The organism is Mesorhizobium sp. Primo-A (genome assembly GCF_003997175.1).
Taxonomy (GTDB): domain Bacteria; phylum Pseudomonadota; class Alphaproteobacteria; order Rhizobiales; family Rhizobiaceae; genus Mesorhizobium; species Mesorhizobium ciceri.
Map to the genome: position 1 here is coordinate 224,601 of NZ_RZTG01000004.1, position 55,346 is coordinate 279,946.

Below are 55,346 nucleotides of genomic sequence, written 5' to 3' on the forward strand. Positions count from 1 at the left end.
GAAGGCGTGCAGATGGTGAACAAGGGCGAGCTGACGGCGACCTTCACCTATGTCACTCCCGGTGCCGAAGGCCTGCGCCAGGCGATCAAGTTCCTCAACGGCGAGAAAGTCGAAAAGACCATTACCCTGCCAACCGAGAAGATCACCAAGGAAAACGCCGCCCAGGTGCTGAAGGACAACGGCCTCTGAGGCAAACTTCCTGCCGGGTGCCTCCTTTGGCGCCCGGCGGGTCTAAGCCAGCTTCACCAGCAGCTTCATGAAGGTGGTGATCTCCTTGGCCGAGAGCGGCGCCAGCGTCTCCTTTGTGATCTCGCGCGCCAGCGGGATCAGGCGCTCGATGGCATCGCGGCCTGCCGCGGTCAGATTGACCAGCAGCCGTCTTTTGTCGACCTCGTGCCTGGAAAGCTCGACCAGGCCGCGCGCCTTCAGCCGGTCGATGACGCCCTTCACCGTCGCCGCATCCATCGCGATCAGCGTGCCGAGCTGGTTCTGCGAGGTCTCGCCGACGTCACGCAGCTTGGCCAACGCCGCGAATTGCGGCGGCGTCAGATCGCCGATATGCGCGGCAAAGATCGCGACATGGCGCTGATGCGCCTTGCGCAGGATGAAGCCGACCTGCTCCTGCAGGAGGTAATCCTGGTCGTCCGGCGCCTCGACCTCGACCAGCTTGAGCAGATTGTCCTCGCCGCTCACCGCAGCCCATCCCAGGCTTTGATGTCATCGGCCGCGAGACCACCCATGCGATCGTGGATGCGCGGGCCACAAGTCATGGCGAGGCAGAACAGGATCTCGTCGGGGCACGGACCATCGGACATGCCGACTTCCATGGCGTCGAAATGGCTGCGCACATAGGCGGCGTTGATGTGGCCGAGCGGCACGTCGAGCTTCGAACCGAAAGCGCCGACCTTCTTGGCCGACGGCACGATCGCCTTGGCGTCGCCGAGCCGCTCGCGCATGGCGTAGCCGCCGGGCACATGCCAGAGGGCGCCGTGTTCCAGCTCACCTGCGGTGCCGACAATGGCGCCTTTGCCGTAGCCGTCGATCTGCTTGACGTCGCCGCCGAGCGCCGCGATCAGCCGGTCGGCGAGCAGCAGGCCGAGCGGCTTGAGATCGTCCATGGCGCTCTGCAGCTCCTCGACATAGCGCCCGGCGAACGGGTTCTTTACCAGCGCCATGGCGGCGGCACGGCGGCGCGGCACCTTGGCCACCGGCCCGCCCTCGTGAAAGATCTCTTCGGTCAGAACCGCGATCTTGCGGATCGGAAACTCAGGCATGGGCAACTTCCTCCCTCGAAGTTTCGTTGGGCGCGGCAAGCGCAACCGAGCCACTGATGCGGATCTCGCCGCCGAGAAACAGCGCCGACCCGGCAATAAGCCCCCGCCGGCGAAAATCTTCGGCGACGGCAAGGCCATTGTCCAGCGCGCGCGCCACTTCGCCAAGGGCAAGCGTGCCGACGCCTTGCGTCACCAGCCGCGAGCCGAGATCGCTGTCGGGCGACAGTTCGTGTGCGGAAATGCGCTTGATGGCGGGATTGCCGGGCAGGTCCACCGCGTTGGCGATGAGCGTCGCCGCCGCATCGGCTTCGGCGCCGGTCCGCGCCAGAACGGTGACGGCGTCGGCAATGCCAAGCGAGAAGGAGCGGCCACGCCAACCGCTGGTGGCGACGCCGCGAACGCCATCTTCCGCGCGGATCGTGATCCGGTCGGTCATGCCGTTGCCGGTACCGGCAACCGCCAGACCCATCGACTGGCCCTTGCCGATATGGAGCGCGCAGTCGCCGCCATTGTTGACATAGGCGCGCTCGATCTTGCGACCGGCAAGCAATGCGGCGAGCATTTCGTCGGCTACCGATCCCGCGACGGCCGCCATCGGAGTTATAAAGCATTCCGCCAGGGGCATGACGGCTGCCTCCATGCGGCGCGCCGTCGGGCCGGCGAAGGTGCGCGGCGCCAGGAAAAACGCCGGCAGCCGCAATTCGGGGAGTTCCTCGACCAGCTCCACCAGGATCGTCTGGAACCGCGCTATGGCCTGTTCATAGGCTCGGCGGCATTCATCCGCCTCACCAAAAACCTCGACGATCAGGTCGATCGGCCCGTGGTTGAGATGCAGCCGCTTGCCGTCCTGCAGCCAATGGGCTTGCGGGCCTTGCATCACCCGGCCCCGTTCGAGCCGGCACGACGTAGCTGCGCGAGTGGCGGCCATGGATTGTTGGTTTCGGCGCCTGTGCCGCGGCGCGGATTCAGGTACTCACCGCCTTTTGCGACAATATCCTCGACGCTGCGGATCTCGGCCTCGTACCCGCCGAGCCTGACATAGTCGTCGCGGCGCAGCGTGAATTCGATCGGCGCCACCAGCGCCGGTGTAGGCACATAGCCGAAGGCGCCTTCCGGCACCCGTGTGACATCGACCATCAGGGTGATGCCGCCGCCCGGCCAGACATAGACCGGCGCACCGCCGACCGTGACATAGGTGGTCAGGCCCTGAACCGAGCGGGTGAGATTGACCGGGTTTTCGGTGACGCCGGCGCGCAGCGAACCGCCGGCGCCGCCGATGAACAGCACCGTGCACAAAGCCGGCTCGCAATTGTCCTCGATCAGGCCGACCGATTTTTGCAGCCGTTCCGGAAACGGTTTTTGCACCGGCTTCAACTCGTCGTCGAGCTCGTAATAGGCGAATTGCTCGCCGGTGGTCGAAACCATCAGCAGCGACAGGCCCGGCCGCGCACCCTTCTTGGCGTTCCACTCGCCAAGGATCGACAGCGGGTCTGAAATGCTGGTGCCGCCCCAGCCGAGGCCTGGCTCGGACACCTTGAAATAGCGGCCCGGCGTCGAACGGCGGCCGATGATCTTTATCCCTGTGTCCTGCCAGCCCAGCACCTTGCCGGCCTGATGCTCGGAAACGACGCCGGTGATGTGGTCGTCGACCACCACCACCTCGTCGACAAGGCCGCGCCATTGCGTGGCGAACATGCCGATGGTCGCCGAGCCGCAGCCGACGCGCATGCGATGTTCCTGCTTGCCGTCGATGACAGGCGCTTTGCCGGCTTCGACTGTTATGGTGGCGCCGCCGTCGATGGCGAGTTCCACCGGCTTGCGGTTGCACAGATTGAGCAGCGCGTCGCAGGTGGCGCGTCCTTCGGCCTTCGAGCCGCCGGTCAGATGATGCACGCCGCCCAGCGACAGCATCTGCGAGCCATACTCGCCCGTCGTGACATGGCCGATTGCCTCGCCTTGCGATCGCACAATAGCCGTCTCGGGTCCGATATGCCGGTCGGTGTCGATCTTCACCTTGACGCCGCAGTACGAAAAAATGCCTTCCGTGACGACGGTGACGAGATCGACGCCTTCGACTTCCTGGCTGACGATGAACGGCGCCGGCTTGTAGTCGGGATAGGTGGTGCCGGCGCCGATTGCGGTGACGAAGCGGCGGCCGGTGTTGACCAGTTCGCCGTCCCATTGTTCGCCCTCGGCGACGAACGGCACGATTGCCGCGCCGGCCTCGGCCGCATGGTCGAGGATGGTCAGCGGGTCCATCCGCACGATCCTGCCGCCGACATTGCCGTAGCGGTCGCAGGCGCCGGTGCGACCATCAGCGATGTAGCACATCACCGGACAGGCATCGCAGCGGATCTTCTCCGCCACCAGCTTCTCACCGGGATCATGGGTTTCGAAGCGTTCGGCAAGCTCGCTCATCGGCGTGCCTCCTTTTCGCGGATGCCATCTTTTTCGCGGATGCCAGCGCGGATACGCGTCGGCGTCGCCGGAACCTTGGTGATCAGAACGCCGGTGGCGTGGCGGATGGCGTTGAGGATTGCCGGCGCAGTCGGGATCAGCACATGCTCGCCCAAACCCTTGGCGCCAAAGGGTCCTTCCGGATCCGGAACTTCTATCAGGATGGTCTCGATCGGCGGCACGTCGCCAATGGTCGGGATGAGATAGTCGTGCAGGTTCTCGGTGCGGCCGGGGATGTACTCTTCCATCAGCGCCATGCCGATGCCTTGCGCGATACCGCCCTCGATCTGGCCTTCGGCCAGCAGCGGGTTGATCGCCTTGCCCACATCATGCGCGGCGGTGATCTTGATCAGCTTCACCGTGCCGAGCTTGAGATCGACCTCCAGTTCGGCGATCTGCGCGCCATAGCCGTAAACGGCGTAGGGTTTGCCCTGGCCCTTGGCATCGAGGGGCAGCGTCGGCGGGTCGTAGGTCTCCTCGGCGCGGAAGACGAAGCCCTCGGCATCCAGATCCAACGTCGTGAGGTCGATGCGGCGCGTGGCTTCTCCCTCGCGGATGACGATCGCCGGGCCGTCGAGTTGGAGAGCGGCTTTTTCCGAAACATTGGCGAAACGAAGTATCTTTTCACGCAAGGCGCGGCCGGCCTTCTCGGCCGCCTTGCCGGTGACGAAGGTCTGGCGCGAGGCCGATGTCTTGCCGGCATCGGGAGTAATTGATGTATCGGCGCTCTTCAGCTGGAATCTCTCCAGCGGCAGGCCGAGCGCGTCGGCGCAGATCTGGGCGATGACCGTGTTCGAACCCTGGCCGATATCGACCGCGCCCTGGTGCAGGATGACCGTGCCGTCGGCCGCGATGCCGACCCGAATGGTCGACGGATTGGGCAGCGAGGTGTTGCCGCAGCCATACCAGCAGGACGCGACGCCGACGCCGCGCTTTCTATCTGTGTTGGCGCTGTTGAATGCCTCCGCATCGGCCGCCGCGCGCGCCCAGTGCGGCCGCAGCGATTCGAGGCATTCGGCAATGCCGACGCCGGAGTCCAGAAGCTGTCCTGTGACCGTTTCGGAGCCGTTCCGAAGGCAGTTCTTCAAGCGAAAATCGAGCCTGTCCATGCCGAGCTTGCCGGCCAGCTCATCATAGAGGGTCTCCTGCATGATCGTCGCTTGCGGCACGCCGAAGCCGCGGAAGGCGCCGGAGATCGGCCCATGCGTATGGATGGCGCGGCCTTCGGCGCGGTAGTTCGGCGTCGCATAAGGTCCGGAGGCGTGCACCGGCACGCGGTTGGCCACGGTAGGGCCCCAGCTTGCATAGGCGCCGGTGTTGAAATCGCCTTCGAAGATCATGCCGGTGACAAGGCCGTCGGCATCGGCGCCGATGGTTGCTTTCATCTCGGCCGGATGGCGCTTGGTGGTCGACATCATCGATTCGGTGCGGGTGTAGGCAAGTGCCGCCGGCCGCCCAGTCTTCATCGCCACAAGGCCGATCAGCGGCTGCAGCGAGACGTCGAGCTTCGAGCCGAAACCGCCGCCGGTCGCGGTCGGCACGATGCGCACCTTGTCGACGGCAAGGCCGAGCACCTTCGCCGTCTCGTCGCGGTCCATATAGGGCGCCTGGGTGCAGGCGACGACGACCAGCGTGTCGCCGTCCACATAGGCATAGCCGGCTTCCGGTTCGATATAGGCGTGCTCGACATAGGAGGTGTCGATGACGCCGGACACCGTGAACGCTGCACCGGCAAGGGCCCCTTCCGGATCGCCGCGTTCGACGAAGCCGGAGGTCAGCAGGTTTGCCGGTCTGTTCTCATGGATGAGCTTGGCACCGCCGGCGCGCGCTTCGCAGGATTGGAGAACATGCGGCAATTCGGTCCAGCGGATCGGAAAATCCGAGAGGTCGATATCGAGCATCGCCTCGCGCTCGCCAGCGACCAACGCCACCGCCTCACCGCGAAGGCGGGCAAACCCTTCGGCCAGTGCCGGCTGGTCGGCGAAGGGGCCGATGACGCCGAAACAGTTTTTTCCCGGAATGTCGGCGGCGGTGAAGACGCCGGCGACACCGGGATGTGCCTTCGCCCAGCCATCGAGGTCACCGAAGGCGAAGCTGGCGTGATAATGCGGAGAGCGGATCACCAGTACCGCCAGTGCATCGGCGGGGAAGGAATCGCTGCCGAATTTCTCAGCCCCGGTGACCTTCGGCACGCCGTCGAGCCGGATGGGCGAGGAACCGATCGCGTGGCCTGACCGGGGCAAGCGGAAATCCAGGCTTGCTGCCTGCAGGGAGGCATCCATCACTGCGGCAATGATCTTCCGGTAGCCGGTGCAGCGGCACAGAATTCCGCCGAGCGCGTCCTGTACCTCGACCTCGGTGGGGCTCGCCTTCTTCTCCAGCAGAGCCGTCGCCGCAACCAACAGGGCGGGCGTGCAAATCCCGCACTGCGCAGCGCCATGGGCAAGGAAAGAGGCCTGCAACGTCGACAGCCGGCCGTTGGCAAGCCCTTCAACTGTCGTCACCGATGCGCCGGCAGCGGACGCCGCCGACATCAGGCAGGCGCAGACGGGATCGCCGTCGACCAGCACCGTACAGGCGCCGCAATCGCCGGCATCGCAGCCGACCTTGGTGCCGGTCAGCCCCAGTTCGTCGCGCAGCACCAGGGACAGTCGGCGCAGCGGCGGCACATTGACCGATACGGCGCTGCCATTGACCTCGAAGGCGATGTCAACGCGCTCCGGGCCGCGAGCAGGCCGAACGGCGCCCAGGTCGGGCACTGCTTCACGCACGTCAGGTTGAACCTGGCTCATGCCGCCACCTCTTCGCCAGTCGTCCGCCCCACAGCCGCAAGCACGGCGCGGGCAACAATCTCGCGCACTGCATCAAGCCGGTATTCGGCGCTGCCGCGCACATCGGCGATCGGCGACAGTTCGCTCATCGGCGCGGACAGGACCGCATCGGCAAGCTCGCCATCCACCGGCAGCCCGCACAACGCGGCTTCGACGCCGGCCAGCCGCTTGGCCACCACCGAACAGGAGCCGGCCGCGACCGCCGCTTGCCGGACGGTGCCATTGTCGACGGCCAGACGTGCTGCCACCATGGCGATGGAAATGACGAGGTAGCGCCGGGCGCCGAGCTTGACGAAAGCCGACGTGCCGCTGGGCTTCGGCACGCGGATCGCCGTGACCATCTCACCGGGCAGCAGAGCCGTGCGGCGGTTGCCGAGAATGAAGTCCTGCAACGGCAGGTGCCGCGTCGCTGCCACCGAGCGCAGCTCGACCTCGGCATCGAGGACGAGCAGGGCTGGCACGCCGTCGGCGGCAGGCGAGGCGTTGCAGAGATTGCCGGCGACCGAGGCGACGTTCTGGATCTGCGCCGAGCCGACCTCTCGCGCCGCCTGCTTCAGCGCCTCGAAGGCCGGCGGCAAGGGATGGCGGACGATGTCGGTCCAGGTCGTGCGCGCGCCGATGACGAAATGGTCGCTCGCCTCGGCAATGCCGCACAGCGCCGCCAGGCCGTTAATGTCGAGAACATTGTCGCGGATCGGTTTGCTGCCCTGTGCCGGATAGAAATCGGTGCCACCGGCAAGGATGCGCCAGGCGCCCTCGCCAAGCAAAGCGAGCGCTTCGTCGACCGAGGTGGGTTTCGCGTAACGGATCACGCTTTGCCTTCCCGAAAAGAGGCCTTCCAGAGCTGGTACTTCGAAAGATCCTTCCAGCACAGGGGTCGGAAAATTCATTCGTATGCAAATGATATCAAGCTGGCAGGATTTGTCAAAGCCGGAGTTTGCCGCGGCGCCGCCGGCACGCATTTGTTATGGCTTGAGAGGTTGACGCGGCCGGCCATCTGGTCAAGTTTCTGCGTCCGGTCGCGTCAGCGGCATTTTCCACTGGAGCCTGCATACGGAAGAGGAAAGCCCATGGCCGACGAAGCGCTTGTCGTCATCGACCTGCAGAACGATTTTTGTCCCGGCGGCGCGCTGGCGGTTGCCGGCGGCGACGAGATCGTGCCGCTGGTCAACGACCTGATCCGGCGAACCGACCATGTCGTGCTGACGCAGGACTGGCATCCCGCCGGTCACTCCAGCTTTGCTTCCAGCCATCCGGGCGCGCAGCCCTTCACCATGATCGAAATGCCGTACGGCCAGCAGACGCTGTGGCCGGACCACTGCATCCAGGGCAGCCTGGGCTCGGATTTCCATTCCGGCCTCGCCTGGACCAAGGCCGAGCTCGTCATTCGCAAGGGATTTCGGCCTGATATCGACAGCTACTCGGCCTTCTTCGAGAACGACCGCACGACCCAGACCGGCCTTGCCGGCTACCTCCGGGAGCGCGGCATCGACACGCTGACCCTGGTCGGGCTGGCGACCGATTTCTGCGTCGGCTTTTCGGCGCTGGATGCCGTCAGCCAGGGCTTCAAAACCACAGTGCGGCTGGATGCCTGCCGCGGCATCGATCTCAACGGTTCGCTCCATGCCACGCTGCAGCGCATGCGCGACGCCGGCGTGAGGCTCGAAGACCCTTTGTCGGACTGACGGATCGTGAGGCGCAAGAGGGGCTTTTTGTGGGTCGCGACGAAGGCGGCAATCGTCGTGGCCGTGCTGTTTCCGGCACAGGCTTTCGGGGCGGAGGAACACGGCCTGCCCGGCGCTTCGATGTCGCTGTGGTGGGCGCTGCCCTTTGCCGGGCTGCTGTTGTCGATCGCCACTGGTCCGCTGCTGTTTCTTCATGTCTGGGAGCATCACTACGGCAAGATCGCGGCCCTTTGGGGCGCTCTGGTGGTCCTGCCGCTGGCGGTCGCCTTCGGTGTCCCCACAGCGACCGAAGCGGTGCTGCATGCGTTGCTCACCGAATACATGTCGTTCATCATCCTGCTGTTTGCGCTGTTCACCATTTCCGGCGGCATTCTCCTTGCCGGCAACATTCACGGCACGCCGCTGGTGAATGCCGGCCTGCTGCTGGTCGGCGCGCTGCTGGCCTCGGTGATCGGCACGACCGGTGCCTCGATGATCCTGATCCGGCCGATCATCCGCGCCAACGATAACAGGCGGTTCAACGCCCATGTCGTCATCTTCTTCATCTTCCTGGTGTCCAACATCGGCGGCTCGCTGACGCCGCTTGGCGATCCGCCGCTGTTCGTCGGCTTCCTGCGCGGCGTCGACTTCTTCTGGACGACGACGAACCTCTGGCGCGAGACGCTGTTCGTCGGCGGTGTCGTGCTGGGCATTTTTCTGGTGATCGACATCATCCTGCACCGGCGCGAGGCTGGCGCGCCGAAGATCAAGGACCCGACACCGGATACCAAGGTGCGCCTGCGCGGCCTGGCCAACCTTCCGCTGCTGGCGGGGGTGATCGGCGCCATCCTGCTATCGGCGGCTTGGAAGCCGGGCGTCAGCTTCTCCGTGTTCGGCGTCAGCCTGGAACTGCAGAACCTGGTGCGCGACGCCATGATCCTGGCGCTCGCCCTCGTTTCACTTGTCATTTCGCGCAAGGAATACCGCGAGGCCAATGGCTTCAACTGGGGTCCGATAGCAGAGGTGGCCAAATTGTTTGCCGGCATCTTCATCTGCATCGTGCCGGTCATCGCCATCCTCAGGGCAGGCCATGAGGGTGCGCTGGCGCCGCTGGTGTCGCTTGTGAGTTCTTCCTCCGGCCAGCCCAACGATCTCGCCTATTTCTGGCTGACCGGGGCGCTGTCATCCTTCCTCGACAATGCGCCGACTTATCTGGTGTTCTTCGAGCTTGCCGGCGGTGACCCCCGGCACCTGATGACGGAGTTCGCTTCGACGCTTGCCGCGATCTCGGCCGGCGCGGTGTTCATGGGCGCCAACACCTATATCGGCAATGCGCCGAATTTCATGGTCTACGCCATCGCCCGACATCGCGGCGTGAAGATGCCGGGCTTTTTTGGCTATATGGCATGGTCGGGCCTGGTGCTGATCCCGACATTTTTGGTAGCGGGTTTTCTGTTCTTCGGCTGATCAACCCACGCCGACATAACGGCGCACCGCCGACGGGTCGGCGCGCAATTCCTCGACATCGACCGTCTCGCGGTTGCGGCCGTTTTCGACGAAAGCAACGCGGTCGGCGACAGAAAGCACTGCATCGACCCGTTGTTCGACCAGGATGGTCGACACGCCCATGTCACGCAGCGTCGACACCGTCTCGCGGATCTTGGCGATCATCGACGGCATCAGTCCTTCGGTCGGCTCGTCGAGCAATAGCACCTGCGGTTCGAGGCAGAGTGCACGCGCCATCGCCAGCATCTGCTGTTCGCCGCCGGACAGTGTGCCGGAACGCTGCCGCAGCCGCTGGCGCAGCAATGGAAAGAGGTCGAGCACGTTTTCACGCGTCGCCTTGCCTTTGCCGCGCGCCATCAGGCCGATCTCGATGTTTTCCGCCACCGTCATTTCGGCGAACAGTCGCCTTCCCTGCGGCACATAGGCGACGCCGGCCTTCGGCACCTCATGCGCCGGCAGGCCGGTCAACTCCTTGCCATCGAGCCTGATCGAGCCGGCGCTCGAGGGGACCAGCCCCATGATGGCCTTGAGTGTCGTCGTCTTGCCGGCGCCATTGCGGCCGAACAGGCACAGCACCTCGCCTTTGTTCAGCACCAGGTCGAGGCCATAGAGCACCTGGACCTCGCCATAGAAGCAGTCGAGCCGCGAAATGGTGAGTGCTTGAGGCGTGGCCTCGGCCTGGTTTGCCTCGGTCATGGGGCAGTCCCCAGATAGGCTTCCTGCACCGCCGCGTTTTCGCGGATCGCTTCGGGCGTGCCTTCGGCGAGGATCTTGCCGGCATTGAAGACAGTGATGCGGTCGGCCAGCTGCATGACGACAGGCATGTTGTGCTCGATCAGAAGCACGGTGGCGTTCTTGGCGATCTCGCGCACCAGGGTGATGAAATTGTCGATCTCGCTGTCGGCCAGCCCTTGCGTCGGCTCGTCGAGGATCAAAAGGCGCGGCTTCAGCGCCAGCCCCATCGCCACTTCCAGCAGGCGCTGATGGCCGTAGGACAACTGCCCGGCCGGCATGTGGGCGCGATCGGCCAGGCCGGTGCGTTCGAGTGCGGTCATGACAGCGGCCTGTATCGCGCTCCTGGAATGGCTGCCATGCCGCAGCGTCAGTTGCGCGGGCAGCGCGACGTTGGCGTAGACGGACAGGTTGGCATAGACGCTGGTGAGCTGGAAGGTGTAGGCGATCCCCCTGCGGACCCTGACATAGGCAGGCAGATTGGTGATGTCGGCGCCGTCGAAGACGATCATGCCGGCAGACGGCTGGATGCGGCCGCTGACCAGGCTGACGAAGGTGGTCTTCCCCGCTCCATTGGGGCCGATCACGGCGCGGATTTCGCCCGGCATCAAGGAGAAATCCACACGGTCGACGGCACGCAGGCCGCCGAAGTCGCGAGAAAGGCCCTTGGTGGTCAAAAGCGGCATCATGGCAGCCACCCGAGCCAGCGCTGCCTAATGCTGCCCAGAATGCCTTTGGGGAAGAACAGCACAAGCAGGATCAGCGCGATGCCGACGATCAGCAGATAGGCGGAGGTGTAGCCGCTGGTGATATCGATGACATAGTACATGAACAGCGTGCCGATCAGCGGCCCGAGCGTTGTTGCAGCACCGCCCAGCAGCACCCACAGCAGCGGCAGGATCGAATACTGCACCGACGCGAAGCTCGATCCGACATAGCCGAACAGCAGCGCATAGGCGGCACCCGAGCCGGCGCAGATGATGCCGGAGATGACGACGGCGGCGAGCTTGTTGGAGAAAGTGTCGTATCCCAGCATCTTCGTCCGCTCCTCATTCTCGCGGATGGCGACCAGCACGCGGCCATACCGGGAGCGGACGATGGCCAATGTGACGAGAAGCACGATCGAAAACAGCGCCAGCGCCGTCATGTAGCGAACGGTCGGATTGGTGAGCTCGAGCGATGTCGCGCCGAAGGTGAGCACACGGGCCGGCTGCGGCACGACCATGCCCTGGTCGCCGCCGGTCCACGTCGCGAAGTAGAGGATGAGGAGGTAGAACACTTGCGCGAACATCATGGTGACGATCATGAAGGCGACGCCGGTGGTGCGCAGCGCCAGCAGGCCGATCACGAGTGACACAACAACACCACAGGCAAGCCCCGCGGCGAACGCCGCTGGTACGCTCCAGCCGAGCTGGATGACGGCAAGGCCGGCGCCATAGAGCCCGGCGGCAAAGAACATGGCATGGCCGAGGCTGAGCAGGCCGACATAGCCGAACAGCATGTTGTAGCCCATGGCGAACACTGCCAGCACCATGATGCGGGCGAGCAGGCCGTGATAGTATTCCGGCAGAAGGAAGCTCAGCACGAAAAGCAGCCCGACGACGCCGAGATGCATGGCATAGGCTTTTACCGGCGAAGCTTCGCTCATCGCGACCTCGTCCCGAACAAGCCTTGCGGACGGAACACCAGCACCATGGCGACCAGCAGCGTGGCGATGATCTTGGCCAGCGTCGGCGAGAAGAACATCGAGATGATGCCGTCGGAGAGACCGATCAGCACGGCGGCGACGACCGTGCCGCGCAGCGAGCCGAGGCCGCCGATGATGACGACGATGAAGGAGAGCAGCAGCGGGTCCTGCCCCATCAGGTAATGCGCCTGGCTGATCGGCACGATCAGCACTGCGGCAATGGCCGCCAGCATGGCGCCAAGCGCGAAGACGCCGCCATAGACGCGGCCGACGGGGATGCCGAAGGCCTGCGCCGTCTCGCTGTCATACTGCGTGGCGCGCATGACGAGGCCGACCTTGGTGCGCGTCAGCACCAGCCATGTCGCGGTGAGCAGCAGCGCGGAAGTGGCGATGACAGACAGTTTGTAGCCGGAGTAGCCGAACCACGGCAGAAGGATGCGGTAGCTGAACGGCGGCTCCACCGGCCGCGCCTCCGGACCGTAGAAGGTCAGCGCCAGCTGCTGGATGATGTAGAGCATGCCGATGGTGGCGACGATGGTGGCTTCCGGATTGTAGTTGAGCCGGCGCAGCACCAGCCGTTCGGCGACCAGCGCAATGGCGCCGACGATCAGCGGAGCAATCACAAGTGCGGCCAGGAAGCCGAGCGCCGGATGGCCGCCAATGGCTGTGGTGATCGCCCAGGCGAGCACGGCGCCCAGCATGAAGAACTCACCGTGCGCGACATTGACCACCCGCATGACGCCGAACACCAAGGACAGGCCGAGCGCGGTCAGCGCCAGCACGGCTGAGGTGACGAGGCCTTCGAGGGCGGCGAGGAGGAGGTGGGGACCGAAGTGCATGCTACACGCCCAGCGATAGCGCAATCGCGCCCCTTGCGGGGGGTGAGGAGTGGTCCGCGCAGCGGACGGAAAGCCAATTGCTTGGCTTTCCGAACGACGAACGCCCGGAGCGACAGCGAAGGGCCGGGTCCGGCAGGCCAGAGGGGGGGGCCTTGGCGCTCACGCTGCTGCGCTAAGCTCACAGCGCCTGCGTCGTATAATCCCCTTCGGCCTCGTAAAGTCCGTCCTCGATCTTGGTCTTGTGCACGACCTTGAGCTTGCCGCCTTCGATCTTGGAGATGTTCTGGATGCCAAAGCACTGGTGGATCTTGCCGTTGAAGGTCTTCGGTCCCTGCGGATGTTCCGGACCTTCGGCGAATTCGGTCAGCGCCTCGGTCGCCTCGACCAGCTTGGCGCGGTCTTCCGGTCCCTTGTAGCCGGCGTCCTCCATCGCCTTCTTGACGACGTAGAGCGTTTCCCAGCAGCCGAACATGTGGGCTGCGGTGGAGACGTCCTTGGGGTCGCCGACGGCGGCGCCATTGTCGTCGATGCCGACAGCAGCGCGATAGGCCTTCTGCGCCTCGGAATCATCGGCCTGCGCATAGCGCGGCGAGCCTTCCCAGAAATGGCTGCCATCGAGGAATTCGAGGCCGGGGCTGTTGATGTCGGTGGCTTCGAGCGAATCGATGAAGCCGAACAATTGCGGCCGGTTGGAGCCGTAGAACTCACCAAGCTCCTTGACGAAGGTGAGCACGGCCGGGCCGACCATGACGTGGTAGATCACCTCGGTCTCGGCCGGGATCTGCGGAAAATACTTGGTGAAGGACGATTCTGTCGGCGGGATGGCGATCTGCGCGATGACCTCGCCGCCTTGCGCCTTCAGCGCCGGCGGCAGGTAGTCGCGGTGGTCGTAGCCGAAGGCGAAATCCGGGAAGATCTGCGTCACCTTCTTGCCTGCATTGGCCGCGATCCACGGCGCCATCGACTGGATCTGGCTCTTCACGTCGGTGATGCCGGGCTGGAAGACATAGCGGTTCAGCTTGGTCGAGGCGACGTGATGGCCTTCGCTGACGACGAAATAGGGCATCTTGTTTTCGCCGGCGGCGGGCGCCGAGCCGATGACGACATGCGAGAACAGCGTGCCGAAGACGATGTCGGTCTTGTGCTGGGTGGCGAACTTGCCGACCACCTCGGCGCCACGGCCGGGATCGGTGCCGTCATCCTCGATGATCACCTCGACCTGGCGGCCATTGATGCCGCCGGCGGCATTGATCGCCTTGACCGCGGCAGCCGTCGTCTTTTCGTACCAGCGGCCATAGGCAGCGCCGATGCCGGTGCGGTGCGACTGGAAGCCGATCTTGATCGGCGCCGAACTCTGCGCCTGGGAATAGCGGACGAAGCCAGGGGCAAGGCCGAGGCCGGCGCCTGCGGCCAGACCTTTCAGTGCGGTGCGGCGGGTGAGCGTGGATCTGGAGAGATCGAAAAACCCATTCTTGTCAGTCACGGCAGTTCCCCTGTTTTTGAGTTTTGACTGGCTGCAACGAGGCAAAAAATCGCATGTGTACAAACTAAATCACCAAAGCCCCGACGTGGCAAGCGGGCTTTCCCCGAAGGCATGCTGGTCGCCTTTTCTCATCCGACAGTCGGCGTGGCAAGCAACCAGAGGCCGAAGACGGTGTAGGCGACCATCAGCAAGGTAAGCGGGAACTGGCTGAGGGCCGCGCGGGAGGGCTGTGGGTGCAGGCGCCAGGCGAAGCCGTGAGCGACGAGGACGGCGAGCACATGCCCCAGGATGATGGCGCCGGCCTGGATATTCCACAGCCACCACGCAGAGTCCGCCCCCGCAACGATGCCGGCCTCGATCTGCATATCGGCGGTGCCGAACAGGTTCCAGCCCATCGCGAACGGATCGGAAAGTGCCGCAAGCGCATATTGGCCGTCGACGAGCAGCGCCGTCAGATAATGCGCAATGTGATAGGCAAGCGCGATCGGCACGATCGACCACACCAGCTGACCGGCCGCCTGGTTAAGAATGTGGTCGCTGCCGGCAAGACGTTGGCCGAGCCAGGCGGCAAGCAGGAACACCGCCGCCAGCAGCGCGAATGTCAGGATCAGCCCGAAAGTGCCGCTGCCGATCAGCGCCGTGCGGCCGGGAAATTCGAGCGGGTTGATGCCGAACAGGCCGAGCCAGAAGAAGGTTTTCGACAGGCCGTCGAAGGACACCGACGACAGGGCGAGCAGCAGGAAAGCCATGCCGCTGGCCGGCAAGGGCTCCGCGGCCAGCAGCTTGGCGCCCGGCCAGCACAGGGCAAGCCGGCCATGTTCGTTCCGTACCACAATTGCGAAACGCGCCACCATGGAGAAGAAGACCGTCAGGAATTCGCCGCTGCGGCTCCAGCCGCGATAGCCGAACGCCAGTATGGCGAGGAAAGAGAATAGCCAGTAGAGGCCGGCGGCCACGGCCAGACGCGCCGGATCGTCGGGCGCCGGATCGATGAGTTCGAACCAGGCAAAGGCGAAGAACAAGATGGCCGCAGGCCAGCAGCCGACCCATCGGGGCAGGCGCCATGTCCCGGTCCCGAACAGGCGCGAGGCGATACGCCATGGTCCATACCAGGGGTTCAGCCATGACCAGAGATCGCCGAAGAGGCCTTGCAACAGCGTGACGCCGGCCCACAAAAGGGTCCAGATCACCAAAGGCAGCGGGTTTGAAAGCGGGTCGTGGCTGCCGAAAAGGCCGGCGGCGATGAGAATTGCAAAGCCGGCAAAGGATATCAGGCTGATGGCGGCGCGGGCGCTGTCGCCGAAGGTGAACAGCGGCAGGCGTCGGCGCCAGAAGCGGGCAAGCGAAGCCGCCGGCAGCAGCGCCAGGACGAGGAAGCTGACGGCCACGGCGAAGGCGCCTCCGACCAGATAGTAGCCGGTCGGCAACAGCAGGACGTGGCCCCGGTCGGAGGCGTGGGCGAAGGCTGGGGTGGGGAGGAGGGCAAACAGCGCCGCAGATAATAACGCCAACAGCTGATGGCAGTGCTCTACGAGGCCCCCCTCTGTCCTGCCGGACATCTCCCCCTCAAGGGGGGAGATCGGCAGAACGGCCTGTTGGCGCCATTCTTCAAGCGTTGGAGATTGGCGAAAGCAGGGACCAGGGACCAAGTCCAATCTCCCCCCTTGAGGGGGAGATGTCCGGTAGGACAGAGGGGGGCGCCAAGGAACTCGGCCTATCCAAGAGCCCCACCACCCCACCCCTCACACCTTGACCAATTGCTCCACGCGGTCCTTCTCGCCAAAAATCCTGAGATACCGCTCGATCTCTTTCACATCGCCGGTCGCCTTGGCCGGATTGTCCGACAGCTTGACCGCTGGCCTGCCATTGGCCTCGGTGACCTTGCAAACCAGCGATATGGCGTCGAGGCTGTTGGTTTCCGTCGGCGCGCAGCCTTCGAAATCATTGGTCAGATTGGTGCCCCAGCCGAACGACATGCGCACCTTGCCCTTGAAGTGGCGATAGGTCTCCTCGATGGTCTCGACCTCGAGCCCGTCGGAGAAGATCAGCAGTTTCTGCTTGGGGTCCTTGCCCTTGTCGCGCCACCAGGACAGGATTTTTTCGCCGCCTTCGATCGGCGGCGCGCTGTCGGGGCGAAAGCCCGTCCAGTCGGCCACCCAGTCCGGCGCATCGCGCAGGAACGATGCTGTGCCGAAGGCGTCGGGCAGCACGATCAGCAGATTGCCGCCATAGTAGCGCTGCCAGTCCTGCAGCACCTTGTAAGGCGACTGTCTCAGCTCTTTTTCCGAGTCGGCAAGCGCGGCAAACACCATCGGCAGCTCATGTGCGTTGGTGCCGAGCGCTTCGAGGTCGTTGTCCATGGCCAAAAGCACGTTGGAGGTGCCGGTGAACGCCTCGCCGATGCCTTCCTTCAACGCCTCGACACACCAGCGCTGCCATAGGAAGGAATGGCGCCGGCGCGTGCCGAAATCCGAGATGCGGATGCCGGGCAGCGCCTTCAGCCGCTCGGTCTTGGCCCACATCTTGGATTTGGCGCGGGCATAGAGCACGTCGAGCGCGAAAGGCCCGAACGCCCGCATCGCCGCGCGAGATCGGAGTTCATTGATGATGGCGAGCGCCGGGATTTCCCACAGCGTGGTGTACATCCACGGCCCGCTGAAGGTCAGTTCATACTGCCCGTCGCACTTCGACAGCTCGTATTCGGGCAGCCGGAAGCCTTCCAGCCAGGCGAGGAATTCCGGTTCGAAGATCTGCTTGCGGCCGTAGAAATTGTTACCGCCGAGCCAGATCATCTCCTTCTTGGAGAAGCGCAAGGTGCGGGCATGGTCGAGTTGTTCGCGCAATTCGCCCTCGTCGATCTCGTCGGCAAGGCGCACCGAGGTCGTGCGGTTGATCAGCGAGAAGGTTGCGTCGACCTTGGGATACATGCCCCAGATCATCTGCAGCATCAAAAGCTTGTAGAAATCCGTGTCGAGCAAGCTGCGCACGATCGGGTCGAGCTTCCAGGTGTGGTTGTAGACGCGCCGCGCAATATCGGTCTTAGCCATGTTTCAACACCGCCTTCGCTGCCTGCCATCCACAATTGCGACAGGCCTCATAGCATCGAATCGGCCGCAACGCTGCCCGCTTTCAGGCTGGCCCGACAAAAAGAGCTGCCTGCATGCGGCGGCGCGCAGCCCGGCATCAGCTTGCGGATTTGCCGCCCATCACCCTGAGCGCCGGACGCTTGCGGCGGCTGACGATGCGGCCGGCCACAGGGGCGTCGGCGCGCCCATCGTCCCCCGCTTTCTCGGCAAACAGCCAGTCGACGAACACCTGCACGATCGGCGTCGTCCGCATCTCGTTGCGGCAGACGACATAGAAATCGTCGACCGCCGGCACCGACAGGCTGAACGGCGCGACCAGCATGCCCCTGGCCAGCAGCGCGCTTGCCGTCACCGAGTCGCCCAGCGCCACGCCGTGGCCGTGCACCGCCGCCTCGGTCGCCATACGGGCATCGCCGAGGTGATGGCGGCGGCCCCGCTCCAGGTCCAGCGCATCGGCGGCAGCCAGCCAGGTGTGCCACTCGCGGCCGTCATCGCCATGCAGGAAGACATGATCGGCGAGATCCCTGACGCTGCGGATCGGCCGGTTGTTGATCAAGGTCGGGCTGACCACGGGAAACAGTTCGAGGCCCGACCATTTGCGCATCCAGCAATCGGTCCAGCTGCCGTCGCCATAATGCACGCAGACATCGATATTGGGCGCCCGCAAATCCTTGGGATCGTTGGAAGGAATAAGCGTCAGCCTTATGTCGGGATATTGCGCCATGAAACTGCCGAGCCGCGGTGTCATCCACAGCAACAGTAGCGCCGGCACGCAGGAGACCGAAAGTGTGCCGCTGCTCGCCGGCCTTGTCATGCGCTGGGTGGCGGCGGCGATGCCGTCGAACGCGGTCGACACCGCCGGCAGAAGCTCCGCGCCATGCGGTGTCAGCTTGACCCGCTGGCCGACCCGCTCGAACAGCTTGACACCGAGCGACTGCTCGAGCGCCTTGATCTGGTGGCTGACGGCGCCATGAGTGACGTTCAGCTCAGTCGCCGCCTTGGTCAGTGAACCATGGCGAGCCGTTGCCTCGAAGGCGCGCAGCGGATTGAGCGGTGGCAGGCGCTTGGTCATGGTACCACTTTGTTGTGAGATTTTCTCACAGAAAACACCCTAACAATATCAATTGATTTTTCAATGCCACTGCCAGACACTTGAGTTTAGAACAGCATCAAGACATGAAATCTGCAGGCAGCCAGCGGGACAGCGGCCCGGCCGGATGACGGTCGGTTCGCAGGCGTCACCCGCGCCGGCACTGCATCAGCCCAGGAGGAGCGGACATGGGATACGATCGCGGCAAGCTCGATGCGTTGCGTCGCAAATATGGTGAAAGCCATGGCGGCGAGATGTTCGACCCGAAATTCCGCAAGGTCGCCGACAAGATCTTCTCCAAGAGCGGCACGCGGCTGGCGCCCTATTCAGGCATCCCGACCTTTCTTGCCGCGCCCTACCGCGAAATATCGGCCGACAATCCGGATTTCGGCGATTTGCAGGTGGCGATGATCGGCGTGCCGATGGATCTCGGCGTCACCAACCGCCCGGGCTCGCGCTTCGGGCCAAGGGCGTTGCGCGCCATCGAGCGCATCGGGCCCTACAATCACGTGCTGGAATGCGCGCCGACGCATGAGCTCAGGGTCGCCGACATTGGTGACACGCCGTTCCGCAGCCGCTACCGGCTTGAGACCAGCCATGAGGATATCGAGCGCCGCACCAACCAGATCGTCGATGCCGGGGTCATTCCGCTGTCGATCGGCGGCGACCATTCGATCAGCCATCCAATTCTGAAGGCCGTCGGCAAGAAGGCCCCGGTGGGGTTGATCCATATCGACGCCCACTGCGACACCAGTGGCCTGTTCGACATGACCAAGTTCCACCATGGCGGCCCGTTCCGCAACGCGGTGCTTGACGGCGTGCTCGACCCGACGCGCACGATCCAGATCGGCATCCGCGGCTCGGCCGAATATCTGTGGGAGTTCACCTACGAGTCCGGCATGACCGTGGTGCATGCCGAGGAGGTGACCGGCCTCGGCATTCCGGCGATCATCGAGAAGGCGCGCAAGATCGTCGGCGACGGCCCGACCTATGTCTCCTTCGACATCGACAGCGTCGATCCGGCCTTCGCGCCGGGCACCGGCACGCCGGAAGTCGGCGGTCTGACGACGCGCGAAGTGCTCGAACTGCTGCGCGGCCTCAAAGGTCTTAACATCGTCGGCGGCGACGTCGTCGAGGTGGCGCCGCAATACGACTCGACCACCAACACGGCGCATGCCGCCGCACAGGTGCTGTTCGAGATACTGAGCCTGATGGTGTTCAGCCCGGCGATAACAGGCAAGGGCGCCTGACGTCTAGAAAAGCAAAGGCAGCCGCCGCGCTGGAGCCGGCGGCCGACCCGAACAAACAAAGCTTCCAGACAGGGGAATGACAATGACAATCCGTAAGACATTTGCCTCCATCGCCGCCGTGCTGATGCTCGGCACGGCCGGTTTCGGCCTCGCAGTTCAGGCCGCTAGCGCCGATGCGCTGGCGGACATCACCAAGGCCGGCACCATCAATGTCGGCGTCTTCGCCGACTTTCCGCCCTTCTCCTCGGCCAGCGCCGACATGAGCCTCAAGGGCTATGACATGGATGTCGCGCAATACATCGCCGATACGCTCAAGGTGAAGCTCAATCCCATCGCCGTCACCGGCCAGAACCGCATCCCGTATCTGAACGATCATCGCGTCGACCTGCTGATGAGCGTCGGCTATTCGAAGGAACGCGAGCAGGTCATCGACTTCGCCGCTGCCTACGCGCCCTACTACATCGCCGTGATCGGTCCGGCAGCGCTTGCCGTCAAAGGCAAGGAAGACCTCGCCGACAAGTCGATCGCCGTCAATCGCGGCACGCTGGAAGACACCTCGCTCACCGAGGCAGCACCGGCATCGGCCGACATCAAGCGCTTCGACAACTACAATTCGGTGATCCAGGCCTTCATCTCCGGCCAGACGCAGCTGATGGTCGTCGGCAACGATGTCGGCGCGCAGGTGCTGGCCAAGCAGGACGCACTGAAGCCGGAGCAGAAGTTCCAGCTTCTGACCTCGCCCTCGCATATCGGCCTCAACAAGAACGAAGACGGCCTGAAGAAGGCCGTGAACGATGCGGTCGCCAAGATGCTGGCCGACGGCAAGCTGGACGAAAGCTCGAAAGCCTGGCTGAAGACGCCGCTCAATCCCGACAATCTCAAGGATTGAGTTTCCGTGGCCTTTGGCTGGCTCCCGGGTGCCCTGGGCGACATCGCGCATGGCGCGGCCACGACGATCCTGCTGATCGCCGTGACCACGCTGGCCGGAACGCTGCTCAGCATCCTGGGTGCCGCGGGGCGGCGAAACGGCCCGGTGCTGCTCAAGCGGGCAATCGCCTGCTATGTCGAGGTGATGCGCAACACGCCGTTCCTGGTGCAGTTGTTCTTCATCTTCTTTGGGCTGCCCAGCCTGGGCGTCCGGCTCGACCCGCTCCTGGCCGCCATGCTGGCGATGACGCTCAACATGGCGGCCTACACCATCGAGATCGTCGGCGCCGGGCTTGACGCCGTGCCCGGCGGGCAGACGGAAGCAGCGCTGGCCCTTGGGCTGCGGCCACGCCAGGTGTTCGTCAAGATCGTGCTGCCGCAGGCGCTCAAGATCATCTACCCCGCGCTCACCAGCCAGATCGTCATCATGATGCTGGAGTCCGCCGTCGTGTCGCAGATCGCCGTGCGTGAGCTGACCTACGAGGCCGACATGCTGCAGGCACGCACCTTCCGCTCCTTCGAGACCTATTTCGTCGTGACGCTGGTCTATCTCGCTCTGTCGATGGCCTTGCGCCGGCTGCTGGTGTCAGGCGGGCGCCGCGCGCTCGGAGCCGGTGTGTCATGATCGAGTTCACCTTCTGGGACATCGTGCGCAACCTACTGCTCGCCGCCCGCTGGACGGTGCTGCTATCGCTGGCCGCCTTTATCGGCGGCGGCATCGTCGGCATGATCGTGCTGTTCTTCAGGATCGCTGAGAACAAATGGAGCCGGCGTGTCGCCTCCGGCTACATCGCCCTGTTCCAGGGGACGCCGCTCTTGATGCAGCTGTTCCTGATGTTCTTCGGCCTGCCGATGCTTGGTCTGCGCATCGAACCCTGGACGGCGGCGGCGCTCGGCCTCACCTTCTTCGCCAGCGCCTATCTCGCCGAAATCTGGCGCTCCGGCGTCGCGGCGCTACCCCTCGGTCAATGGGACGCCGGTGCCAGCCTCGGCCTGCACTATCTGCAGGAACTCAGGCTGATCATCCTGCCGCAGGCGTTTTCGATCACCCGCGCACCCACCGTCGGCTTCCTGGTGCAGCTGATCAAATCGACGGCGCTCACCTCGATCATCGGCTTCGAGGAGCTGGTGCGGACCTCCAACGCCATCAACAATGCGACCTTCGAACCGTTCAAGGTATACGGGCTGGTGGCGCTGATCTTCTTCGTCATGTGCTTTCCGCTGACGCAATACGCCCGCAGGCTCGAGAAACAGGCGGCTGCTCGCTGACGCGCCAAGGCAGCGCCCGATTTCAGACCGGCAACCCAAGCTGCTTGCGCAGGCTCTTGTCGAATTCGGATGCGGGGACGAAACGGCGCAGGAAACTGACCTGGCGCGCCATTTTTCCCGCCGCATAGCGTTTCTTCGGCGCGGGATCGGTCGCTGCTGCCAAAATGGTCTTGGCGACCACTTCGGGCGCATCGCCTTTTTCCATCGATTTCCGCACTGACATAGTCATCCCGGCGCGCGCGGAGTCGTAGATTTCGAGCGACCGGTCGGGGGCGGCAAGATTGTCCTCGAATGATGTGCGGGTATAGGCGGGCTCCACCAGCGAAACGCGAATGCCGAAGGGGCGCAATTCGTGATCGAGCGACTCGGAATACCCTTCGATGGCGTGTTTGGTCGACGAGTAAAGCGCGAAATAGGGAGCGGGGATGAACCCCTGTACCGAGCTCAAATTTACGATTCTGCCCTTCCCTTGGCGCCGCATTGCCGGCAGCACCGCGTTGGTCACGCGCAAGACGCCGAAGACGTTCACGTCGAACAGCGCCTTGGCCTGGGCGGTCGAGGACTCCTCCGCGCCGCCAAACAGCCCCATGCCGGCATTGTTGACAAGCACGTCGATGCGTCCGGCCGCGGCCAGAACGTCATCGACCATTGTCGCGACGGACGCGTCGTCGGTCACGTCGCAGGTCAGCATGGTCACGCCGGCGGATTGCTGTGAGGCCGTGCGACGGCTGGTTCCGAAGACGCGAAAGCCAGCGCCGAGCAAGGCGTCGGCGGTAGCGCGCCCGATGCCGGAAGATGCCCCTGTGACAAGGGCGACGCCGGGACTGGTCTTGTTCATGGAAATCATATCCTTCTTTGCGTTGGATCGGATTGGGAAAAGCATTGAGATAGGCCGGGGCAAAGGGCGTCGGTCATGACTGCGTCTGGCCACCGCTAGTTCCAGCGTCTGAACAGGGCGCTGGCATTCACGCCGCCAAAGCCGAAGCCATTGGAGATCGCGTACTCCATCTCCATGGGCCGGGGTGCGTTGGCGACGAAGTCGATTCCGTCGCCGGCCGGATCGGCCTCGCCCAGGTTGAGGGTTGGCGGGGCGACCTGATCCCTGAGCGCCAGGATTGCGAAGATCGCACCAAGCCCGCCGGCCGCTCCGAGCAGGTGTCCGGTCGCCGATTTCGTGGCACTGACAGCTATCGCGAAATCGCGCCCGAACACGCTCTTGATCGCTTCGATCTCACCCAGGTCGCCGACTGACGTGGAGGTCGCATGCGCATTGAGATGACGAACGTCGCGTGGCGAAATCCCTGCCTGGGCAATCGCGATCTGCATGGCCCGGCGCGCGCCGTCGCCGTCCTCTGGCCCGGAGGTGACGTGATGGGCATTCGCCGTCGTGCCGTAGCCGACGAGCTCAGCAATCGGTTTTGCGCCGCGCGCCAACGCGTGGCTCAACGCCTCGATGACCAGCACGCCGGCCCCTTCGCCCATGACGAAGCCGTCGCGCGATGTGTCGAAAGGGCGCGAGGCTTGGGCCGGCGCCCAATTGAAGCCGGTTGAAAGAGAACGAGCGGCGGCGAAACCGCCGAGACTGACGGTGTTGATGCACGCTTCCGTTCCGCCGCACACGGCGATGTCGGCTTCGTTGGCGCGGATCAGGCGGGCGGCGTCGCCGATCGCCTGGATGCCTGCCGCGCACGCCGTCACCGGTGCGCCGAGTGGACCTTTGAAGCCATGACGGATCGAGATGTGGCCCGCCGCGAGGTTCACCAGGAAGGACGGCACCGTAAAGGGAGACAGGCGGCGGGCGCCACGCAGGTCCACCGTGCGCACCGCCTCGGTGATGGCCGGGAACCCGCCGACACCTGAAGCGATGATCGTGGCCGTGCGCAGGCGATCCGTCTCCAAGGCAGGCTTCCATTGCGCCTGCGCAAGCGCCTCTTCCGCCGCCGCCAGCGCGAAGAGAATGAACCGGTCTACCTTGCGCTGATCCTTCGCGGACAGGACGGCATCGGCATCGAAACCAGCCTCGGGGTCTTCGCCCAGGGAGGGAACCACGCCGCCAATCTTAGCCGGCAGCTCTCCCACCACATCGTCAGGAAGCCTGCGAACGCCAGACCGGCCGGCAAGCAGGCGTGACCAGGACGCTTCGACATTGGCGGCAAGGGGCGTGACCGCACCCATGCCCGTGACGACAATCCGTTCCATCTGCTCTCCTATCCTTGCTGTGCTGGCGGCGCTGCTCGCGCCGTTCAAGTAGCGACTGCTTCGCGAACCTGATCGGCCGCCGCATCCAGAAAAGCCTGCGCAAGGTCGGGGTCGTTGACGACCCGCGACAGCACGACCGCGCCGACCATCGTCGAGAGAACGGCCATTGCCTTGTTGCCGGTCTTTTCGATGTCGCCCTCGCCAACCCAACCGCCGAGCATCTCGAGGTACGCCTTGATGCCGGCTTCGAATGACGCCTTCACCTCGGCACCTTGCCTGGCGGCATCCGAGCCGAGCGCAACGACCGGGCAGCCGTCCATCTTTTCTCCGCGATGATCCATGCTGAGGTAGAATGAGATCACCCCGTCGAGCGGGTTCCCGGGATTTGCCGCGGTCGCGGCCGACCATTTGTGGGTGGCGCTTTCCATCGCCCGCCTGGACGCCAGCGCCGCCAGATCGTCCTTCGACTCGAATTGCTTGTAAAAGGCGCCCTGGGTCAGCCCGGCCCCTTTCATCAGATCCTTGAGGCCGATGCCGTCGAACCCGCGCTCCCGAAAAAGCCGGCTTGCCACATTGATCACGGTCTCACGGTTTTCCGCGGCCTGAGTGCGACTTACACGCATCGTCATCTCCTTTTTTAGATTGCATTCGTAATCTATACCCTATATAGAGGGTGAACGCAATCTAAAAAAGGACAAATGAGATGATCCGCAAAACCTTGGGCGCCTCGCTGCTGGCGGCGCTGTTTCTTGCAACCCCGGCTCTTGCCGAGGAAGCCACCATCGGGCGCCCGATCGAAGGCGGTAGCCTGCACCAGGCACACCTGGACATGGTGGTCTACTACGTTCCGGACGGCGACCTGCTTGAGGTCACCGCCACTTTCGCACCGAAGACCGGGGGTGATCCGCTGCGGGTTGTCATGGGCCTCGCCAACAGTGACTCCGTGGCGTTTTCCATACCTGGCCACCCGGGCTCGCTCTACGCGTTCTCAAGGTCCGGTGAGGAAGTGACGGTCTCGACCGAGACGGACACATCCCTGCGAGCCGACGCGACAATGCCCTGACCTGACGCGCAGACCGCGGCCGAGCGATGCTGGCCGGGGTCTCGCGTCGGAACGGCGCGCCACCGATAAGTTTGGAGAGAGGTCACATGCTTTACAGCTATTTTGTCGAGAAATCGATCCGGCAGAGCTTCGACGACGTCAACAACCATCGCTGGGATGCGGCGGTGAAGGCCATCGCGCCGCATGTCCATCACCGGGTTGGTGGCGCACACGCGCTTGGTGGCGAGCGCCACGACAAGCAGGCCCTGCGCCGGTGGTTCGAGCGCCTCGGCCGTGTTCTGCCCACTCTCCATCTCACGGTCAACCACGTGTGGGTGAAGGGCTGGCCGTGGCATACCACCGTGTTTGCCCAGTGGGATGGCACCGCTACCCTGCTCAACGGCGATACGTCCTACGTCAACCGTGGTCTCCACGTGTTCACGCTGCGGTGGGGCAGGGTTCATGCGCTCGAGGAATTCTACGATTCACAGGCGGCGGCGCGCGCTCTCGCCGCCCAGGCCGCAGCCGGCCTCGAAGAAGCTGTCGCCGAACAGACAACAAGCTAGCACAAGCGCGGTCCGAGGACGCCCAAGGTCTACGGGCCGGTGGCGCCGATCGTCTTCGTCTCGTGCCTTGCGCCCACGCACTATGCGCGCAGGCTCGAGAAGCGAGCGCTGGCGCGCTGGACTGCAGGCCCTGCATCGATGCCGGTGCTGTCGCGGCAACGGTCGAGCCGAGGCAGGCATACAGCTTTCCTCTTGGGAATAGGACTTGACATCTTGCCGTTCGAATTGTCCATTTGAAGCTTGACCGGGCCGAACGGGGCGGCGAGGGACAGGGGCAAACCGGCGGGTGGATAGACAGTCGAGTCGAGTGCTGTTGAGGACGGTCGGGCTGACAAAAGCCTTTCGAGGGCTGGTTGCCCTGCGTGATCATTCCATCGAGCTCCACGAACGTGAAATCATTGGGGTAATCGGGCCGAATGGCTCGGGCAAGAGCACGCTTTTCAACCTGATCACCGGCTTCTCCCAGCCGAATTCCGGTAGCATCGAGATGGAGGGCCGGTCGATCGTCGGCCTGCGCACATCGCAGATCGTCGCGATGGGCATCGCCCGCACCTTCCAGGGCTCTCGCCTGTTCGGCAGCCTCAGCGTCGCGCAGAACGTGCTGACGGCGGCGCAGTTGCGCCATCCTGTCGGCGCCGCCGATACCGTGCTGCGCGGTCGGCGTTATCGCGAGCGGGTGGCCGCGACCCGGCAGAAGGCCGACGAACTCCTCGACCTCATGGGCCTGACAGATCAGGCCGGCAGGGTCGCCGCGGATCTTCCCTACGGCGATCAGCGGCGGCTGGAGATTGCGCGTGCGTTGGCGACCGGCCCGCAACTGCTGTTGCTCGATGAGCCCGCTGCCGGTCTTGATTCCAACGAGACCAAGGTGTTGGCAGCGCTGATCCGGACGATCCGTGACCGCTATGGCGTAACGGTGGTCGTTGTCGAGCACGACATGGACCTGATCATGGCGCTGTGCGAACGCATCCAGGTGCTGGCGACTGGCGAGGTGATCTGCGTCGGAACACCGGAGCAGGTACGCGAACACCCGAAAGTGCGGGAGGCGTATCTTGGCCACGCCTAGCCCCGTTCTGCTCAGTGTCGAGAACCTCGAGGTCAATTTCGGCGCGGTGCGTGCGCTGAAGGGCATTTCGCTCGACGTCCATGCCGGCGAGGTGGTGGCGTTGGTGGGCGCCAACGGCGCCGGCAAGAGCACGACCTTGCGCACCATTTCCGGCCTGTCGCGGCCGCGCGGCGGCAGGATCATCTTCGATGGCAAGCCGATTGGAGGTGTCGCTCCGTCGCGCATCGTAAGTCTGGGCATCGCGCAGAGCCCGGAGGGCAGGCGCCTGTTCGGCGGCCTGACGGTGGCTGACAATCTGCGGCTCGGCGCCTGCACCCGCACCGACAAGGATGCCATCCTCAGAGACAGCGAGCGCATGTTCATGCTGTTCCCGATTCTCAAGCAGCGGCTGAAGCAACTGGCCGGCACGCTGTCGGGCGGCGAACAGCAGCAGCTTGCTTTGGCGCGCGCGCTGATGGCGGCGCCGCGCCTGCTGCTGCTCGACGAGCCTTCGCTCGGCGTTGCGCCGCTGCTGGTCCGCCATATCTTCAGCGCGCTTGCCGAACTGAAGCGCCAGGGCATGACGATGCTGCTGGTGGAACAGAACATCACGCTCGCGCTGGACCTCGCCGACCGTGCCTATGTGCTGCGCACGGGCCAGGTGGCGCTGTCTGGCCGGTCCGCGGAACTGCGCGACAGCGAACGCGTGGCGCAGGCATATCTCGGGGCGGCAACATGACCCAGCTGGACTATATCCTGCAGCAGATCGTCAATGCGGTGAGCCTCGGCAGCCTCTACGCACTGGTGGCGGTCGGTCTGTCGATCGTCTTCGGCGTCCTCAAGCTCACCAATTTCGCGCATGGCGACGTCATGATGGTAGGTGCCTTCGGGGTTGCCTTGCTGGTCGGCATCGGCGTTCCGTTCCCGGTCGCCGTGATCTGCGGCATCGCCGCAGCCGCCGCCGCCGGCTTCCTCATCGAACGCATCGCCTACCGCCCGATCCGCGACGCGCCCGACGTTGCGCGACTGCTGACCAGCCTCGCCGTCACCTACATCATCGAGAATGTCGGCATCCTGGTGTTCACCTCCTCGCCGCGCAATTTTCCACTCCCCGATATTCTCAACACCTCCTGGGAAATGTCGAACGGCGCCATCACCTTCACCAGCATCAATCTCCTGACCATCGCGCTGACCTTCGTGTCGCTGCTGCTCCTCGGCTGGTTTATCACGCGCACCACGACTGGGCTCGGCATGCGCGCCGCAGCCGAGGACATGTCGGCGGCACACCTTGTCGGTCTGAACGTCAACCGGCTGATCATCGTCGCCTTCATCGTCGCATCCGCCTATGCCGGCCTCGCCGGCATTTTGTGGGCGGCACAGGCCGGCGTGGTGCAGCCGCAGATGGGCTTCACGCCGCTCCTGAAGGCTTTCGTGGCGGCAATCATCGGCGGCTTCGGGTCGATCGCGGGCGCCCTGGTCGGCGGCTACATATTGGGCGCGCTGGAGATATTCATCGTCGCATTCCTGCCGAGCAGCGTCTCGTCCTATCGCGACGCAATCGTCTTCGCCGTGCTGATCGCCTTTCTCCTGGTGCGCCCGGGCGGGCTGCTCCAGCCAAACCGGGAGATAAAGCTGTGAGCCGGGAAGCGCGGATCACACTCCTCGTCCTCGTCGCCGTGGTGGCGGGGGCAGCTGTCGCATTCGGTGCGCCGCACGTGCTGAGCGACTATTTCGTCCGGATTATCCTGCTGATCGCGCTGAATGCAATCCTGGTGCTGGCGCTGTCGCTGAGCAACGGTTTTACGGGCGTGTTTTCGCTCGGCCATGTCGGCTTCATCGGCGCCGGCGCGTATATTTCGGGAATCCTGTCGATCCCGGTGCAGCAGAAGATGGCATTGCTGCCGCATCTGCCGGGGTTTCTGCATGCTTTCAGCCTCCCCTTCCTGCCGGCGACGCTGGTGGCAGGTCTTCTGACGGCATTGCTTGCGGTGGTCGTCGGTTATCCCTTGATGCGCCTGTCGGGCTATTTCGTTTCGGTGGCGACGATGGGATTCTTGATTATCGTCAACGTGGTGCTGATCAATGCGTCGGATTTCACCCGAGGTGCCCGCACGTTTACCGGCGTGCCGCTGGAGACGACGTTGCCCTGGGTGATGGGTTGGCTCGCCATCACGGTGTTCGTTCTGGCGCGCCTGGTTTATTCGCCTTTCGGGCGCGCCATGAAGGCGGTGCGCGACGACACGATCGCGGCCAGCGCTGTCGGAATCGGCGTGCTGCGGACCAGACTGATCGCCTTCGTCATCGGCGCGTTCTTCTCAGGCGTCGGCGGGTCGCTCTATGCGCATTATCTCGGCTCGTTTTCGCCGAACACTTTCTACTTCGCGCTGACGATGAGTCTGATCACAATGCTGGTGCTGGGCGGCATGGGCTCCCTGACCGGCGCGGTGGTCGGCGTCATCTGCGTTTCGCTGTTGTCGGAGATCCTGCGCTCGGTCGAACGCGGCTTCACGATCGGCGATTTCGCGGTGCCGGCCCTGTTTGGCGCCAGCCAGATCGTGCTCGGCTTCATCTTCATTCTAGTCATGATCTTCCGGCCGAAGGGGATCATGGGGGACCGGGAACTTATGTTCGGATCAACCCAAAGATCGGCAACGGTGAACCAGACAGAGGAACGAAAACGATGATCAAACTCACTCGACGCGGTACCATCGGCCTGGGACTGGGCGCATTCTTCGCGCTTGCCTCGGCCAGCACGGCACTTGCTGCCGACACCATCAAGATCGGCTATCCGGCAAACCTGACCGGCATCCAGGCCTCGCTCGACGGTCCGATGCTGAATGGCGCCAAGCTGGCAGCGAGCGAAATCAACGCCGCCGGCGGCGTGCTCGGCCAGCAGATAGAACTGGTGATCTACGATTCCAAGAGCGATTCGACGACGATCTCGACCGTCGCCAGCCAGTTGATCGACAGCGACAAGGTCGTCGGCATCATCGGCTTCGCCGATTCCGACTCGGTGCTGGCCATCGGACCGCAGGTCCAGACGGCGCAGATACCGTTCATAACGCCAGGCGCGACCTCGCCGAAATTGCCTAGCCAGCTCGGCAACGAGATCTTCCTCGCCGCCTTCGGCGACAACGTTCAGGCTGCGGTTGGCGCGGAATTTGCGCTGAACAAGCTGAACGGCAAAACCGCCTACCTGCTGACCGACATCGGCACTGAATACACAACGCTGCTGTCGGACTACTTCGTCACCGCCTACGAGCATGGCGGGGGCAAGATTTTGGAGCGCGACACCTACAAGATCGGCGACAAGACCTTTACCGCGCAGATCGCCAAACTGAAGGCGCTGTCGCCGCAGCCAGACTTCGTCTATGCCTCGTCGAATGCCGAGGAAATCGGCCTGATCTTGAAGCAGATGCGCCAGGCCGGCATCAACCTGCCGGTGGTCGGCGGCGACGGCTACGACACGCCCTTGCTGATCCAGGTCGGCGGCGACGCGGCCAAGGACACCTACTTCACCACCCACGCCTATATCGGTGAGGGCGCCACCCCGAAGGTGCAGGCCTTTATCGACGCCTACACCAAGTCGGTCGGCAATGCCCCGGAGAACGCGTTCGCTGCGCTCGGCTACGACTCGGTCAAGCTGATGGCCGACGCGATCAAGCGTGCCGGTGCGCCGGATCCGGCCAAGATCCGTGACGCGCTGGCCGCTACGTCCGGGCTCGACGGCGTGACCGGCACGATCACCTACCGCCCGGGCATTTCGGTGCCGGACAAGTCGGTCTCGGTCATTGGTGTCAAGGACGGCAAGCTTGTCCTGGCAAGTGAAGCGGCACCGACCTTCGTCGCGGAGCCGTGATCTTGTCCACTCCGGGCTCCCTTTGGGACATCTACAGGTCGCGGCTCTCCGCCGCGACCTTCACCGACCTGACGCATGCGTTTCATCCGGGTCAGCCGCATTTCCCGGCCTTCCCGGACGAGGAGCGCAGTGCGTTGCTCGATTTTTCGAAGGGCGATGCCTTCCAGGTCCACCACTACGCCTTCGTCGGACAGTGGGGCACCCATGTCGATCCGCCGGTGCACTTCATCGACGGCGGCCGCTCGATCGACCAACTGCCGGTGGCGGAGATGCTTCTGCCGCTGGTCATCCTCGACATCAGCGACAGGGTCGCCGCCGATCCCGACGCGACGCCGACGCTCGACGATATTTCGGCCTGGGAGGCGCGGAACGGCCGTATCCCGGAAAAGTGTTTTGTCGCACTTCGCACCGGCTGGTGGCCGCGCTGGCCGGACCCCGTGGCGTTTCGGAACAAGTCGGCCGACGGTATCTCCCATGCGCCTGGTTGGTCGAAGCCGGTGCTGGAGGAGCTTTTGGAACGCCGCGGTGTTGCTGCGATCGGGCACGAGGGCATGGACACTGATCCCGGCCGTGCCACTTCCGCAGGTGACGCAAGCCTGGAATACTATGTGCTGTCGCGCGACTGCTGGCAGATCGAGCTCTTGGCCAATCTCGACAAGGTGCCCGAAGCCGGCGCGTTGATAATGGCAAGCTGGCCAAAGCCAAAGGCCGGATCTGGCTTCCCGGCTCGCGCTGTCGCCATCCATGAAGCGGCCGGCTGAACGCGTGAAGCCGCTGCTGGCGGCGGTCGAGGGGCCGCCGCACAACGATCATCAGACACGGAATTCAGACATGGATATAGATACAGTCCGCGATGCTTTTCCGGCGATGGCGAGAGGTGCCGAGCCGAAGAAGCGGATTTTCTTCGACAATCCCGCGGGAACCCAGATGGCGAGCCGTTCGATCGAGCGTATGACGCGTGTCATGATCGAAACCAACGCCAATCTTGGTGGCTATTTCGAAACCTCACTCGCGGCCCAGGCGATGGTCGACGACGCGCATCAGGCGATGGCCGATTTCTTCAATGCCGCCGACCGGCGTGAGGTGGTGTTCGGCCAGAACATGACAACTCTGACTTTCGCCGTCTCGCGCGCCATCGGCCGCGATCTGAACGCCGGCGACGCCATCGTGCTGACGCGCATGGATCATGACGCCAACGTCGCACCCTGGCTGATGCTGGCGGAGGATCGGGGGCTTGAAGTACGCTGGATCGACCTCGATCCAAAAACCTTCGAACTCGACCTGTCGACGCTGGAGGCGACTATCGACGAGGACGTCAAGCTGGTCGCTGTCGGCTATGCCAGCAACGTTACCGGCACGATCAACGACGTGAAGCGGATCGCGCAGCGCGCCCGCGCGATCGGGGCGCTGAGCTATATCGACGCGGTGCAGTTCGCGCCGCATGGGGTGATCGACGTCCAGGAGATCGGCTGTGATTTCCTGGTTTGCTCGGCCTACAAATTTTTTGGACCGCATCACGGGGTGTTGTGGGGCCGTTTCGATCTGCTGCAGGCGCTGACCGCCTATAAGGTGCGCGCGGCTTCCAATACGCCACCTGGAAAATTCGAGACGGGAACGACAAGCCGCGAGGCGCTTGCCGGGGTGCTTGGCGCCGTCGAGCACTATGCCTGGCTCGGACAGTCCTTCGGCAACGTCCACCCGCAGGCGACGCGGCGGGAGCGAATCGTCGCCGGCATTGAAGTCGCCGACCGTTATGAGCGTGTCCTGACAGCACGGCTGATTGCCGGATTGTCCAGAATTGATGGCGTCTTGATCCAGGGCATATCCGATGTGGCGGCGCTGGCGCGCCGTGTGCCTACCGTGTCGATCACCGTTGACGGAACCGATCCCGCGGACATCGCCAGGGCGATGGCAGAGGAAGGCATCTATCTCTGGCACGGTCACAATTACGGTTTGGAGCCAATCAAGCGGCTGGGGCTTGCGGACCGCAACGGTGTCGTCCGCATCGGGCTGGCTCATTACAACACCGAGGCGGAAGTCGATTTCCTGCTGGCGAAGCTGGCGGACTGGATGAAGACGCGGACCTGACATGCGCGACAGAAACGGAACCCCGAGGATCGGCGTCAAGCTGCGCCATGCCAGACAGGTGCTTGGCCTCAGCCTGGAAGAGCTCGGCGCCCGCATCGGGCTGACAGAGGGTTATCTCTCGAAGATCGAAAACGACCGCGCTACGCCGTCCATGGCGGCTCTGCACCGGCTGGTGCAGGCACTGGGCATCAACATGAACGCGATGTTCGGCACGCTGCAGCACAATGCCTCGGAAGTGTTCGTTTTGCGGCAAAACGAGCGTCCGCACATGGAGACGGGACATCGGCGTTCGGGCAACCATGTCGTGCTCGAGCAATTGGTGCCGTCCGGTCCGGAATATCTGCTGCAGATCAACGTCCACGTGATCGAGGCCGGCGGCGGCAGCCCCGAGTTGATCAGCCACAAGGGACAAGAGTTCGGCTACGTGCTCGAAGGTTCCGTCGAATTGCTGGTCGAGGCGAACGTGGTGGCACTCGAGGCAGGCGACGCGTTCTATTTCAACTCCGAACTCGGCCACGGCTACCGCAATATCGGTTCGACCACGGTCCGCATCCTCTGGGTCAACACGCCGCCGACATTCTGACCGCCTCCAGCGCGGCGCCGGATTTCGAGGGAGTTCTGCAGACGTCGTTCAATGAGCCAACGTCCACAGGACAACAGCCGCCGAGCCCAACCGTCCTGTTTCAATGCCCGAACGCGAGCGGCGGGGCCAGTCGGTCGCGCCGCAGCCAGCGCGCCAGCAGCAGCGCGGCCACCACGGCCAGCCCCGTCGACAGGCCGATCCAGATGCCGACGCCATGCAGGCCGAAATGGAAGGCGAGCAGCACGCCGAGCGGCAGGCCGACGCCCCAATAGCCGATCGCGGCATAGATCATCGGCACCTTGGTGTCGTGCAGGCCGCGCAGCATGCCGGCGGCCACCGCCTGGGCGCCGTCGAAGACCTGGAATAGCGCCGCGAAGACCAGGAACGACACGGCAAGTTCGATCACCCTGGCATTGGCCGGATTGCTCAGATCGATGAAGGCGCTGATCAGCGGATGCGGCCACAGGATCATCACCAGCCCCATCAGCGCCATGAACGAGACGCCGATGACGAAGGCGGTCCAGCCGGCGCGCGACACGCCTTGCGGATTGCCGGCGCCATGCGCAAGGCCGACGCGCACCGTCACCGCCTGGTTGAGGCCAAGCGGCACCATGAAGGAGATCGAGGCGATCTGGATGGCGATCGCGTGCGCGGCCAGCGAATCCGCGTCGATCAGGCCCATCAGCAGGGCGGCCGCATTGAAGATAGTCACCTCGAAGGCGAGAATGCCGGCAATCGGCAGGCCGAGCCGCAACAGGCCCTTGAAGCGTGGCCAGTCCGATCGCCAGAACCGTCCGAACAGACGATAACGGCGGAACTTCTTCTCCAGCATCACCACGGCAGCCAGGCCGATGAACATCAGCGTTGAGGACAGCGAGGTGGCAAGGCCCGACCCGGCAATGCCCATCGACGGCACGCCGAGATTGCCGAACATGAACACCCAGTTGAAGAAGGCATTGCAGGCGACGGCAACAAAGACGATGACCAGCGCCCAGCCCGGCCGCTCCAGCGCCGAGATGAACGAGCGCAGCACGATATAGAAGTAGAAGGGCAGCACCGCCCATTCGAGCCAGCGCAGATAGATGCCGGCCTGATGCGCCAGTGCCGGTTCCTGGCCCATGGCCAGCAGAATGCCTTCGCCGTGCCAAAGCACGAGCCAGATTGGGATCGAGATCAGGATCGCCAGCCACAGGCCCTGGCGCACGGTGCGGCGCAGGTCGCGCACCGAATAGCGGCGGCGGCCAAGCTCGGTGGCGATCATCGGCGATGTCGCCAGCATCAGGCCGAGGCCGAAGATCAGCGGCATGAAATAGAGGTTGGCGCCAAGCGCGCCACTGGCCAGCGTATCCGGCCCCAGCCGGCCCATCATCATGACGTCGGTGGCCGTCATCGCGGTCTGGCCGAGATTGGTCAGCACCATCGGCCAGGCGAGCGCCAGCGTCGCCCTGATTTCCTGACGCCAAAGATTTTCCGGCGCGCGAGCGCCGGCTTCGATCGCAGACATTGTTCCGCTCTTTCCAGATACGGCACGTCGGCATTAAAGCCGGAAGCCGCATTTCAAACGGCAAAACCTTCGGTTTCGCGGCGTTTGCGTCAGCTTCTGGACGAAACGCGACATGAAGGCAAGAGAGGAGGGACGGGAACGGATTGAGCCAGGGACCGGCCCCGGTGCTCTAGCGGATCGCGTCCAGCATCCGCCGCTGGCGGTGCATCTCGAGGAAAACCTTGTAGTCGCGGTCGAAACGCCCTGATGATTTCGGGTTCGACGCGCGCGTCCTGCCGCCTTGCTGCATGGCAAGACAGGCCGCGTTGAGGTCGGGAAACAGCCCGGCCGCGGTGGCGGCGATCATGCCGGTGCCGAGCAGCACCGCCTCGTCGGCCAGCGGCTCGATCACCGTGCAGCCGGTGGCGTCGGCATAGAGCTCCATCAACAGCGGGTTCTTGGTGTGGCCGCCGGTGACATGCAGCGTATCGATCAGATAGCCGTTCTCGTTCAGCGCCTCCAGCACGTGGCGCACGCCGAGCGCGATGCCGACGGCGGTGCGCCAGTAGAGTTTGCACAGGCTGTCGAAGGAGGAGTCCAGCGTCAGCCCGCTGACGACGCCGACGGCATGCGGATCGGCGAGCGGTGAGCGGTTACCATGAAAATCGGGCAGCACATGCAGCCGCGCGGCAAGGTTGTCGCCCTCGGTGGCGCGCAGCTCGGCGACACGCCTGGCGATCTTCGCATGCATGGCGGCATCCGGCTCGCCGCCGGCGCCGTGCCAGCGGATGATGTGGTCGAGCAGGGCGCCGGTCGCCGACTGGCCGCCTTCCGACAGCCACAGCCTGGGCAGCGCCGCGCCGTAATAGGGACCCCAGACGCCGGCGAAGGGCTGCGGATCCGGTGACATCGCCATGACGCAGCTCGACGTGCCGGCGATCAGCGCCAAATGCCGGCCGATGTCCTGTTGGTCGCCGGCAAAGCCGCCGAGCACGCCAAGCGCACCGGCATAGGCATCGATGACGCCGGCGCCGACCCGGCATTTCTCGCTCAGCCCAAGCTCGGCCGCTGCCTGGGCGGTCAGTTGGCCAATATAAGCGCCGACCGGGCTGGCCTTTTCCGGCAAATTGCCGTGCTCGAAAAGATCGCCGAGGCCGACGAGCGCAAAGAAGTCGCGCCGCCAGCCGGCCTCTTCATGCGCCAGATAGGTCCATTTGGCGGTCAGCGTGCATTGCGAGCGGGCCAGCGAACCTGTCGCTTGCCAGGTCAGGAAATCGGTGAGATCGAATAAATAGCCGGCTTCATTCCAGGTCTCCGGCAAATTGCGCTTCAGCCACATCAGCTTCGGTGTCGCCATTTCCGGCGACATGACGCCGCCGACGTAATTCAGCACGGCGTGGCCGCTTGCCGTGCATTCGTCGGCCTCCGCGATGGCGCGGTGGTCGAGCCAGACGATGGTGTCCCAGCGCTTGTCGCCCGTGGTCGAGACGCTGAGCTGGCCGCCTTGCCGGTCGCGCACCACCAGCGAACAGGTGGCATCGAAGGAGATGCCGACGACCTCCTCGGCAGCTATGCCGGCCTTTTCGCGGGCAGCGCGCACGGCGGCGCAGACGGCCGACCAGATATCGCGCGAATCATGTTCGGCGTGATCGGGCTTCGGCTGGTTCATGGCGATCGGCCGCTCGGCGCGGCCGAGCAAGGTGCCGTTGGTGTCGAGAATGCCCGCGCGAGCGCTCCCGGTGCCGACATCGACCGCGCAAACGAACTGTTTCGTCAAGATGCTCTGTCTCTCGCTCCCAGGCCTGCAATCAGATCGGGCAATTGCAGCATGTCAGCGAATATAAAGTCCGGTTCACTCGACGCAAGCCGCGCTTTCAAGGTCGGGTTGCCGGCATGCGAGCCGCCGGTGAAGGCAAACACGCGCATCCCCGCCGCCCGCGCGGCAATGATGCCGGCCGGGCTGTCCTCGATGACGAGGCATTTGCGTGGATGGGCCCGCATGCTGGCGGCGGCATGCAGGAACAGGTCCGGCGCGGGCTTTCCCTTGGCCACCATGGTGGCACTGAACAGGTGCGGTTCCATCAGCCCAAGCAATCCGGTGACGTCGAGCGCGTAGCGGATGCGGTCGAGCGTGCCCGAGGACGCGACACAGAACGGCAGCCCAAGCTTCGGCAGCATCTTCTTGACACCGGCGATCGGCTTCAGCTCCTCGCGGAATTTGCGCATCAATTCGACGCGCATCTCGGTCAGGTGCAGGTCGGTGATATCGAGCCCGAAGTCGCGGCCGAGGATCTCGCGCACGCTTTTCATGCTCTTGCCGAGGAAATGCTCGTAGGCGGCATCCTCACTGACGCTGCCGCCGGCAAGCCTGACCATGCCGAGCAGCGCCGAGACGGAGAGCGCCTCGCTGTCGACCAGCACGCCATCGCAGTCGAAAATGACCAGTTCAGGCGTCATGGCCGAGAATGGCTCTCAGAGCTTGCCGGCGAGGTAGCGCGTCAGCGTGGCGCGCGCGCCATTCGCCCACAGCACGTTGAGCGCATGGGCAAAGGCCTCGACAAACGCCGTTGCGCGGCCGACATCGCCATAGATGTCCTCCATGGCGAGCCAGGCGGCGGGAGCGTCCTTTGCTGCCTTTGCCGTCGCCTGCAGCCGGTCCCAACTCGGGTCGTTGGGCTCGATGACGGCGCCGCTGTCCGTCGTGCCGAAGCAGTAGCGGCACCACAATGCCGATTCCAGGGCCAGGCCGGCGACGCTTTTCCCAGCCTTCAGCCGGTCGGCGATGGTCGGGATGATGAACTTCGGCTGGCGGTTGGAGCCGTCGAGGCAGAGCCGGCGCACCGTGTCGCCGATCTTCGGGTTGGAGAAGCGGCTCTCGATGAGCTGGTAATAGTCTTCCAGAACCGTGTCCGGCACCGGCGGCACCGTCGGGATGATTTCGTCCCGTTCGAGCTTGGCCAGAAAACCGCTCACCAGCGGCTCCTGCATCGCCTCATGCACGAAATGGATGTCCATCAGGCCGGCCGGATAGGCGATCGCTGCATGGCCGCCATTGAGGATGCGGATTTTCATCAGTTCATAAGGCGCAACGTCTTTGACGAACTGCACGCCGACCTTTTCCAGCGGCGGCCGGCCATCGGTGAAATGGTCCTCCAGCACCCACTGCCGGAACGGCTCGCAGAACACCGGCCAGTTGTCCTCGAGGCCGAAATCCTTGGCCAGGATGCCGCGCTCGCGGTCGGTGGTGGCCGGCGTGATGCGATCGACCATGCCGTTCGGAAAGGCGACATGCTCGCTGACCCAGTTCGCCAGATCCTCGTCGATCAAACGGGCCAGGCCGATGACGCCATCCGAGGTGACATGGCCATTGTGGGGAATGTTGTCGCACGACATCACGGTGAACGGCACGGTGCCTTCATCGCGGCGGCGCATCAGCCCGGCAAGGATGATGCCGAACACCGTCTTCGGCGTGGCGCCGGCCTGCGCGTCGGCGACGATGTCGGGATGGGTCGGGTTGAACACGACGGAGGCCGGGTCGATGAAATAGCCACCTTCGGTGATGGTCAGCGAAACGATCTTGATCGCCGGGTCGGCAAGCCGTTCGATCACACCGGCCGCATCGCCGGGCATCAGGAAGTCGATCATCGCGCCGGTGACGCGTGCGCTCATATGGCCGCTATCCTGCTCGACCACCGTGGTGAGCCAGTCCTGCTCTTCCAGTTTGCCGCGACCGATCTTTTCGCCGTCGAACACGCCGGCACCGATCAGCGCCCAGTCATGGCCGATGCCCGCATTGAACAGATCGTCGAGATAGACGGCCTGATGCGAGCGGTGGAAATTGCCGACGCCGAAATGCACGATGCCGGCCTTCAGCGTCGCGCGGTCATACTTCGGACCTGCGACGTTGGCGGGCAGCTTGGAGAGGTTAGAGGACGAGAGTTTCACGGTCATCTGTTTTACCCTTTGGCCGGGTTTCGGCCTTCGTTACGCTCCTCTCCCCGTCGGGGAGCGGATAAGGGGTGGCACTTGCTACGCGCCCGCTGAAGTCGGCCTCTGCTCCCCGCGGAGGGACGAGGAGCAGAGGCCGTCCCCCGCCCTCAACTCATCCACTGGCCGCCATCGACATTGTAGGTCTGGGCGACGATGTATTCGGCGTCGCTGCTGGCGAGAAACACAGCCATGCCGGTGAGGTCCTGTGCCGTGCCCATGCGGCCATACGGCACCGCCTCGCCGACCAGTTTCTTCTTCTCGCCCCTCGGCCGGTTCTCATATTTGGCGAACAGCGAATCGACGTGATCCCAGTGCTCGCCGTCGACGACGCCAGGGGCAATCGCGTTGACGTTGATGCGGTGCTTGATCAGGTCGAGCCCCGCCGACTGGGTCAGCGAGATGACGGCGGCCTTGGTGGCGCAATAGACGCCGACCAGCGCCTCGCCGCGCCGTCCGGCCTGGCTCGCCATGTTGATGATCCTGCCGCCCTTGCCTCGCGCGATCATCGAGCGGGCGGCTGCCTGCAGCATGAACAGCGTGCCGGCGACATTGACGGAAAACAACTTGTCGTAGCTTGCCCTGGTGATTTCGACGATCGGCGCCAGGTCGAACAGGGCGGCGTTGTTGATCAGGATATCGAGGCCACCGGTCTTCGTCTCGACGGCTTTCACCGCCGCCTCGATCGAGGCGAGGTCGGTGACGTCGAGCTTGACCGCATAGGCCTTGCCGCCAATCTCGGCGGCGGTCTTCTGCGCCGCCTCGAGATTGATGTCGCCGATGGCGACGGTTGCGCCTTCGCCGGCATAGGCTTCGGCGAAGGCTCTGCCGATGCCGCGGGCCGAACCCGTGATCAGCGCGGATTTGCCGGCCAGTCGCATGTTCAGATTGCCTTTCCGTCGGCGCCAAAGCGATGCAGCTTGGCCTTGTCTGGTGTCAGGTAAATGGTGTCGCCGTGATGGACGCCGAGTTCGCCGTCGGCGCGCACGGTCAGCGGACCGACGCCGTCGGCCTGGACGTGCAGGAAGGTGTCGGAGCCGAGATGCTCGGCGACGCCGACGACTGCCTTCCATTCGCCCGCCCTGGTCGAGATCTCCAGGTGTTCGGGACGGATGCCGATGGTCTTGGCGCCGTTTTTGGCAGCCGGCGCGCCCTCGATCAGGTTCATCTTCGGCGAGCCGATAAAGCTGGCGACGAACAGGTTCTTCGGCGTCTTGTAGAGCTCCATCGGCGAGCCGACCTGCTCGATGTTGCCGGCGTTCAGCACGACGATCTTGTCGGCCATGGTCATCGCTTCAACCTGATCGTGGGTAACGTAGATCATGGTGGTTTTGAGCTGATGGTGCAGCTCGCTGATCTCCAGCCGCATGGTGCCGCGCAGTGCCGCATCGAGATTGGACAGCGGTTCGTCGAACAGGAAGGCGGTCGGCTGACGCACGATGGCGCGGCCGATCGCGACGCGCTGGCGCTGGCCGCCTGAAAGCTGGCCGGGCCGGCGTTCGAGATAGTTGGTCAGGTTGAGCACGCGCGCCGCGTCTCCCACCTTCTTGTCGATGGTCGCCTTGTCCTCACCGGCCATCTTCAGCGGGAAGCCGATGTTCTTGGCCACCGTCATGTGCGGATAGAGCGCGTAAGACTGGAACACCATGGCGAGCTTGCGCTTGGCCGGTGCCTCGCCGGTGACGTCGCGGCCGTCGATGTTGATGGAGCCGCCGCTGGTGTCCTCGAGCCCGGCGATCAGGCGCAGCAGCGTTGACTTGCCGCAACCCGACGGGCCGACAAAGACGACGAACTCGCCATTCTCGATCACCAGGTCGAGACCGGGGATGATGGACGTCGCTCCGAAGGATTTCGAGACGTTCTTGAGCGTGATGTTTCCCATGGTTTCCTCCCCGAGGGGTTATTTCTGCCGATTGCTTCGGGCAATTCCGTTATTTCACCGCACCAAATGTCAGGCCGCGCACCAGCTGCTTCTGGCTGAACCAGCCCATGATCAGGATCGGCGCGATGGCCAGCGTCGAGGCGGCCGAAAGCTTCGCCCAGAACAGGCCTTGCGGGCTTGAGAACGAGCTGATGAAGGCGGTCAGGGGTGCGGCTTCCGTCGTCGTCAGCCGGATCGTCCAGAACGCCTCGTTCCAGGCCAGGATGATGTTGAGCAGCATTGTCGAGGCGATGCCCGGCACCGCCATCGGCGTCAGCACATAGACGATCTCGTTCCACAGCGATGCGCCGTCCATGCGCGCCGCTTCCAGGATCTCGCCAGGGATTTCGCGGAAATAGGTGTAGAGCATCCACACCACGATCGGCAGGTTGATCAGCATCAGCATGATCATGAGGCCGATGCGGCTGCCGAGCAGGCCTGTGTCGCGGAAGATCAGGTAGATCGGGAACAGCACCGCGACCGCCGGCATCATCTTGGTGGACAGCATCCACATCAAGATGTCCTTGGTCCGCTTGGTCGGCGAGAAGGCCATCGACCATGCCGCCGGTATGGCGACCAGCAGGGCCAGGATGGTCGAGCCGACCGAGAGCAGCACCGAGTTGAAGAAGAACTTGAAGTAGCCGCTCTGTGCCTGGACCTCGGTATAGCTCTCGAACGTTCCCGACGGGATGATGCTGAAGCCCTGGATGGCTTCCTGCTCCGACTTGAACGAGGTGATGATCGTGTAGAGGATCGGGAAGAAGATCAGCAGGGCGACGATCCAGGCGGCAACCGTCGCGATCGTCTTGTGCCGGGTGGTGACTGAGCGTGCCATCGTAGCCTCCCTTACTTGTCCAGGTTCTTGCCGACGGCGCGCATGGCGAAGAAGGCAACGATATTGGCGAGAATGACGGCGATCACACCGCCGGCGGATGCCTGGCCGATTTTGAACTCCAGCAACGCCTTCTGGTAGACGAGGAAGGGCAGGTTGGTGGAGGCGTATCCCGGGCCGCCATTGGTGGTGACGAGGATCTCGGCATAGACCGAGAGAAGGAAGATCGTCTGGATCAGGATGACGACCGTGATGGCGCGCGACATGTGCGGCAGCGTCAGATAGATGAAGCGGCTGATGAACCCGGCGCCGTCCATCTCGGCGGCTTCCTTCTGCTCGCCGTCGAGCGACTGCAGCGCGGTCAGAAGAATGAGCGTCGCGAAGGGCAGCCACTGCCAGGCGACGATGATGATGATCGCCAGCATCGGATGTTGCCCGAACCAGTCGATCGGCTGGGCCCCGAAGAAGCGGGCTATGTCGGCGAACACCCCGTATGGCGGGTGCATGATCATGTTCTTCCAGACCAATGCGGCCACCGGCGGCATGACGAAGAACGGCGAGATGACGAGGATGCGCACGATGCCCTGGCCCCACATCGGCTGGTCGATCAGCAGCGCCAGAAGGATACCGCCGATCACCGTGATCAGGAGCACGCTGACCACCAAGGTGAGCGTGTTGAGGATCGACTGCAGGAAGGCCGGGTTGGAATAGAACAGCGCGTAATTCGAGAAGCCGACGAAGCCGTCGCGGATCGGATTGAGCGGGTTGTACTGCTGGAAGGAGAACCAGATGGTGATGACCAGCGGCACGATCATCCAGACGAACAGCAGCACCACGGATGGCGCCATCATGAAACGGGCAAGCGAACGGGTCTGCTGAGTAGCCATGACGGTCACCCTTCACTGGTCAGACGGAATTTTCAAAGGCGTTAAAGGCGGCCGCCCGAACTGGGAACTCGGGCGGCCGTTGCCGGTCAAGGAGGCGACCGGCAGTCGGCACCGGGAGGAGCCTTACTTGATGTATCCGCCCTCGGTCATTGCCGCGGTGGCAGCGTCCTGGGCCTGCTTCAGCGCGTCGTCGACGCTCGACTGGCCGGCAAGCGCCGCCGAGAAGAGCTGGCCGACCGTGGTGCCAAGGCCCTGGAACTCAGGGATGGCGACGAACTGGACGCCGACATAGGGCACCGGCTTGACCGTCGGATGCGTCGGATCGGCGGCGTTGATGGAGTCCAGCGTCATCTTGGCGAACGGAGCGGCCTTCTGGTACTCGGCATTGGCGTAGAGCGAGGAGCGCGTGCCCGGAGGAACGTTGGCCCAGCCTTCCTTCGAAGCGACGAGCTCCGCATAGTGCTTGCTGGTCGCCCAGGAGACGAACTTCTCGGCGGCATCCGCTTTCTGCGTGCCGGCGGGGATGGCCAGCGACCAGGCCCACAGCCAGTTGCCGCGCTTGCCCAGGCCATTGTCGGGCGCCAGCGCATAGCCGACCTTATCGGCGACGGTCGAGTTCTTCGGGTCCGAAACGAAGGACGCGGCGACCGTGGCGTCGATCCACATGCCGCATTTGCCCTGCTGGAACAGCGCCAGGTTTTCGTTGAAGCCGTTGGAGGAAGCCCCCTCGGGGCCGTCGGCCTTCATCAGGTCGACATAGAACTGCAACGTGTTCTTCCATTCCGGCTGATCGAACTGCGGCTTCCAGTTCTCGTCGAACCAGCGGGCGCCGAAGGAGTTCGACATGGCGGTCAGGAAAGCCATGTTCTCGCCCCAGCCGGCCTTGCCGCGCAGGCACACGCCGTTCACGCCATTGGCGCGGTCGGTCATCTTGTCGGCGGCCTGCTTGATGAAGTCCCAGGTCGGCGCGTCGGGCATCTTCAGCCCGGCCTTGTCCATCAGGTCCTTGCGGTACATGACGAAGGAGCTTTCGCCGTAGAAGGGCGCGGCATAAAGCTTGCCGTCGACCGAAAGGCCGCCAGCAATGGCCGGGATGATGTCCTTGGCGTCGTAGTCGTCGCCGAGCTTGTCGAGCGGCAAAAGCCAGCTCTGCTTGGCCCAGATCGGAACCTCATAGGTGCCGATGGTCATCACGTCGTACTGGCCGCCCTTGGTGGCGATGTCGGTGGTGACGCGCTCGCGCAGCACATTCTCTTCGAGCGTAACCCAGTTGAGCTGGATGTCGGGGTTCGCCTTGGTGAAGTCCTCGGTCAGCTTTTGCATGCGGACCATATCGCCATTGTTGACGGTGGCGATGGTGATGGATTCGGCGTGTGCGGCGAACGCAAGCGTGCTGGCCGACAACAAGCCCAGGGTGAGCGTGCGAAGTTTCATCAAATTCCTCCCTTGAACCAAGATGAGCATTTGCCTTGGCTTTGGGCAATTACTCACTTGGCGTGAATTATGTCAAGTCGGATTCGATGCTGCAGCGCAGCACCCGGGCGACACCGCAGGCCGGGACGAGCGGAAATTGCCAGGACGAAGAGCGTCCCGGCCGGATACAGTGCGGCAACAGCGGATGGATCTGCGAGACCAGGTGCAGCCCGCAAGCTTGCCGGTCAGCAGGCGATCTCGGCCAGCAGCCAGTCGCGGAAGGCACGGATCTTCGGCACGTTGCGGCGCGCTTCGGGGTAGACCAGCCAAAAGGCATGGCCGTCGTCGCCAACCAGATCGAAAGGCTGGATCAGGCGCCCACCGGCAAGTTCCGCCTTGAACAGCGCCCTGGTCAGGATCGCGACGCCATGACCGGCGATCGCCGCGTTGGCCTCATAGGCCTGCGCGCCCATGCTGCTGCCGGGCCGTTTGGCGAGATCGTGCGAGTGCACGCCGGCAGCCTCGAACCATTGCGTCCACCAGATGTCGCCGGGATCGAGGATCGGCAGCCGCAACAGGTCCGCCGGTTCCCTGACGCCGCCGATGCTTGCCGCGAGCTTCGGGCTCAGCATCGGCGTGAAATCGGCATCGAGCAGCTTGTAGGCTTCCAGCCCCGGCCATTTGCCGCCGCCCGACCGGATGGCGAGGTCGACATCCTCGCGGGCGAAATCCGTCAGCCGGCTCGATGTTTCGAGCCGCACGGCAAGGGAGGGATGAGCGATCTGGAATGAGCCCAGATGGTGCGCCAGCCAGTTCGAGGCAAAGGTCAGCACCGTCGTGACGCACAGCAATCCGTCGGCGCCGCCACGCGCCGCCGCATAGGCCTGGCCGAGAATGGCGAAGGCCTCGCTGACCGCTGGCGCAAGGCGCTGTCCAGCCTCGGTGAGTGCGATCTGGCGCGGCCGGCGCAGGAACAGCGGCGCGCCGACCCGTTCCTCCAGCACCTTGATCTGATAGCTGACCGCCGCTTGCGTCATGGCAAGTTCCTCGGCCGCCTTGGTGAAGGAAAGATGCCGCGCCACCGCTTCGAACACCCGGATCGCCTGCAGCGGCGGAAGCTGTGAAACCTGCCGAGAGCTGAGGTCCGGCATAAAGCCTCCTTATGGGTCCTTATCGACGTTCGATTGGCAAAGGCCGCCGTCAAGACCGACATTTCCAGTCAACCCGTCATTCGGGTTCAGGATAGCGAAGGTTGACGATCATGACCATGGCGCAGCAAAAATGCACTTCCGCACCCGATCATCGCTGGTTTTCGTGGCTGACGGATGGATTCGGCTGGTTCGCAGCCAAAAAACGGGCACATCTCGACATCAGGGACCTGTCGCCGCATCTGCAGCGCGATCTCGGTTTTCTCGATGGCAACGACCATTTCGGGCGGCACAGCTAGCGCGGTTGGTTTTATCGCAAATCAGTTGTGCTTCCGGTCAGATGCTGGCGAGCAGCGCGGCGGCGGTCCGTTCATCGGTGATGAGGCCGTTGATCAGCCGCCGGTTCGCGGCCGCCAGAATGCCCGGCAGCTTTCGTTCTCCCATCGCCAGTGCGATGACCAGCGATTTCTCGCGTGACGGCAGCGACGCCGACGACACCCGGTCGTTGGTGATGCCCTCGATCATGCGGCCTTCCCTATCGAACACCCAGCCGACGATCTCGGCGATGCCCCCGGCCTTCTGCAGCGCCTTCAATTCGCTCTCCGAAATGAAGCCGTCCTCGTAGAGCGGCGCCTTGGGGCCGAGGTCGCCGATGCCGATGAAGGTGACGTCAGCCTCGGCGGCAAGCGCAAGCGTCGGCTGGATCATCGGCTGGTTGAGCAGCATCTCGCGCTCCTCCGGCGACGAGGCGATGACCGGCAGCGGCATCGGAAACGAACGCGCCTTGACCCTGTCGGCCATGGTGAAGATGACGTTGTAGAAAGCGGCCGAGCCGTCCGGCGAGATGTTGCCGGTCAACGACACCACCTTGTGCTGCGGGCATTCCATCGGCGGCAGCTGCTCGATCGCCGCCTTCAGCGTGCGCCCGGTGCCGATCGCCATGACGATCGGGGTCGGTGAACGCAACCGTCGCTCGATCTCGGCGGCAGCCGCCTCGGCGATGCCGATCGTGGTCGAGGACGAGTTGGGGTCGCTCGGCACCACTTCGACCAGATCGAGCGCAAAGCGCGATCTCAGCCGTGCCGCCAGATCGAGGCAGTTGGCGATCGGATGGTCGACGCGAACCTTGATCAAGCCCTCCGACACCGCCAGCGATACCAGCCGCTGCGCCGTTTGCCGCGAGATGCCAAGCGTCGAAGCGATCTGGTCCTGTGTGTTGCCGGCAACATAATAAAGCCAGCCGGCGCGTGCCGCATCGTCCAGCCTGTTGCTGCCACCATCCTGCCGGCTATTCAAAGTCCTGCCTCCCGAGACCGCCGGTCATGAGAGCGGCCCATGCCCACTTTCGCAGGGAACGGCCTGCTGCGCAATTGTCAAATCTCGGGGGCAATTGCTTGCTGTCCCTCGGCGTAGGCACGGCCCAGTTTCTCGTCTCCCCACGATGTCTGTCTCGCCAAGAGACTTGGCTGCGGTCCCGGCAGGCGGCACGTTCTTGCGCTCCGAAGGTTTATCTCCCGGCTCAAACCCTTTAAGGGATGGCAAAAAGGAGCCTCGCATGACGCCGAAAGCGGTTTTCTGGGACATGGACGGCACGCTGGTCGACAGCGAACCGCTGCACGAAGCTGCCCTGGTGGCGGCGATGCGCAATGTCGGCCTTGTCCCGCCGAACGATCTGCATGAGCGCGTGCTCGGCGTCGCCGCCTGGCCGGTCTACGAGATGATGCGCGACGAGTTCGGCCTGGACCTGCCTTTCGACGACTGGATCCTGCGCAAATACGAACACTACCTGCCGCTGGTGGAGAGCTTGAAGCCGCGCCCCGGCGCGATCGAGATCTTCAACGAGCTGCGTACAAGAGGCATCCAGCAGGCCGTGGTCTCGAATTCGGACCGGATGATCGTCGACGCCAATTTGAGCATGGTCGGCCTGATCTACCCCGGCATGAAGACGATCAGCCGCAACGACGTGCGCGAAGGCAAGCCGCATGCCGAGCCATTCCTGCGCGCCGCGTATCTGGCCGATGTCGACCCCGCGCAGGCGGTGGCGATCGACGACAGCTGGCCGGGCGCCATGGCAGGGCTGGCGGCGGGAATGAAGACGATCTTCTGGCCGGAAAAGCCGATGGAAGGCCCGCCCGGCGCCGTCGTCATCAACAGCGCCGAGGAATTGGGGAAAGAGCTGGGGCTCTGAGGAAAACCGCCCAGGTCGGCGCCGTCCCTCATCCGCCTGCCGGCACCTTCTCCCCGTATAGTGACGGCACGGGGAGAAGGACGCTCAATTCCGGTAGACCGGTTCCTGCTCGTCGAGGATCGCCTTCAACTCGCTGAGATGGCGTTCGGCCTGGCCGGGATAATCGTCCATCTCGCTCGCCGCCTTTTCGGCGATCGCGTCAGAAAGCGTGCGCAGCGGGCGGCCGGTCCACAGCGCCTTGATGTATGTCTCGGCGGCGCGTTCGAAATAGAACATGCGGTTGAAGGCATCGGCGACCGTGTCGCCGATGACCAGCACGCCGTGATTGCCCATCACCATCACCTTGACCTTGGGATCGACGAGAAGCTGCGAGCAGCGCTCGCCCTCCTCCTCGAAGGCCAGCCCGCCATAGTGCGCGTCGACGACATGGCGGTTGAAGAACATCGCCGAATTCTGGTCGATCGGCGGCAATGTCGAGTCAGCGAGCGATGCCAGCACCGTAGCGTGGATCGAGTGCACATGCATGACGCAGCGCGCGTGACGCACATTGCGATGGATGGCGCCATGCAGCCCCCACGCCGTCGGGTCGGGCGCATTGGGGCCGGAGAGCGTTTCCGGATCGTTGGCATCGATCATCAGAAGGTCGCTCGCCTTGATGCGCGAGAAATGCACCTGGTTGGGGTTCATGAGGAATTGTGTGCCCTCATCGTTGACGGCCAGCGAGAAATGATTGGCCACCGCCTCGTGCATGTTGAGCCGCGCCGTCCAGCGGAAGGCACAGGCGAGATCGACGCGCTCCTCATAGTAGGGCAGGTTGGTCAGCGTTTCCTTTTGCAGACGGGCAAGGCTCATCGAAAAATCCTCCGGTTTCGGCAAGAATGCCGTGGCCAGCCCATTCCCGCAACCGGTTTTGGTTGGTGCAGGGATGCTCACGCCGCCGTGCTGGCAGCGGCAGCGCCGGCTCGCAGGCCGCCATGCTCGATGATGAAATCGATCACCTCCTGCAGTCCCTTGCCGCGCGACAGGTCCGTGAAGCCGAACGGCCGCTTGCCGCGCATGCGGCCGGCGTCGCTCTCCATCACGTCGAGGTTGACGTTGACGTAAGGAGCCAGATCGCTTTTGTTGATGACCAGGAAATCGGAGCGGGTGATCGCCGGCCCGCCCTTGCGCGGAATCTCCTCGCCCTGGCAGACCGAGATGACATAGAGCGTCAGGTCGGCGAGATCCGGCGAGAAGGTGGCGGCAAGGTTGTCGCCGCCGGATTCGATGAAGACGATGTCGAGGTCCGGGAACTTCCTGTTCATCTGCGCGATCGCCTGCAGATTGATCGAGGCATCCTCGCGGATCGCGGTATGCGGGCAGCCGCCGGTCTCGACACCCATGATGCGGTCCTCGGGCAGCGCCTGCAGCCGCGCCAGCATCATGGCGTCTTCCTTGGTGTAGATGTCGTTGGTGACGACGGCGATGGAAAACTCGTCGCGCAGCGCCTTGCACAGTTTTTCGGTCAGCGTCGTCTTGCCCGAACCGACCGGGCCGCCAATGCCGACGCGCAGCGGACCATTTGTCTGTGTCATGCGGGAAACTCCGTGATGGCGAGGATGGCAAAGCCGAGCCCGATCAACAGGCACAGCGGCGAATAATAGCGGACATCGAGCCGCGCGAAAGGCTGTTCAGGCGTCAGCCGCCGCCACCATGGCGTGAAGCCGGCTATGCCGCGCCCCAGGAACACCAGACCGATGAGCAGCGACGTGGCGGCGAGACCCTCCTTGGGGAAGGGTGAAGCGAAGACTCCCATGAGCGCCAGCGGCCATAGTGTCGCCAGGCACAAGCACGCGGCAACGGCGAAACTGGCAAACGGCGTCGGCATCTCATCGACGCCGCGAAAGCCGACCACGGCGCGAGCGCAGGAGGCTGCGTCCTGGCCCGGCCAGATGCCGCCAAGGCCCCAATAGACATGCAGAACGGTGATCAGCAGCAGGACAAAGGATAGCGAGAAGGCGAGAAAAATCATGAGCGGAACAGTCGCGAATATTGGGTTTCATGCTTCATCGCCATGACATCGGAGACGAAGGCGCAGCCACCGAGATCGTCGAGTGTCGAGCGCGCGGCGCGGCTTGCGGTCGCCAGGGCCAGCGGCTCGAAGCCGGCTAACAACGTGGTCGCGCCGCTCTGGCCGACGATGCCAAGCCGGATCGCTGCCTGCACAAGGTTGGAGAAGAAGGTTTGCAGGAAGGCTGACAGCGCATCCTGAAGCGCGATGCCGTTGCCACCCGCAATGGCGCCGACGGCGACGCAATAGGCGCATTCGGCCGGCAGGCGCTCCAGCACCGGATTAGGCCAGGCGGCCGCCGCTTTGAGGAAGGCTCCACCCTGGAGCATGGTCTCGGTATGGCGTTCGCGCGAGCCGGCCAGGGCTTCGGCGAGTGCCGCCACTTCATCGAGATCACCGGTGCCGCATGCTCGGCGCCAGCTCTCGGCGAACAGCACGGCGTCGTTCCAGCCCGAGCCCATCTCGACCAGCGTCTCCAGCCAGCCGGCGAGGCTCCCGGCATCGGCAACCAACCCGTCATGCACCGCCCGCTCGAGACCATGGCTGTAGGAAAAGCCGCCGACCGGAAAGGCAGGCGACAGCCACGCCATCAGCCGCAGCAGGGCGATGTTCGAAGGCTGGTCAGTCATGATCGTGGTGATGGCCGGCATGACTGTGCGAATGGGAATGCGCTTCGCCATGAGAATGGCTGTGCGCTTCGGCGTGCGCATGCGCATGGCCGTGATCGTGGCTTTGCCCAGCATGGCCGGAATAGGCGCCGCGCACCGGCTTGAACGGTTCGGAAACGTCGGTCACGGTGGCGCCCAGCCCCTCCAGCATCGCCTTGATGACATGGTCGCGCAGGATGAGGATGCGTCCGGCCTCGATGCCTGCCGCGAGATGGCGGTTGCCGATATGCCAGGCGAGTTCGGCCAGATGCACGCCATCGCGGGCGCGGATGTCGTAGACCTCTTCCGGTGCCGCGATGATCTCGATATGGCCGCCATTCTCCAGCACCAGCCGGTCGCCATCGTTCAAGGCGACGGGTTCGGGCAGGTCGACCAGCACCTTGCTGCCGTCGGCAAGTTCGATGGCCCGGCGGCGCAGATGCCGCTCGTCATGGGCGAGAATGGCCCGGCCGGACGGTAGGGTGGTTCCGGCAGCGCCGGCGGACAGCACCGAGACGACGCGCGGGAATTTGGTGAAGTCGGTGTTGAGGTTGAGTTTCATTTCATGGATTTCCCATTTGCTTGTGCCCGCACACGCGCGATCCAATGGCCTTGTACATGTCGAACCCTGCCTTTCCCCAACAAAGCTAGACCATCGCGTTCGTTCAGACGATGGTGTCGAAGAGCCGCAGGATGAACGATATCTGGTAGATAAGCGCCGCCGTGACAAAGGCGATGTGGAAGCGGCGGTCGCGCACCAGGATCGCGATGATGCAGAGCGCGACGAAGACGGGCGTGCGGAACAGATACTCGCTGCCGAAGCGGGCGAAATGCTCCGGCCCCTTCAGCAGCGTGTCGACCACGTCGAGCAGATAGGTCGCCGCCAGCAGGCCGAAGAACCACGCCCGCCGCGAATAGAAGAAATCCTCGTAGCTGGTGTAGTCCAGCATCGAATCGGGAAACAAAAGCGCGCACAGCAGGAACAGCGTGATCGCGTAGAAAATGATGAACAAATATTTGCCGAAGGTCCAGATCTCGACGGCGTAGAGGCCGAACTCCCACCACCAGAAATGCACCAGCATCAGGAGCACCGAGACGACCCAGGCCAGATGCACGGTATAGAGCTTGTACTGGCCGGGATGCTGGACGATGCGCGCCACCCCCGACAGCAGGCGGGCGACACCAAGCCCGATCACCATGCCCATGACGATGCGGATGTGCGGGAAGATGTCGTGGGCGGAAGCGATTTCGGTGGTCATGCTCGATCACAATGCAGCTGTTGGTTGGCCGCATAGTGCTGCCTTCCACCAAGGGCTGCAACGGATAATGCTCGCCCGGTGGAAGCGCCGCTTCAAAACAGAAAATACCGTTGCGCCATCGGCAGCACCGTCGCCGGCTCGCAGGTCAGCAACTCGCCGTCGGCGCGCACCTCGTAGGTTTCCGGATCGACCTCGACATGCGGCGTGGCGTCGTTGAGCACCATCGAATGCTTGCCGATGCCGCCGCGGGTGTTTTCGACGGCGACGAACTGCTTGTCGACACCGAGCCTGCCATGCAGTCCCGACTCGAGCGCTGCCTTGGAAACGAACGTCACCGACGAGTTGGTCCTGGCCTTGCCATAGGCGCCGAACATCGGCCGGTAATGCATCGGCTGCGGCGTCGGGATCGAGGCGTTGGGGTCGCCCATCGGGGCTGCGGCGATCATGCCGCCGATCAGCACCATGTCCGGCTTGACGCCGAAGAAGGCCGGGTTCCACAGCACCAGGTCGGCGCGTTTGCCAACCGCGATCGAGCCGATGTCTTTCGACAGCCCATGCGCGATGGCCGGGTTGATCGTGTATTTGGCGATGTAGCGGCGGACGCGGAAATTGTCGTTGTTGCCGGTCTCCTGCGGCAGCGAGCCGCGCTGGCGTTTCATCTTGTCGGCGGTCTGCCAGGTCCGGATCGCGACTTCGCCGACGCGGCCCATGGCCTGCGAATCCGACGAGATGATCGAGAAGGCGCCGATGTCGTGCAAAATGTCTTCCGCCGCGATGGTCTCCTTGCGGATGCGGCTTTCGGCAAAGGCGATGTCTTCGGGGATCGACGGCGACAGATGATGGCAGACCATCAGCATGTCGAGATGCTCGGCCAGCGTGTTGACCGTGTAGGGCCGCGTCGGATTGGTCGAGGACGGGATGACGTTGGGCAGGCCGCAGACCTTGATGATGTCGGGCGCGTGGCCGCCGCCGGCGCCCTCGGTGTGGAAGGCGTGGATGGTGCGGCCCTTGATGGCGGCGACCGTGTTCTCGACAAAGCCGGATTCGTTCAGTGTGTCGGTGTGGATCATCACCTGCACGTCGTAATCGTCGGCGACCGACAGGCAGCAATCGATGGCCGCCGGCGTCGTGCCCCAGTCCTCGTGCAGCTTCAGCGAGCAGGCGCCGCCCAGCACCATTTCCTCGAGCGCGGCGGGCAGCGAGGCATTGCCCTTGCCCGACAGGCCGATGTTCATCGGAAAGGCGTCGAAGGACTGGATCATGCGGGCCATGTGCCATGGCCCCGGCGTGCAGGTGGTGGCCAGCGTGCCGTGCGCCGGGCCCGTGCCGCCGCCGAGCATGGTGGTGATGCCTGACATCAGCGCTTCCTCGATCTGCTGCGGGCAGATGAAGTGGATATGCGCGTCGAAGCCGCCTGATGTCAGGATCTTGCCTTCGCCGGCGATGATCTCGGTGCCGGGGCCGATGATGATGGTGACGCCATCCTGCGTGTCCGGATTGCCGGCCTTGCCGATGGCCGCGATGCGCCCGTCGCGAAGCCCGACATCGGCCTTGAAGATGCCTGCACTGGCATCGATCACCAGCGCGTTGGTGATCACGGTATCGACGGCGCCTTGCGCCCTGGAAACCTGGCTCTGGCCCATGCCGTCGCGGATCACCTTGCCGCCGCCGAATTTCACCTCTTCGCCATGGATGGTGAGATCCTTCTCGACCTCGATGAACAGTTCGGTGTCGGCAAGCCGTACTCTGTCGCCGACCGTCGGGCCGTACATCTGCGCGTAGGCGGCGCGGGTAATTCTGGCCATCAGCGATTGCTCCCGAAATGCGGTTTGCCGAAATGCGGTTGGATTGAAGCGCGGCTGCACATTGCTGCCATCCTATGGTCACGCAATGACCTGCTGGGCGACACCTTCTGATCCCATTTGGCGGTTGAGGTTAGGGCGTCACCCCAGACCGACCGTTTGCCAATCGATGGAAAGGAAAATCCATGCGCAAAACGATAGTTCTTGCCGCCGCCGCCAGCCTGATGCTGGCGGGCGCCGCCAGTGCCCAGGAGCAACCCGCGCCACAGCCCGCTCCGGCGCCGGCAACGCCTGCTCCAGCCACGCCCCAGGCTCAGCCCGCGGTGCCGACGATCCAGAGCGTCAACATCGTCGACATCACCGAGTTGCCAAAGGACACCCAGACGCAGGTCAACCAGGTGATCGCCCAGCGCGGCGATGACGGCTTGAAGAAACTGCGCAGCTCGATCGACGCCACACCCAAGGTCAAGTCGGCGCTCGAGGCCAAGGGAATGACCTCGGCGCAGGTGGTCGCAGCCAGTATGGAACCCAATGGCGCACTGACCCTGATCACCAAGAAGGCGAGCTGACGCCACGGCATGGCGGGCCGGCATCCGGCCGGCCGGCCGCATCGGGAAAGGAACCTTCGCCGGGCGGGATTCGTTTTGTTCTTTTCGCGCTAACCCGCGCCCCGAAACGATTTCTCTCAGGAGCGAGCGATGGCGATCACTTCTTTCTCGACCAGAATGCAGGCAGTCGCCGCCATGACGTTCCTGGCGGCGGCTGGTGCTGCTGCCGGACTGAAGGCGCAAGGACTGGAAAGCACGGAGACCGTCAATCGCATCGTCGGCTCGCAGGTCAAGCAGGAAGAGGCCAAGGCCAACACTGAGGCCGGCAACGTCAACACGGCGATCGACCGCACGCGTGAAAACATCGGCACGGTGCGCAAGACATCCAAGCTCGACAAGGTCGACATCGTGTTCCTCACCGATGCCGCGCGCAGCGAAGGCGGCCCGCCGCCGGAGATCGAGGCCAAGGTCAAGCAGCATCAGGACGACATTACGGAGCTGCGCAAGGAGATCGAGGCCAACGCGCTGCTGTTCAACGCCATCGAATCGCGGCGCGTGCAGGCGCAGGATGTCCTCGCCGTCGAATTCGACAATCCCGGAAAGATCGTCATCTACGCCGCGGCCAAGCCATCGAACTGAGCTGAGCGCGCCGGAAGATCTCACAGCTTGCCCATCACCTTCTGCTGAAATCCGTAGACCTCGCGCTTGCCGCCGAGCGGCACCAGCGTGACGTCGCGCTCCTGGCCCGGCTCGAAGCGCATGGCCGTGCCCGCGGCAATGTCGAGGCGCATGCCCCTGGCGCGCTCACGGTCGAATTTCAGCCCCTCATTGGTCTCGAAGAAATGGTAGTGGCTGCCGACCTGGATCGGCCGGTCGCCGCTGTTGGCGACTTTCAGGGTGACGGTCTGCAGGCCCTTGTTGAGCTCGATGTCGCCGCCCACCGTGATGATTTCACCGGGGATCATGGTCACCCTCACACGATGCCGAAGGCGAGACCGATGCCGATCGCCGCGCAGGCGGCACCGGCAGCGCGGGCCAGGCCACGAAACCGGATGCCGAGACCGAGACCGGTGGCGATGCCGGTGGCATGCAGCAACAGCGTGGCGGTGGCAAAGCCGGCCATGTATTCAAGCCCGCCGGCATTCTCCGGCACCTCGGTGCCATGCGCGTGGCCGTGGAAAAGTGCGAACAGGCCGATGATGGCGACGCCGGCCGAGACCGGCAGATCGATCGCCAGCGCCACCAGCAGTCCGAGTGTCACGACCGATGCCAGTATGCCCGGTTCGACGAAGGGCAGCGGCATATGCAGCATGCCCAGCGCGCCGCCGACCACCATGACGCCGACAAAGGCAGCCGGCCAGGCAAGAACCGCCTTGCCGCCCTTGAGCGCCGCCCACAGCCCGACCGCGATCATCACCGTCATGTGATCGAGGCCGGAGAGCGGGTGCATGAAGCCGGCCGTGAAGGAGGAGGTGGTGCCCAGGCCGACATGGGCATAGGCCGGCAGGGCGGCGGCCAGCAGCAGGATCGCCGACAGGCAGAGGCGTTTGGCGGATATCATTCTGTTTGCCTTTCGTTTTGCTCGGTCTGGTGTTCACGCCGCCTTGCGGGGGCCGCAGCCTTCGGCCTTGAGTACGCGTTTGCTCGACGCAGGATATTTCTTCAGCATCGCTGCCGGGCGGATCGGCCGCGCCGAAAAACCAC

The 55,346-nt window shown here is 64.1% G+C and carries 59 protein-coding genes (2 of these 59 cut by a window edge); 21 read left to right on the forward strand and 38 right to left on the reverse strand.

What is annotated here, in order from left to right; translation table 11 throughout:
- On the forward strand, positions 1-189 hold the end of the coding sequence (locus tag EOC83_RS09260) for a substrate-binding domain-containing protein (protein ID WP_013528455.1). Its footprint begins 780 nt before the window's first position; only the last 189 of its 969 coding nucleotides appear in the window; its start codon lies beyond the left edge, outside the window; it ends in the stop codon at positions 187-189.
- Between the two features lie 42 nt (positions 190-231).
- On the opposite strand, the gene EOC83_RS09265 is transcribed toward EOC83_RS09260, so the two are convergent.
- Genes EOC83_RS09265 through EOC83_RS09290 form a run of 6 tightly spaced genes read right to left on the reverse strand, consistent with a single transcriptional unit; the run spans position 232 to position 7,374 of the window.
- Positions 232-693: a MarR family transcriptional regulator gene (locus EOC83_RS09265; protein ID WP_063169733.1), complete on the reverse strand. Its 462-nt coding sequence runs from the start codon at positions 691-693 to the stop codon at positions 232-234.
- Entirely contained in the window at positions 690-1,274 is a 585-nt protein-coding gene (locus EOC83_RS09270; RefSeq protein ID WP_013528453.1) for an amino acid synthesis family protein, read from the reverse strand. Before EOC83_RS09270 ends, EOC83_RS09265 begins: the two co-directional genes overlap by 4 nt.
- Positions 1,267-2,151 (reverse strand): thiamine biosynthesis protein ApbE, encoded by an 885-nt coding sequence (locus tag EOC83_RS09275; RefSeq protein WP_063169734.1) that lies wholly within the window; start codon positions 2,149-2,151, stop codon positions 1,267-1,269. The genes EOC83_RS09270 and EOC83_RS09275 overlap by 8 nt, the downstream gene beginning before the upstream one ends.
- A complete protein-coding gene (locus EOC83_RS09280; protein WP_063169735.1) occupies positions 2,151-3,692 on the reverse strand; it encodes a hypothetical protein in 1,542 nt (513 codons plus the stop codon). Before EOC83_RS09280 ends, EOC83_RS09275 begins: the two co-directional genes overlap by 1 nt.
- Positions 3,689-6,523: a molybdopterin-dependent oxidoreductase gene (locus tag EOC83_RS09285; protein WP_063169736.1), complete on the reverse strand. Its 2,835-nt coding sequence runs from the start codon at positions 6,521-6,523 to the stop codon at positions 3,689-3,691. The genes EOC83_RS09280 and EOC83_RS09285 overlap by 4 nt, the downstream gene beginning before the upstream one ends.
- Positions 6,520-7,374, reverse strand: coding sequence for a xanthine dehydrogenase family protein subunit M (locus EOC83_RS09290; protein WP_063170426.1), 855 nt, complete (start codon positions 7,372-7,374; stop codon positions 6,520-6,522). The genes EOC83_RS09285 and EOC83_RS09290 overlap by 4 nt, the downstream gene beginning before the upstream one ends.
- Before the next feature lie 258 nt (positions 7,375-7,632).
- Between EOC83_RS09290 and pncA the strand changes: the two genes are divergently transcribed.
- Together pncA and EOC83_RS09300 are read left to right on the forward strand one after the other, a co-directional pair.
- Positions 7,633-8,247 carry a bifunctional nicotinamidase/pyrazinamidase gene (pncA, locus tag EOC83_RS09295; RefSeq protein ID WP_063169737.1) on the forward strand — a complete coding sequence of 205 codons (615 nt, stop codon included), beginning with the start codon at positions 7,633-7,635 and terminating at the stop codon, positions 8,245-8,247.
- 27 nt (positions 8,248-8,274) lie between these two features.
- Positions 8,275-9,693, forward strand: coding sequence for a sodium:proton antiporter (locus EOC83_RS09300; RefSeq protein WP_063169738.1), 1,419 nt, complete (start codon positions 8,275-8,277; stop codon positions 9,691-9,693).
- On the opposite strand, the gene EOC83_RS09305 is transcribed toward EOC83_RS09300, so the two are convergent.
- The 8 genes from EOC83_RS09305 to gcvA (EOC83_RS09340) form a co-directional block, all read right to left on the reverse strand.
- Positions 9,694-10,428, reverse strand: coding sequence for an ABC transporter ATP-binding protein (locus EOC83_RS09305; RefSeq protein WP_063169739.1), 735 nt, complete (start codon positions 10,426-10,428; stop codon positions 9,694-9,696).
- Positions 10,425-11,153 carry an ABC transporter ATP-binding protein gene (locus EOC83_RS09310; protein ID WP_063169740.1) on the reverse strand — a complete coding sequence of 243 codons (729 nt, stop codon included), beginning with the start codon at positions 11,151-11,153 and terminating at the stop codon, positions 10,425-10,427. The genes EOC83_RS09305 and EOC83_RS09310 overlap by 4 nt, the downstream gene beginning before the upstream one ends.
- Positions 11,150-12,112, reverse strand: a complete 963-nt coding sequence (locus EOC83_RS09315; protein WP_063169741.1) for a branched-chain amino acid ABC transporter permease — start codon at positions 12,110-12,112, stop codon at positions 11,150-11,152. The genes EOC83_RS09310 and EOC83_RS09315 overlap by 4 nt, the downstream gene beginning before the upstream one ends.
- Positions 12,109-12,990: a branched-chain amino acid ABC transporter permease gene (locus tag EOC83_RS09320; RefSeq protein ID WP_063169742.1), complete on the reverse strand. Its 882-nt coding sequence runs from the start codon at positions 12,988-12,990 to the stop codon at positions 12,109-12,111. Before EOC83_RS09320 ends, EOC83_RS09315 begins: the two co-directional genes overlap by 4 nt.
- Positions 12,991-13,168: 178 nt before the next feature.
- A complete protein-coding gene (locus EOC83_RS09325) occupies positions 13,169-14,473 on the reverse strand; it encodes an ABC transporter substrate-binding protein (RefSeq protein ID WP_013528442.1) in 1,305 nt (434 codons plus the stop codon).
- Positions 14,474-14,601: 128 nt separating this feature from the next.
- Positions 14,602-16,032: a hypothetical protein gene (locus EOC83_RS09330; protein WP_063169743.1), complete on the reverse strand. Its 1,431-nt coding sequence runs from the start codon at positions 16,030-16,032 to the stop codon at positions 14,602-14,604.
- 183 nt (positions 16,033-16,215) lie between these two features.
- Entirely contained in the window at positions 16,216-17,520 is a 1,305-nt protein-coding gene (pncB, locus tag EOC83_RS09335; RefSeq protein WP_013528440.1) for a nicotinate phosphoribosyltransferase, read from the reverse strand.
- Between the two features lie 136 nt (positions 17,521-17,656).
- On the reverse strand, positions 17,657-18,631 hold the full coding sequence (gene gcvA, locus EOC83_RS09340) for a transcriptional regulator GcvA (RefSeq protein ID WP_024502059.1): 975 nt from the start codon (positions 18,629-18,631) through the stop codon (positions 17,657-17,659).
- A gap of 206 nt (positions 18,632-18,837) precedes the next feature.
- Here gcvA (EOC83_RS09340) and speB point away from each other — a divergent pair, with 206 nt between their 5' ends.
- From speB to EOC83_RS09360, 4 genes are all read left to right on the forward strand, one after another.
- The gene (speB, locus tag EOC83_RS09345; RefSeq protein WP_013528438.1) at positions 18,838-19,899 is read left to right on the forward strand and encodes an agmatinase; all 1,062 of its coding nucleotides are present in this window, start codon (positions 18,838-18,840) and stop codon (positions 19,897-19,899) included.
- Between the two features lie 82 nt (positions 19,900-19,981).
- Positions 19,982-20,788 (forward strand): transporter substrate-binding domain-containing protein, encoded by an 807-nt coding sequence (locus EOC83_RS09350; protein WP_013528437.1) that lies wholly within the window; start codon positions 19,982-19,984, stop codon positions 20,786-20,788.
- A 6-nt stretch (positions 20,789-20,794) separates the two neighbouring features.
- Positions 20,795-21,451 (forward strand): amino acid ABC transporter permease, encoded by a 657-nt coding sequence (locus tag EOC83_RS09355; protein WP_024502057.1) that lies wholly within the window; start codon positions 20,795-20,797, stop codon positions 21,449-21,451.
- The gene (locus tag EOC83_RS09360; RefSeq protein ID WP_024502056.1) at positions 21,448-22,095 is read left to right on the forward strand and encodes an amino acid ABC transporter permease; all 648 of its coding nucleotides are present in this window, start codon (positions 21,448-21,450) and stop codon (positions 22,093-22,095) included. The genes EOC83_RS09355 and EOC83_RS09360 overlap by 4 nt, the downstream gene beginning before the upstream one ends.
- A 22-nt stretch (positions 22,096-22,117) precedes the next feature.
- Here EOC83_RS09360 and EOC83_RS09365 read toward each other — a convergent pair whose 3' ends face one another.
- From EOC83_RS09365 to EOC83_RS09375, 3 genes are all read right to left on the reverse strand, one after another.
- Entirely contained in the window at positions 22,118-22,933 is an 816-nt protein-coding gene (locus EOC83_RS09365) for an oxidoreductase (RefSeq protein ID WP_063170427.1), read from the reverse strand.
- Positions 22,934-23,028: 95 nt separating this feature from the next.
- The gene (gene fabF / locus EOC83_RS09370; RefSeq protein ID WP_082826620.1) at positions 23,029-24,294 is read right to left on the reverse strand and encodes a beta-ketoacyl-ACP synthase II; all 1,266 of its coding nucleotides are present in this window, start codon (positions 24,292-24,294) and stop codon (positions 23,029-23,031) included.
- Between the two features lie 44 nt (positions 24,295-24,338).
- Positions 24,339-24,917, reverse strand: coding sequence for a TetR/AcrR family transcriptional regulator (locus tag EOC83_RS09375; RefSeq protein ID WP_063169745.1), 579 nt, complete (start codon positions 24,915-24,917; stop codon positions 24,339-24,341).
- An 80-nt stretch (positions 24,918-24,997) separates the two neighbouring features.
- Here EOC83_RS09375 and EOC83_RS09380 point away from each other — a divergent pair, with 80 nt between their 5' ends.
- The 10 genes from EOC83_RS09380 to EOC83_RS09425 all read left to right on the forward strand — a co-directional run bounded on the left by EOC83_RS09380 (position 24,998) and on the right by EOC83_RS09425 (position 33,477).
- Complete coding sequence (locus tag EOC83_RS09380) at positions 24,998-25,357, forward strand: hypothetical protein (protein WP_063169746.1); 360 nt, start codon at positions 24,998-25,000, stop codon at positions 25,355-25,357.
- An 86-nt stretch (positions 25,358-25,443) separates the two neighbouring features.
- Complete coding sequence (locus EOC83_RS09385; RefSeq protein ID WP_063169747.1) at positions 25,444-25,902, forward strand: nuclear transport factor 2 family protein; 459 nt, start codon at positions 25,444-25,446, stop codon at positions 25,900-25,902.
- Positions 25,903-26,188: 286 nt separating this feature from the next.
- Entirely contained in the window at positions 26,189-26,968 is a 780-nt protein-coding gene (locus EOC83_RS09390) for an ABC transporter ATP-binding protein (RefSeq protein ID WP_024502054.1), read from the forward strand.
- A complete protein-coding gene (locus EOC83_RS09395; protein WP_013528428.1) occupies positions 26,955-27,686 on the forward strand; it encodes an ABC transporter ATP-binding protein in 732 nt (243 codons plus the stop codon). The genes EOC83_RS09390 and EOC83_RS09395 overlap by 14 nt, the downstream gene beginning before the upstream one ends.
- Positions 27,683-28,585, forward strand: a complete 903-nt coding sequence (locus EOC83_RS09400) for a branched-chain amino acid ABC transporter permease (protein WP_024502052.1) — start codon at positions 27,683-27,685, stop codon at positions 28,583-28,585. The genes EOC83_RS09395 and EOC83_RS09400 overlap by 4 nt, the downstream gene beginning before the upstream one ends.
- Positions 28,582-29,631 (forward strand): branched-chain amino acid ABC transporter permease, encoded by a 1,050-nt coding sequence (locus tag EOC83_RS09405; RefSeq protein ID WP_082826621.1) that lies wholly within the window; start codon positions 28,582-28,584, stop codon positions 29,629-29,631. Before EOC83_RS09400 ends, EOC83_RS09405 begins: the two co-directional genes overlap by 4 nt.
- The gene (locus EOC83_RS09410) at positions 29,628-30,806 is read left to right on the forward strand and encodes an ABC transporter substrate-binding protein (RefSeq protein WP_013528425.1); all 1,179 of its coding nucleotides are present in this window, start codon (positions 29,628-29,630) and stop codon (positions 30,804-30,806) included. Before EOC83_RS09405 ends, EOC83_RS09410 begins: the two co-directional genes overlap by 4 nt.
- Complete coding sequence (locus EOC83_RS09415) at positions 30,803-31,567, forward strand: cyclase family protein (protein WP_244514254.1); 765 nt, start codon at positions 30,803-30,805, stop codon at positions 31,565-31,567. The genes EOC83_RS09410 and EOC83_RS09415 overlap by 4 nt, the downstream gene beginning before the upstream one ends.
- Before the next feature lie 70 nt (positions 31,568-31,637).
- Positions 31,638-32,894 (forward strand): cysteine desulfurase-like protein, encoded by a 1,257-nt coding sequence (locus EOC83_RS09420; RefSeq protein WP_063170430.1) that lies wholly within the window; start codon positions 31,638-31,640, stop codon positions 32,892-32,894.
- A 1-nt stretch (position 32,895) separates the two neighbouring features.
- Positions 32,896-33,477, forward strand: coding sequence for a cupin domain-containing protein (locus EOC83_RS09425; protein ID WP_013528422.1), 582 nt, complete (start codon positions 32,896-32,898; stop codon positions 33,475-33,477).
- A gap of 100 nt (positions 33,478-33,577) precedes the next feature.
- On the opposite strand, the gene EOC83_RS09430 is transcribed toward EOC83_RS09425, so the two are convergent.
- From EOC83_RS09430 to gcvA (EOC83_RS09475), 10 genes are all read right to left on the reverse strand, one after another.
- On the reverse strand, positions 33,578-34,981 hold the full coding sequence (locus EOC83_RS09430; protein WP_013528421.1) for an MATE family efflux transporter: 1,404 nt from the start codon (positions 34,979-34,981) through the stop codon (positions 33,578-33,580).
- Between the two features lie 169 nt (positions 34,982-35,150).
- Positions 35,151-36,737, reverse strand: coding sequence for an FGGY-family carbohydrate kinase (locus EOC83_RS09435; RefSeq protein ID WP_063169748.1), 1,587 nt, complete (start codon positions 36,735-36,737; stop codon positions 35,151-35,153).
- Positions 36,734-37,417, reverse strand: a complete 684-nt coding sequence (locus EOC83_RS09440; protein ID WP_024502046.1) for an HAD family hydrolase — start codon at positions 37,415-37,417, stop codon at positions 36,734-36,736. The genes EOC83_RS09435 and EOC83_RS09440 overlap by 4 nt, the downstream gene beginning before the upstream one ends.
- A 15-nt stretch (positions 37,418-37,432) precedes the next feature.
- Positions 37,433-38,911, reverse strand: a complete 1,479-nt coding sequence (locus tag EOC83_RS09445) for a mannitol dehydrogenase family protein (protein ID WP_063169749.1) — start codon at positions 38,909-38,911, stop codon at positions 37,433-37,435.
- Between the two features lie 146 nt (positions 38,912-39,057).
- On the reverse strand, positions 39,058-39,828 hold the full coding sequence (locus EOC83_RS09450) for an L-iditol 2-dehydrogenase (RefSeq protein WP_063169750.1): 771 nt from the start codon (positions 39,826-39,828) through the stop codon (positions 39,058-39,060).
- A gap of 2 nt (positions 39,829-39,830) precedes the next feature.
- Positions 39,831-40,829: an ABC transporter ATP-binding protein gene (locus tag EOC83_RS09455; RefSeq protein ID WP_063169751.1), complete on the reverse strand. Its 999-nt coding sequence runs from the start codon at positions 40,827-40,829 to the stop codon at positions 39,831-39,833.
- A gap of 49 nt (positions 40,830-40,878) precedes the next feature.
- Positions 40,879-41,703 carry a carbohydrate ABC transporter permease gene (locus EOC83_RS09460; protein ID WP_063169752.1) on the reverse strand — a complete coding sequence of 275 codons (825 nt, stop codon included), beginning with the start codon at positions 41,701-41,703 and terminating at the stop codon, positions 40,879-40,881.
- Between the two features lie 11 nt (positions 41,704-41,714).
- On the reverse strand, positions 41,715-42,587 hold the full coding sequence (locus EOC83_RS09465) for a sugar ABC transporter permease (RefSeq protein WP_063169753.1): 873 nt from the start codon (positions 42,585-42,587) through the stop codon (positions 41,715-41,717).
- Between the two features lie 123 nt (positions 42,588-42,710).
- Positions 42,711-44,021, reverse strand: coding sequence for a sugar ABC transporter substrate-binding protein (locus tag EOC83_RS09470; RefSeq protein ID WP_013528413.1), 1,311 nt, complete (start codon positions 44,019-44,021; stop codon positions 42,711-42,713).
- A gap of 224 nt (positions 44,022-44,245) precedes the next feature.
- Positions 44,246-45,151 carry a transcriptional regulator GcvA gene (gcvA, locus tag EOC83_RS09475; protein ID WP_013528412.1) on the reverse strand — a complete coding sequence of 302 codons (906 nt, stop codon included), beginning with the start codon at positions 45,149-45,151 and terminating at the stop codon, positions 44,246-44,248.
- Positions 45,152-45,261: 110 nt separating this feature from the next.
- On the opposite strand from gcvA (EOC83_RS09475), the gene EOC83_RS09480 reads away from it, so the two are divergent.
- A complete protein-coding gene (locus EOC83_RS09480) occupies positions 45,262-45,447 on the forward strand; it encodes a hypothetical protein (RefSeq protein ID WP_063170431.1) in 186 nt (61 codons plus the stop codon).
- A gap of 37 nt (positions 45,448-45,484) precedes the next feature.
- Here the strand turns inward: EOC83_RS09480 and EOC83_RS09485 are convergent, their stop codons facing one another.
- On the reverse strand, positions 45,485-46,444 hold the full coding sequence (locus EOC83_RS09485; RefSeq protein WP_013528410.1) for a sugar-binding transcriptional regulator: 960 nt from the start codon (positions 46,442-46,444) through the stop codon (positions 45,485-45,487).
- A 259-nt stretch (positions 46,445-46,703) separates the two neighbouring features.
- Between EOC83_RS09485 and EOC83_RS09490 the strand changes: the two genes are divergently transcribed.
- Positions 46,704-47,336, forward strand: a complete 633-nt coding sequence (locus tag EOC83_RS09490) for an HAD family phosphatase (RefSeq protein WP_063169754.1) — start codon at positions 46,704-46,706, stop codon at positions 47,334-47,336.
- Positions 47,337-47,420: 84 nt separating this feature from the next.
- Here EOC83_RS09490 and EOC83_RS09495 read toward each other — a convergent pair whose 3' ends face one another.
- From EOC83_RS09495 to ureC, 7 genes are all read right to left on the reverse strand, one after another.
- A complete protein-coding gene (locus tag EOC83_RS09495) occupies positions 47,421-48,188 on the reverse strand; it encodes a class II aldolase and adducin N-terminal domain-containing protein (RefSeq protein ID WP_024502042.1) in 768 nt (255 codons plus the stop codon).
- A gap of 77 nt (positions 48,189-48,265) precedes the next feature.
- Positions 48,266-48,910 carry an urease accessory protein UreG gene (gene ureG, locus EOC83_RS09500; protein WP_013528407.1) on the reverse strand — a complete coding sequence of 215 codons (645 nt, stop codon included), beginning with the start codon at positions 48,908-48,910 and terminating at the stop codon, positions 48,266-48,268.
- Positions 48,907-49,347, reverse strand: coding sequence for a DUF3995 domain-containing protein (locus tag EOC83_RS09505; RefSeq protein WP_024502040.1), 441 nt, complete (start codon positions 49,345-49,347; stop codon positions 48,907-48,909). The genes ureG and EOC83_RS09505 overlap by 4 nt, the downstream gene beginning before the upstream one ends.
- Positions 49,344-50,015, reverse strand: coding sequence for an urease accessory protein UreF (locus EOC83_RS09510; RefSeq protein ID WP_063170432.1), 672 nt, complete (start codon positions 50,013-50,015; stop codon positions 49,344-49,346). The genes EOC83_RS09505 and EOC83_RS09510 overlap by 4 nt, the downstream gene beginning before the upstream one ends.
- Complete coding sequence (gene ureE, locus EOC83_RS09515; RefSeq protein WP_063169755.1) at positions 50,008-50,595, reverse strand: urease accessory protein UreE; 588 nt, start codon at positions 50,593-50,595, stop codon at positions 50,008-50,010. The genes EOC83_RS09510 and ureE overlap by 8 nt, the downstream gene beginning before the upstream one ends.
- Positions 50,596-50,698: 103 nt before the next feature.
- Complete coding sequence (locus tag EOC83_RS09520) at positions 50,699-51,292, reverse strand: hypothetical protein (RefSeq protein ID WP_027161070.1); 594 nt, start codon at positions 51,290-51,292, stop codon at positions 50,699-50,701.
- A 92-nt stretch (positions 51,293-51,384) separates the two neighbouring features.
- On the reverse strand, positions 51,385-53,100 hold the full coding sequence (gene ureC / locus EOC83_RS09525; RefSeq protein ID WP_181172678.1) for an urease subunit alpha: 1,716 nt from the start codon (positions 53,098-53,100) through the stop codon (positions 51,385-51,387).
- A gap of 179 nt (positions 53,101-53,279) precedes the next feature.
- On the opposite strand from ureC, the gene EOC83_RS09530 reads away from it, so the two are divergent.
- Both EOC83_RS09530 and EOC83_RS09535 read left to right on the forward strand, forming a co-directional pair.
- Positions 53,280-53,663, forward strand: a complete 384-nt coding sequence (locus EOC83_RS09530; RefSeq protein WP_063169756.1) for a hypothetical protein — start codon at positions 53,280-53,282, stop codon at positions 53,661-53,663.
- 129 nt (positions 53,664-53,792) lie between these two features.
- Positions 53,793-54,281: a hypothetical protein gene (locus tag EOC83_RS09535; protein ID WP_027161068.1), complete on the forward strand. Its 489-nt coding sequence runs from the start codon at positions 53,793-53,795 to the stop codon at positions 54,279-54,281.
- Between the two features lie 20 nt (positions 54,282-54,301).
- Here EOC83_RS09535 and EOC83_RS09540 read toward each other — a convergent pair whose 3' ends face one another.
- The 3 genes in view from EOC83_RS09540 to EOC83_RS09550 are tightly spaced (at most 33 nt apart) and all read right to left on the reverse strand, a layout consistent with a single transcriptional unit that may run on beyond the window.
- Entirely contained in the window at positions 54,302-54,607 is a 306-nt protein-coding gene (locus tag EOC83_RS09540; protein WP_013528398.1) for an urease subunit beta, read from the reverse strand.
- An 8-nt stretch (positions 54,608-54,615) separates the two neighbouring features.
- The gene (locus EOC83_RS09545; protein WP_063169757.1) at positions 54,616-55,203 is read right to left on the reverse strand and encodes a HupE/UreJ family protein; all 588 of its coding nucleotides are present in this window, start codon (positions 55,201-55,203) and stop codon (positions 54,616-54,618) included.
- 33 nt (positions 55,204-55,236) lie between these two features.
- Positions 55,237-55,346, reverse strand: the end of a protein-coding gene (locus EOC83_RS09550) for a DUF1272 domain-containing protein (RefSeq protein ID WP_027161066.1). It continues 145 nt past the right edge of the window; the window shows 110 of its 255 coding nt (coding positions 146-255); the start codon falls outside the window, past its right edge; the stop codon is at positions 55,237-55,239.

Excerpts from the sequence above, each read along its gene's own strand:
- fabF (WP_082826620.1), bottom strand. The coding sequence starts at position 24,294 with ATGGAACGGATTGTCGTCACGGGCATGGGTGCGGTCACGCCCCTTGCC.
- pncA (WP_063169737.1), top strand. The coding sequence starts at position 7,633 with ATGGCCGACGAAGCGCTTGTCGTCATCGACCTGCAGAACGATTTTTGT.
- EOC83_RS09310 (WP_063169740.1), bottom strand. The coding sequence starts at position 11,153 with ATGATGCCGCTTTTGACCACCAAGGGCCTTTCTCGCGACTTCGGCGGC.
- EOC83_RS09520 (WP_027161070.1), bottom strand. The coding sequence starts at position 51,292 with ATGACCACCGAAATCGCTTCCGCCCACGACATCTTCCCGCACATCCGC.
- EOC83_RS09460 (WP_063169752.1), bottom strand. The coding sequence starts at position 41,703 with ATGGCACGCTCAGTCACCACCCGGCACAAGACGATCGCGACGGTTGCC.
- ureE (WP_063169755.1), bottom strand. The coding sequence starts at position 50,595 with ATGAAACTCAACCTCAACACCGACTTCACCAAATTCCCGCGCGTCGTC.
- EOC83_RS09465 (WP_063169753.1), bottom strand. The coding sequence starts at position 42,587 with ATGGCTACTCAGCAGACCCGTTCGCTTGCCCGTTTCATGATGGCGCCA.
- EOC83_RS09490 (WP_063169754.1), top strand. The coding sequence starts at position 46,704 with ATGACGCCGAAAGCGGTTTTCTGGGACATGGACGGCACGCTGGTCGAC.
- EOC83_RS09440 (WP_024502046.1), bottom strand. The coding sequence starts at position 37,417 with ATGACGCCTGAACTGGTCATTTTCGACTGCGATGGCGTGCTGGTCGAC.
- EOC83_RS09450 (WP_063169750.1), bottom strand. The coding sequence starts at position 39,828 with ATGCGACTGGCCGGCAAATCCGCGCTGATCACGGGTTCGGCCCGCGGC.
- EOC83_RS09420 (WP_063170430.1), top strand. The coding sequence starts at position 31,638 with ATGGATATAGATACAGTCCGCGATGCTTTTCCGGCGATGGCGAGAGGT.
- EOC83_RS09315 (WP_063169741.1), bottom strand. The coding sequence starts at position 12,112 with ATGAGCGAAGCTTCGCCGGTAAAAGCCTATGCCATGCATCTCGGCGTC.
- EOC83_RS09430 (WP_013528421.1), bottom strand. The coding sequence starts at position 34,981 with ATGTCTGCGATCGAAGCCGGCGCTCGCGCGCCGGAAAATCTTTGGCGT.
- EOC83_RS09425 (WP_013528422.1), top strand. The coding sequence starts at position 32,896 with ATGCGCGACAGAAACGGAACCCCGAGGATCGGCGTCAAGCTGCGCCAT.
- EOC83_RS09505 (WP_024502040.1), bottom strand. The coding sequence starts at position 49,347 with ATGATTTTTCTCGCCTTCTCGCTATCCTTTGTCCTGCTGCTGATCACC.
- EOC83_RS09545 (WP_063169757.1), bottom strand. The coding sequence starts at position 55,203 with ATGATATCCGCCAAACGCCTCTGCCTGTCGGCGATCCTGCTGCTGGCC.
- EOC83_RS09410 (WP_013528425.1), top strand. The coding sequence starts at position 29,628 with ATGATCAAACTCACTCGACGCGGTACCATCGGCCTGGGACTGGGCGCA.
- EOC83_RS09510 (WP_063170432.1), bottom strand. The coding sequence starts at position 50,015 with ATGACTGACCAGCCTTCGAACATCGCCCTGCTGCGGCTGATGGCGTGG.
- EOC83_RS09455 (WP_063169751.1), bottom strand. The coding sequence starts at position 40,829 with ATGGGAAACATCACGCTCAAGAACGTCTCGAAATCCTTCGGAGCGACG.
- EOC83_RS09365 (WP_063170427.1), bottom strand. The coding sequence starts at position 22,933 with ATGAACAAGACCAGTCCCGGCGTCGCCCTTGTCACAGGGGCATCTTCC.
- EOC83_RS09375 (WP_063169745.1), bottom strand. The coding sequence starts at position 24,917 with ATGCGTGTAAGTCGCACTCAGGCCGCGGAAAACCGTGAGACCGTGATC.
- EOC83_RS09380 (WP_063169746.1), top strand. The coding sequence starts at position 24,998 with ATGATCCGCAAAACCTTGGGCGCCTCGCTGCTGGCGGCGCTGTTTCTT.
- ureG (WP_013528407.1), bottom strand. The coding sequence starts at position 48,910 with ATGACACAGACAAATGGTCCGCTGCGCGTCGGCATTGGCGGCCCGGTC.
- gcvA (WP_013528412.1), bottom strand. The coding sequence starts at position 45,151 with ATGCCGGACCTCAGCTCTCGGCAGGTTTCACAGCTTCCGCCGCTGCAG.
- gcvA (WP_024502059.1), bottom strand. The coding sequence starts at position 18,631 with ATGACCAAGCGCCTGCCACCGCTCAATCCGCTGCGCGCCTTCGAGGCA.
- EOC83_RS09385 (WP_063169747.1), top strand. The coding sequence starts at position 25,444 with ATGCTTTACAGCTATTTTGTCGAGAAATCGATCCGGCAGAGCTTCGAC.
- EOC83_RS09445 (WP_063169749.1), bottom strand. The coding sequence starts at position 38,911 with ATGACCGTGAAACTCTCGTCCTCTAACCTCTCCAAGCTGCCCGCCAAC.
- EOC83_RS09530 (WP_063169756.1), top strand. The coding sequence starts at position 53,280 with ATGCGCAAAACGATAGTTCTTGCCGCCGCCGCCAGCCTGATGCTGGCG.
- EOC83_RS09330 (WP_063169743.1), bottom strand. The coding sequence starts at position 16,032 with ATGTCCGGCAGGACAGAGGGGGGCCTCGTAGAGCACTGCCATCAGCTG.
- EOC83_RS09540 (WP_013528398.1), bottom strand. The coding sequence starts at position 54,607 with ATGATCCCCGGTGAAATCATCACGGTGGGCGGCGACATCGAGCTCAAC.
- speB (WP_013528438.1), top strand. The coding sequence starts at position 18,838 with ATGGGATACGATCGCGGCAAGCTCGATGCGTTGCGTCGCAAATATGGT.
- EOC83_RS09350 (WP_013528437.1), top strand. The coding sequence starts at position 19,982 with ATGACAATCCGTAAGACATTTGCCTCCATCGCCGCCGTGCTGATGCTC.
- pncB (WP_013528440.1), bottom strand. The coding sequence starts at position 17,520 with ATGGCTAAGACCGATATTGCGCGGCGCGTCTACAACCACACCTGGAAG.
- EOC83_RS09305 (WP_063169739.1), bottom strand. The coding sequence starts at position 10,428 with ATGACCGAGGCAAACCAGGCCGAGGCCACGCCTCAAGCACTCACCATT.
- EOC83_RS09535 (WP_027161068.1), top strand. The coding sequence starts at position 53,793 with ATGGCGATCACTTCTTTCTCGACCAGAATGCAGGCAGTCGCCGCCATG.
- EOC83_RS09400 (WP_024502052.1), top strand. The coding sequence starts at position 27,683 with ATGACCCAGCTGGACTATATCCTGCAGCAGATCGTCAATGCGGTGAGC.
- EOC83_RS09470 (WP_013528413.1), bottom strand. The coding sequence starts at position 44,021 with ATGAAACTTCGCACGCTCACCCTGGGCTTGTTGTCGGCCAGCACGCTT.
- EOC83_RS09360 (WP_024502056.1), top strand. The coding sequence starts at position 21,448 with ATGATCGAGTTCACCTTCTGGGACATCGTGCGCAACCTACTGCTCGCC.
- EOC83_RS09275 (WP_063169734.1), bottom strand. The coding sequence starts at position 2,151 with ATGCAAGGCCCGCAAGCCCATTGGCTGCAGGACGGCAAGCGGCTGCAT.
- EOC83_RS09285 (WP_063169736.1), bottom strand. The coding sequence starts at position 6,523 with ATGAGCCAGGTTCAACCTGACGTGCGTGAAGCAGTGCCCGACCTGGGC.
- EOC83_RS09320 (WP_063169742.1), bottom strand. The coding sequence starts at position 12,990 with ATGCACTTCGGTCCCCACCTCCTCCTCGCCGCCCTCGAAGGCCTCGTC.
- EOC83_RS09495 (WP_024502042.1), bottom strand. The coding sequence starts at position 48,188 with ATGAGCCTTGCCCGTCTGCAAAAGGAAACGCTGACCAACCTGCCCTAC.
- EOC83_RS09480 (WP_063170431.1), top strand. The coding sequence starts at position 45,262 with ATGACCATGGCGCAGCAAAAATGCACTTCCGCACCCGATCATCGCTGG.
- EOC83_RS09280 (WP_063169735.1), bottom strand. The coding sequence starts at position 3,692 with ATGAGCGAGCTTGCCGAACGCTTCGAAACCCATGATCCCGGTGAGAAG.
- EOC83_RS09270 (WP_013528453.1), bottom strand. The coding sequence starts at position 1,274 with ATGCCTGAGTTTCCGATCCGCAAGATCGCGGTTCTGACCGAAGAGATC.